This is a genomic window from Dickeya zeae NCPPB 2538 (assembly GCF_000406165.1).
Classification (GTDB): domain Bacteria; phylum Pseudomonadota; class Gammaproteobacteria; order Enterobacterales; family Enterobacteriaceae; genus Dickeya; species Dickeya zeae.
In genome coordinates this window covers 1,065,141-1,122,811 of sequence record NZ_CM001977.1, presented here as the reverse complement: position 1 = coordinate 1,122,811, position 57,671 = coordinate 1,065,141, and the positions used below count along the sequence as shown (strand labels likewise).

General features: G+C 52.2%; 52 protein-coding genes, 1 other RNA gene and 1 pseudogene (1 of these 54 only partly in view). 28 read left to right on the top strand and 26 right to left on the bottom strand.

Annotated features, from left to right (window positions below; translation table 11 throughout):
• The 3 genes from miaE to rsmS all read left to right on the top strand — a co-directional run.
• A protein-coding gene (miaE, locus tag DZE2538_RS05045; protein WP_019844628.1) for a tRNA isopentenyl-2-thiomethyl-A-37 hydroxylase MiaE crosses the window boundary here: on the top strand, positions 1–405 show its 3' portion. The gene continues 366 nt to the left of window position 1, outside the view; 405 of the gene's 771 nt are visible here — the last part of the coding sequence; the start codon falls outside the window, past its left edge; the stop codon is at positions 403–405.
• A 63-nt stretch (positions 406–468) separates the two neighbouring features.
• Positions 469–1,002: a primosomal replication protein PriC gene (gene priC / locus DZE2538_RS05040; protein ID WP_038915745.1), complete on the top strand. Its 534-nt coding sequence runs from the start codon at positions 469–471 to the stop codon at positions 1,000–1,002.
• Between the two features lie 68 nt (positions 1,003–1,070).
• Entirely contained in the window at positions 1,071–1,232 is a 162-nt protein-coding gene (gene rsmS / locus DZE2538_RS20160) for a pleiotropic regulatory protein RsmS (protein WP_071603560.1), read from the top strand.
• A gap of 63 nt (positions 1,233–1,295) precedes the next feature.
• Here the strand turns inward: rsmS and mscK are convergent, their stop codons facing one another.
• Both mscK and acrR read right to left on the bottom strand, forming a co-directional pair.
• A complete protein-coding gene (mscK, locus tag DZE2538_RS05035) occupies positions 1,296–4,709 on the bottom strand; it encodes a mechanosensitive channel MscK (RefSeq protein ID WP_038915744.1) in 3,414 nt (1,137 codons plus the stop codon).
• 125 nt (positions 4,710–4,834) lie between these two features.
• On the bottom strand, positions 4,835–5,485 hold the full coding sequence (acrR, locus tag DZE2538_RS05030; protein WP_019844632.1) for a multidrug efflux transporter transcriptional repressor AcrR: 651 nt from the start codon (positions 5,483–5,485) through the stop codon (positions 4,835–4,837).
• 142 nt (positions 5,486–5,627) lie between these two features.
• Between acrR and DZE2538_RS05025 the strand changes: the two genes are divergently transcribed.
• The 6 genes from DZE2538_RS05025 to DZE2538_RS05005 all read left to right on the top strand — a co-directional run bounded on the left by DZE2538_RS05025 (position 5,628) and on the right by DZE2538_RS05005 (position 11,704).
• Entirely contained in the window at positions 5,628–6,821 is a 1,194-nt protein-coding gene (locus DZE2538_RS05025) for an efflux RND transporter periplasmic adaptor subunit (RefSeq protein ID WP_019844633.1), read from the top strand.
• 16 nt (positions 6,822–6,837) lie between these two features.
• Entirely contained in the window at positions 6,838–9,984 is a 3,147-nt protein-coding gene (locus DZE2538_RS05020; protein WP_019844634.1) for an efflux RND transporter permease subunit, read from the top strand.
• 174 nt (positions 9,985–10,158) lie between these two features.
• Positions 10,159–10,410, top strand: coding sequence for a type B 50S ribosomal protein L31 (locus DZE2538_RS05015; protein ID WP_038915742.1), 252 nt, complete (start codon positions 10,159–10,161; stop codon positions 10,408–10,410).
• 15 nt (positions 10,411–10,425) lie between these two features.
• Positions 10,426–10,569, top strand: coding sequence for a type B 50S ribosomal protein L36 (gene ykgO, locus DZE2538_RS20155; protein WP_012770724.1), 144 nt, complete (start codon positions 10,426–10,428; stop codon positions 10,567–10,569).
• A 509-nt stretch (positions 10,570–11,078) separates the two neighbouring features.
• The gene (gene tomB / locus DZE2538_RS05010; RefSeq protein WP_012883774.1) at positions 11,079–11,447 is read left to right on the top strand and encodes an Hha toxicity modulator TomB; all 369 of its coding nucleotides are present in this window, start codon (positions 11,079–11,081) and stop codon (positions 11,445–11,447) included.
• Between the two features lie 53 nt (positions 11,448–11,500).
• Complete coding sequence (locus DZE2538_RS05005; protein WP_009114000.1) at positions 11,501–11,704, top strand: HHA domain-containing protein; 204 nt, start codon at positions 11,501–11,503, stop codon at positions 11,702–11,704.
• A gap of 286 nt (positions 11,705–11,990) precedes the next feature.
• Here the strand turns inward: DZE2538_RS05005 and ffs are convergent.
• An RNA gene (gene ffs / locus DZE2538_RS20150) (signal recognition particle sRNA small type) lies at positions 11,991–12,087 on the bottom strand.
• Positions 12,088–12,253: 166 nt separating this feature from the next.
• Between ffs and DZE2538_RS05000 the strand changes: the two genes are divergently transcribed.
• The gene (locus DZE2538_RS05000; protein WP_012883773.1) at positions 12,254–12,580 is read left to right on the top strand and encodes an MGMT family protein; all 327 of its coding nucleotides are present in this window, start codon (positions 12,254–12,256) and stop codon (positions 12,578–12,580) included.
• Between the two features lie 40 nt (positions 12,581–12,620).
• Here the strand turns inward: DZE2538_RS05000 and DZE2538_RS04995 are convergent, their stop codons facing one another.
• Positions 12,621–13,202: a YbaY family lipoprotein gene (locus DZE2538_RS04995; protein WP_023639172.1), complete on the bottom strand. Its 582-nt coding sequence runs from the start codon at positions 13,200–13,202 to the stop codon at positions 12,621–12,623.
• Between the two features lie 217 nt (positions 13,203–13,419).
• Between DZE2538_RS04995 and tesB the strand changes: the two genes are divergently transcribed.
• Positions 13,420–14,283, top strand: a complete 864-nt coding sequence (gene tesB / locus DZE2538_RS04990; RefSeq protein ID WP_023639171.1) for an acyl-CoA thioesterase II — start codon at positions 13,420–13,422, stop codon at positions 14,281–14,283.
• A 120-nt stretch (positions 14,284–14,403) separates the two neighbouring features.
• Here the strand turns inward: tesB and amtB are convergent, their stop codons facing one another.
• The 5 genes from amtB to DZE2538_RS04965 form a co-directional block, all read right to left on the bottom strand.
• Entirely contained in the window at positions 14,404–15,696 is a 1,293-nt protein-coding gene (amtB, locus tag DZE2538_RS04985) for an ammonium transporter AmtB (RefSeq protein ID WP_023639170.1), read from the bottom strand.
• A gap of 43 nt (positions 15,697–15,739) precedes the next feature.
• Positions 15,740–16,078, bottom strand: a complete 339-nt coding sequence (glnK, locus tag DZE2538_RS04980) for a P-II family nitrogen regulator (protein WP_002208627.1) — start codon at positions 16,076–16,078, stop codon at positions 15,740–15,742.
• A gap of 293 nt (positions 16,079–16,371) precedes the next feature.
• On the bottom strand, positions 16,372–18,165 hold the full coding sequence (locus tag DZE2538_RS04975; protein ID WP_038915741.1) for a SmdB family multidrug efflux ABC transporter permease/ATP-binding protein: 1,794 nt from the start codon (positions 18,163–18,165) through the stop codon (positions 16,372–16,374).
• Positions 18,158–19,924: a SmdA family multidrug ABC transporter permease/ATP-binding protein gene (locus tag DZE2538_RS04970; RefSeq protein ID WP_038915740.1), complete on the bottom strand. Its 1,767-nt coding sequence runs from the start codon at positions 19,922–19,924 to the stop codon at positions 18,158–18,160. Before DZE2538_RS04970 ends, DZE2538_RS04975 begins: the two co-directional genes overlap by 8 nt.
• A gap of 81 nt (positions 19,925–20,005) precedes the next feature.
• The gene (locus tag DZE2538_RS04965) at positions 20,006–20,467 is read right to left on the bottom strand and encodes an Lrp/AsnC family transcriptional regulator (RefSeq protein WP_012883767.1); all 462 of its coding nucleotides are present in this window, start codon (positions 20,465–20,467) and stop codon (positions 20,006–20,008) included.
• A 175-nt stretch (positions 20,468–20,642) separates the two neighbouring features.
• Between DZE2538_RS04965 and DZE2538_RS04960 the strand changes: the two genes are divergently transcribed.
• Both DZE2538_RS04960 and queC read left to right on the top strand, forming a co-directional pair.
• Positions 20,643–21,695, top strand: a complete 1,053-nt coding sequence (locus tag DZE2538_RS04960; protein WP_038915739.1) for a PLP-dependent cysteine synthase family protein — start codon at positions 20,643–20,645, stop codon at positions 21,693–21,695.
• Positions 21,696–21,841: 146 nt separating this feature from the next.
• Positions 21,842–22,537 carry a 7-cyano-7-deazaguanine synthase QueC gene (gene queC / locus DZE2538_RS04955; protein WP_038915738.1) on the top strand — a complete coding sequence of 232 codons (696 nt, stop codon included), beginning with the start codon at positions 21,842–21,844 and terminating at the stop codon, positions 22,535–22,537.
• A gap of 112 nt (positions 22,538–22,649) precedes the next feature.
• Here the strand turns inward: queC and DZE2538_RS04950 are convergent, their stop codons facing one another.
• The 8 genes from DZE2538_RS04950 to bolA form a co-directional block, all read right to left on the bottom strand.
• Positions 22,650–23,030, bottom strand: a complete 381-nt coding sequence (locus tag DZE2538_RS04950; protein ID WP_038915737.1) for a ComEA family DNA-binding protein — start codon at positions 23,028–23,030, stop codon at positions 22,650–22,652.
• Between the two features lie 138 nt (positions 23,031–23,168).
• Positions 23,169–25,049, bottom strand: coding sequence for a peptidylprolyl isomerase (gene ppiD, locus DZE2538_RS04945; RefSeq protein ID WP_038913372.1), 1,881 nt, complete (start codon positions 25,047–25,049; stop codon positions 23,169–23,171).
• A 254-nt stretch (positions 25,050–25,303) separates the two neighbouring features.
• On the bottom strand, positions 25,304–25,576 hold the full coding sequence (gene hupB, locus DZE2538_RS04940) for a nucleoid-associated protein HU-beta (protein WP_012770737.1): 273 nt from the start codon (positions 25,574–25,576) through the stop codon (positions 25,304–25,306).
• A 194-nt stretch (positions 25,577–25,770) separates the two neighbouring features.
• On the bottom strand, positions 25,771–28,134 hold the full coding sequence (lon, locus tag DZE2538_RS04935; RefSeq protein WP_012883762.1) for an endopeptidase La: 2,364 nt from the start codon (positions 28,132–28,134) through the stop codon (positions 25,771–25,773).
• Positions 28,135–28,322: 188 nt separating this feature from the next.
• Entirely contained in the window at positions 28,323–29,597 is a 1,275-nt protein-coding gene (gene clpX, locus DZE2538_RS04930; protein WP_012883761.1) for an ATP-dependent protease ATP-binding subunit ClpX, read from the bottom strand.
• A 127-nt stretch (positions 29,598–29,724) separates the two neighbouring features.
• Positions 29,725–30,348, bottom strand: a complete 624-nt coding sequence (gene clpP / locus DZE2538_RS04925) for an ATP-dependent Clp endopeptidase proteolytic subunit ClpP (protein WP_019844646.1) — start codon at positions 30,346–30,348, stop codon at positions 29,725–29,727.
• 387 nt (positions 30,349–30,735) lie between these two features.
• Positions 30,736–32,040: a trigger factor gene (gene tig / locus DZE2538_RS04920; RefSeq protein WP_019844647.1), complete on the bottom strand. Its 1,305-nt coding sequence runs from the start codon at positions 32,038–32,040 to the stop codon at positions 30,736–30,738.
• Between the two features lie 360 nt (positions 32,041–32,400).
• Positions 32,401–32,715, bottom strand: a complete 315-nt coding sequence (bolA, locus tag DZE2538_RS04915; protein ID WP_019844648.1) for a transcriptional regulator BolA — start codon at positions 32,713–32,715, stop codon at positions 32,401–32,403.
• Between the two features lie 350 nt (positions 32,716–33,065).
• Here bolA and DZE2538_RS04910 point away from each other — a divergent pair, with 350 nt between their 5' ends.
• The 8 genes from DZE2538_RS04910 to DZE2538_RS04875 all read left to right on the top strand — a co-directional run bounded on the left by DZE2538_RS04910 (position 33,066) and on the right by DZE2538_RS04875 (position 42,024).
• Positions 33,066–33,644: a lipoprotein gene (locus tag DZE2538_RS04910; protein WP_012883757.1), complete on the top strand. Its 579-nt coding sequence runs from the start codon at positions 33,066–33,068 to the stop codon at positions 33,642–33,644.
• Positions 33,645–33,701: 57 nt separating this feature from the next.
• Positions 33,702–35,171, top strand: coding sequence for a muropeptide MFS transporter AmpG (gene ampG, locus DZE2538_RS04905; RefSeq protein ID WP_038915736.1), 1,470 nt, complete (start codon positions 33,702–33,704; stop codon positions 35,169–35,171).
• A gap of 518 nt (positions 35,172–35,689) precedes the next feature.
• Positions 35,690–36,640: a cytochrome o ubiquinol oxidase subunit II gene (gene cyoA, locus DZE2538_RS04900; RefSeq protein WP_023639161.1), complete on the top strand. Its 951-nt coding sequence runs from the start codon at positions 35,690–35,692 to the stop codon at positions 36,638–36,640.
• A 19-nt stretch (positions 36,641–36,659) separates the two neighbouring features.
• On the top strand, positions 36,660–38,651 hold the full coding sequence (cyoB, locus tag DZE2538_RS04895) for a cytochrome o ubiquinol oxidase subunit I (protein WP_019844651.1): 1,992 nt from the start codon (positions 36,660–36,662) through the stop codon (positions 38,649–38,651).
• Complete coding sequence (locus tag DZE2538_RS04890; RefSeq protein WP_019844652.1) at positions 38,641–39,255, top strand: cytochrome o ubiquinol oxidase subunit III; 615 nt, start codon at positions 38,641–38,643, stop codon at positions 39,253–39,255. The genes cyoB and DZE2538_RS04890 overlap by 11 nt, the downstream gene beginning before the upstream one ends.
• Positions 39,255–39,587 (top strand): cytochrome o ubiquinol oxidase subunit IV, encoded by a 333-nt coding sequence (locus DZE2538_RS04885; RefSeq protein WP_016942081.1) that lies wholly within the window; start codon positions 39,255–39,257, stop codon positions 39,585–39,587. Before DZE2538_RS04890 ends, DZE2538_RS04885 begins: the two co-directional genes overlap by 1 nt.
• 16 nt (positions 39,588–39,603) lie before the next feature.
• The gene (gene cyoE, locus DZE2538_RS04880) at positions 39,604–40,494 is read left to right on the top strand and encodes a heme o synthase (protein WP_023639160.1); all 891 of its coding nucleotides are present in this window, start codon (positions 39,604–39,606) and stop codon (positions 40,492–40,494) included.
• Positions 40,495–40,644: 150 nt separating this feature from the next.
• Positions 40,645–42,024: an MFS transporter gene (locus DZE2538_RS04875; RefSeq protein ID WP_023639159.1), complete on the top strand. Its 1,380-nt coding sequence runs from the start codon at positions 40,645–40,647 to the stop codon at positions 42,022–42,024.
• Between the two features lie 137 nt (positions 42,025–42,161).
• On the opposite strand, the gene DZE2538_RS04870 is transcribed toward DZE2538_RS04875, so the two are convergent.
• A complete protein-coding gene (locus tag DZE2538_RS04870; RefSeq protein WP_012883749.1) occupies positions 42,162–42,653 on the bottom strand; it encodes a YajQ family cyclic di-GMP-binding protein in 492 nt (163 codons plus the stop codon).
• Between the two features lie 181 nt (positions 42,654–42,834).
• On the opposite strand from DZE2538_RS04870, the gene panE reads away from it, so the two are divergent.
• Entirely contained in the window at positions 42,835–43,755 is a 921-nt protein-coding gene (gene panE, locus DZE2538_RS04865; RefSeq protein WP_038915735.1) for a 2-dehydropantoate 2-reductase, read from the top strand.
• Positions 43,718–44,314, top strand: a complete 597-nt coding sequence (yajL, locus tag DZE2538_RS04860; protein WP_016942085.1) for a protein deglycase YajL — start codon at positions 43,718–43,720, stop codon at positions 44,312–44,314. The genes panE and yajL overlap by 38 nt, the downstream gene beginning before the upstream one ends.
• Before the next feature lie 68 nt (positions 44,315–44,382).
• On the opposite strand, the gene thiI is transcribed toward yajL, so the two are convergent.
• Positions 44,383–45,831 carry a tRNA uracil 4-sulfurtransferase ThiI gene (thiI, locus tag DZE2538_RS04855; RefSeq protein ID WP_019844656.1) on the bottom strand — a complete coding sequence of 483 codons (1,449 nt, stop codon included), beginning with the start codon at positions 45,829–45,831 and terminating at the stop codon, positions 44,383–44,385.
• A gap of 266 nt (positions 45,832–46,097) precedes the next feature.
• Here thiI and xseB point away from each other — a divergent pair, with 266 nt between their 5' ends.
• From xseB to dxs, 3 genes are read left to right on the top strand one after another with little or no spacing between them, the layout of a single operon-like run.
• Complete coding sequence (gene xseB, locus DZE2538_RS04850) at positions 46,098–46,346, top strand: exodeoxyribonuclease VII small subunit (protein WP_012883745.1); 249 nt, start codon at positions 46,098–46,100, stop codon at positions 46,344–46,346.
• The gene (ispA, locus tag DZE2538_RS04845; RefSeq protein ID WP_019844657.1) at positions 46,343–47,254 is read left to right on the top strand and encodes a (2E,6E)-farnesyl diphosphate synthase; all 912 of its coding nucleotides are present in this window, start codon (positions 46,343–46,345) and stop codon (positions 47,252–47,254) included. Before xseB ends, ispA begins: the two co-directional genes overlap by 4 nt.
• A gap of 32 nt (positions 47,255–47,286) precedes the next feature.
• A complete protein-coding gene (gene dxs, locus DZE2538_RS04840) occupies positions 47,287–49,149 on the top strand; it encodes a 1-deoxy-D-xylulose-5-phosphate synthase (protein ID WP_038915734.1) in 1,863 nt (620 codons plus the stop codon).
• Between the two features lie 74 nt (positions 49,150–49,223).
• Here the strand turns inward: dxs and pgpA are convergent, their stop codons facing one another.
• The 6 genes from pgpA to nrdR all read right to left on the bottom strand — a co-directional run bounded on the left by pgpA (position 49,224) and on the right by nrdR (position 53,417).
• Positions 49,224–49,736, bottom strand: a complete 513-nt coding sequence (gene pgpA, locus DZE2538_RS04835; protein ID WP_016941770.1) for a phosphatidylglycerophosphatase A — start codon at positions 49,734–49,736, stop codon at positions 49,224–49,226.
• Positions 49,717–50,691, bottom strand: coding sequence for a thiamine-phosphate kinase (gene thiL / locus DZE2538_RS04830; RefSeq protein WP_038915733.1), 975 nt, complete (start codon positions 50,689–50,691; stop codon positions 49,717–49,719). Before thiL ends, pgpA begins: the two co-directional genes overlap by 20 nt.
• 61 nt (positions 50,692–50,752) lie before the next feature.
• Complete coding sequence (nusB, locus tag DZE2538_RS04825; protein WP_022632537.1) at positions 50,753–51,172, bottom strand: transcription antitermination factor NusB; 420 nt, start codon at positions 51,170–51,172, stop codon at positions 50,753–50,755.
• 22 nt (positions 51,173–51,194) lie between these two features.
• The gene (ribH, locus tag DZE2538_RS04820; RefSeq protein ID WP_012883739.1) at positions 51,195–51,668 is read right to left on the bottom strand and encodes a 6,7-dimethyl-8-ribityllumazine synthase; all 474 of its coding nucleotides are present in this window, start codon (positions 51,666–51,668) and stop codon (positions 51,195–51,197) included.
• Positions 51,669–51,789: 121 nt separating this feature from the next.
• The gene (gene ribD, locus DZE2538_RS04815) at positions 51,790–52,902 is read right to left on the bottom strand and encodes a bifunctional diaminohydroxyphosphoribosylaminopyrimidine deaminase/5-amino-6-(5-phosphoribosylamino)uracil reductase RibD (RefSeq protein ID WP_038915732.1); all 1,113 of its coding nucleotides are present in this window, start codon (positions 52,900–52,902) and stop codon (positions 51,790–51,792) included.
• Between the two features lie 65 nt (positions 52,903–52,967).
• Positions 52,968–53,417 carry a transcriptional regulator NrdR gene (gene nrdR / locus DZE2538_RS04810; RefSeq protein WP_012883737.1) on the bottom strand — a complete coding sequence of 150 codons (450 nt, stop codon included), beginning with the start codon at positions 53,415–53,417 and terminating at the stop codon, positions 52,968–52,970.
• A 464-nt stretch (positions 53,418–53,881) separates the two neighbouring features.
• On the opposite strand from nrdR, the gene mgtA reads away from it, so the two are divergent.
• Entirely contained in the window at positions 53,882–56,593 is a 2,712-nt protein-coding gene (gene mgtA / locus DZE2538_RS04800) for a magnesium-translocating P-type ATPase (RefSeq protein ID WP_038915730.1), read from the top strand.
• A gap of 178 nt (positions 56,594–56,771) precedes the next feature.
• Positions 56,772–57,341: a SadB/YajI family lipoprotein gene (locus DZE2538_RS04795; RefSeq protein ID WP_038915729.1), complete on the top strand. Its 570-nt coding sequence runs from the start codon at positions 56,772–56,774 to the stop codon at positions 57,339–57,341.
• A gap of 53 nt (positions 57,342–57,394) precedes the next feature.
• Here the strand turns inward: DZE2538_RS04795 and DZE2538_RS04790 are convergent.
• Positions 57,395–57,671, bottom strand: a pseudogene (locus DZE2538_RS04790) (IS4 family transposase); the annotation flags it as partial.

Genomic DNA, 57,671 nt, shown 5'->3' with positions numbered 1-57,671 from the left:
CACCATTTTTATCAGGTGCTGGAAGTCATGGAGCAACACGGTATTTCTTACCAGAACATACCCGCCAGCCGTTACGCGCGTGGCATGACGCAACACATGAAAACACATGAGCCGGATGCGCTGGTGGACAAGTTAATTATCGGTGCCTTTATCGAAGCCCGCTCCTGCGAACGCTTCGCCAGACTAGCTCCGCATTTGGAAGAGAGCCTGCGCAAGTTCTATATTTCACTACTGCGCTCCGAAGCACGGCACTATCAGGATTACCTTGCTTTGGCACAACAGATTGCCGGACAGGATATTAGCGCGCGTATCGCGTTTTTCGCGCAGACAGAAGCACGGTTGATTACCAGCCCGGACAACGATTTCAAATTCCACAGCGGCAAACCGGCTTTCAGCACACACTGAACCGGCCCGTTATTCCCCTGCCGCAACGTACGGATACAGCGGTAAAGCGACGGAGGAGACGACATGGATACACAGGCATTGCTGGCCGTGCTGACACGCCAGATTGATACGCTGGCGCAAGCCGTCGAACCGATTGCCGCGCGACAAGCTCCCCGGTCACGTTTTGACCGTCAGCTTTTCAGCTGTTACGGTACCAGGCTCGGTGATTATCTCGACGAAATCCGCCTTAATTACCAGCATCTGCAACAGTATGTGCAGGAACAGCGTCAGGACAGGGTCGCATTCATGGCCGAGAAATTGCTGACACAAATGACAGCGCTCCAGCGAGAGCTGGCGACGCAGCCATTACGGGAACATGAACCCACAACGCCAGCACCGCAGGACCGTTATCAAAAGCTGGCTGAATATCAGGGTTATGAGCGTCGACTACTGGCGATGATTCAGGACAGGGAGAGCCTGCTGGCAACCCAAAGTACGCTCAGCGAACAACAGCGCCTGCAACGCGAACTGGCAGCGCTGGAAGGCCGCCTGACTCGTTGCCGCCAGGCGCTCTCAAAACTGGAACGGCAGATTGAACGTCAGGAACAGGGATATTGACCGTAGTTCACTATTTTCTGCTATGTTTTAGAAAAAACAAAACAGGATCGGAGTGAGGTAGAAAAATCATGTCGCTGGAAAACGAAACGCCAGACGTTAAACTGGCGGTCGATCTCATCATGCTGCTGGAAGACAATCACATTGAGCCAGAGGTGGTACTGGCCGCGCTGGAAATCGTCCGCCGGGATTATCAGCTAAAAGCCAACGCTCCCGCGCAAACACCGGCCTGACACCGGAGCAGGTCGACCACCTGCCCCGGTTCCATTCCCCTTTTAAGTCGCCACAACCGGCGGCTACCGGGTTTCACCCTCATTCTGCGGTGGCGTCAGCACGCGGGATATTTCCTGTACTTCTTTGCCCTGCGTATTGTGCAGATACACCTCAAGCTGGTTGAAGGCAATGTTGATATTATTCTCGCGACACAGTCTGTCGATAGTGCGGTTCAATTCATCAACGGTATAGCTGCGATCGCGCAGTTCACGCACATATAAACGCAGCTCATGATCGAGCGCACTCGCGCCAAATGACAGGAAAAACACCTGTGGTTCCGGATCCGCCATCACGCGTGGATTGTCGCGCGCGGCCTGTAGCAGTATTTCTTTCACCTTATCCAGATCAGACCCATAGGCAACACCAATACGGATCAACACGCGCGTAATGGTGTCGGACAATGACCAGTTGATCAAACGCTCGGTCACGAACGCCTTGTTCGGAATGATCACCTCCTTACGGTCAAAATCGGTGATCGTGGTGGCCCGAATGCGGATCTTACTGACTGAACCGGAGAACGCCCCGATCGTGATGGTATCGCCGATACGCACCGGCCGTTCGAACAGAATAATCAGCCCCGAGACAAAGTTGGCGAAAATTTCCTGCAAGCCAAACCCTAACCCCACCGATAATGCCGCCACCAGCCATTGCAATTTGTCCCAGGAGACCCCGAGGGAACTGAGTGATGTAATAGCCCCAACCGCCGTAATAAAATAGGTCAGTATCGTCGTGATGGCATAAGAGGTGCCCTGCCGCAACTGCATGCGCGAGAGCACCAGCACTTCGAGTAAACCAGGCAGGTTACGCGTCATCACATACGCCACACCACCAATCACCAGTGCCACCAGCAAGTTACCCAAAGTGACCGGTTGCAAGACCGTACCACTGGCATTCGCCGTGCTGTAATGCCATAGCGTGATACTATCCAGATAAGAGAAAACAGTGACCAGGTCTGCCCAAATCCAGTAAAACGCACCGGAGAACGCCAGAAACAGCACCATGGTCGTCAGGCGCAAAGACTGCTGGCTGATTTGCTCCAACGCCAGCGGCGCTTCTGGAACCGGTTCACTACCTTCCGCGCCTTCCTTGACCAGGTTCTGGCGTCGTGCCACCGCGCGGCGATAAGCCAGACGACGAGCCGCCACACTTAACCCACGAATAGTCGCGAAATACACAATATTCCAGACGATCAACAGGTACAGACTGTCAATCCAGCGGCTGGCCAGTCGCAATGTGGTATAGAAAAACCCATTCAGCATTAACCCGATCAGGAACAGCGGCATGGCAGCCATCATGGTGACGACTATCAATTGCACGGTATGACGTTCTTTCTCGCGCCAGCAGTCACGACACACCGGGAACACCAGAATGGTCAGCAACAACAGGTTGCAGACCATCACACTCTGCCCAATAACATCATCCACCAGATACAGTGGCGCTTTCTCACCCACCACAGACCAGAACATCAACGGCAGTAGTGCACCGCCGAGTCGCACCGTCTGACGCCGGTAATGCGCACAGCGGGACGCCGGGATATTAAAGTGACGTTCGCTCAGGCCCCCCGGTTTAAGGCTCAGGCAAGCCGTGGCGAAGACCCCCCAAAACAATGCTAAATGCTCACTCAGCAACCAGGCAAAACTGCTGATCTGGTTATCGCTGCGTTTCAGCCATAGCCCCAGCGACAGAATCACCAGCACACCCGGCAAGGTTCGCAGGATCAACAGCAAGATAGCTTTGGGTGTATGCAACTGACTGTCACGCTTGAGTTGCCCCACGTCATCCGCCAGTTTCCCCATATAGGCATCGATACTTTTGCGCCGCCACCACAGCAACCCCACTATCACCATTGCCGGGATAATCAGCAGCAGCGAATCCATGAGCCCCTGGCGTAGTTGCCCATTTTTGAGGGTGAAATGCAGGTTTTTGACCTGTTGTTTCAGCGCCGACGGCAAATCTTTCAGCCAACTCCAATCCATCGGCTTATTACTGCTCACCCAAAAAATTTGCTGGGTCAGGGTTCGTTGCAGTGAATTGTTAACGCTCATCAACTGTTGGCGGCTGATTTGCAGGTTAATCGCCAGCATCAATTGATTACCGAGTTGTTTATTGAGCTGATCGAGTAACTCGCGGCGCATATCCAGAATCTGTTCCAGCGCATCCGTCACTTCACCATCTACGGAGGTGTTAGTGTGCGCGACCAGTTGCTGGATATATTCATCTCCCCGAAACAACACATCGCGTTGCTGGTTAATGTCAAACTGCTCCAGACGCAGGTCAGCTATCTGCGCGCTGATATCGCTCATTGCATCAGCCGACGGCAGATTTTGCTGTTGCTGATAAAGAATACGCGACAGCAACAGGCTGCCTTTTAGCACGGTAATCTGCTCTTTCAGGTTACGTTCCGATTGCGTAGCCCTATCCAGCCAGTTTTTAACCTGAATACTCTCCTGAACCAGCGTATTTCCCGCTTCCGTTGCTTTAATGAGACGCTGACTGAGTTGACGATTCGTTTCCATTTCCGCTTTCACCAGCGGGTTTTCCTGAATACGTTGCAGCTCATCGGAATTCTGTGCCTCTTTGGCCGTTTTTTCCGACAGCGTCAGGCGCTTATTGTTAATCACGCCCTGCAACGTCTGCACCATGTGCTCCAGTTGGCCTATCTGCGCGGCGGTGTAATCCCGCTGCTTTTGCAGCAAGTCCTGCAACGTGGTATTCACTTCCAAACTTTTGCGCTGTTGCTCCATTTGCAGACCGACCAGCACCTGCTCCGCTTGCAGCAAAACTTGCTGACTCGGCCGCAACGGCTCCTGTGAGGGATCCAGTCCACTGAGTTGAGTGCGTAACTGCTGACTGCGTTGAGAGGCGGCATACAGTGCGCTTTGCACCCGCTCTGGTTGGGTTTGCAGCGAGATCAACTGGCTGTTGTAAGTAGAAAGGTTTTCCTGTGCTGACTGCAAATCGTCCAGCGTTTCATTCAGGCGCGCTTCCAGTTGCTTTAACGCTAGCGGCTCCAACGATTGCTGGGGCACCGGTGCCGCGCCGCCCAGCGACACCAGATCCTCATTCACCTGCTTAAGTTTGGCTGGTGCCTGTGCCGCCTGTTGCTTCAGTTGGTTGGTTTCCTGCCGGACGCGATCGATAGAGTCCAGCACGTCCAGTGTCTGGGTCAGATCCTGTTGGCTCAGTTTGTCTACCGAAGTCAGGCTTTTTTGCTTATTCAGCATATCAAGACGGTTTTGGATCTCAGCCCGACTGGGCAAATCGTTACCCGCAGCTAATGCGGGTTGCAGCAGGAGGATGCCAAATAAGCCGACCCAGATACCCGGCAAACAGCGGCGACTGCATCGTGCACTCATAGCACGAATAAAGGAGCAGATATCGGAAAAAGAGCGGAGCGAAATAGGAAATAAACCAGAAATGGCGGCACAGCGCTTCATGATGCATCATCAGTTTTACAGAGATAACGCAGTTTATCACGTCTGCCGAAAGACAAGGTATGTCAGGTGGTGTTTATGAGGTTCTATTCTGTCTCTATTTATACTGATTGCGTTTATCACGTCACTTATATGGCACTCTTGCCTATCTGGCGCAGGGCAGGACTGCTACGCAGCATATCAATCAGCCCATCCACCAGATAAGGCGCTTCATTCTTCAAATCGAAACTTTCCGGCAGGAACAACCAGTTTTCCATAATTCCCGACAGATAAGCCCGTATGATCACCGCTGTACGCCGGGAATTAAGATCCGCTGGCAACATGCCTTGCAAAATGCACTTTATCAGCGAGACTTCTATTTTGTTATAGCAATCGAAGTAGAGATCTTTACGGGCATTGGATGTAGGCAGTAACTCGTCGGCGAACTCACACTTATGAAAGATAATTTCCATCATCGATCGCCACTCACTATCGGAATCCGTCAGTCTCAAGATATAAATTAGCAACTCTCTGAGCACATGCAGTGGATCGTCAGGAAATTTTGCCTGATACTCAGCTTCAAAGTCAGAAATTTTGGACTCGGACCGCGTCCATATCTCATCAAACAGTTCAGCTTTGTTTTTGAAGTGCCAGTAAATAGCACCACGTGTCACGCCAGCAGCGGTCGCAATATCAGACAATGATGTTGAGGAAACACCATGCTCAGAAAACAGACGCATCGCCGCGTCCATAATCTGGAGTTTGGTCTCATGTGCCTGTTGTTTGGTTTTTCGTGCCATAGCGCTGACTTTAAAGAGAAGCGAGATTTACATACATTCACGGATGTATGTAACATAGCACGGACCTGAATTTATCGCAGCAATGGGTTTAATAGCATGTGATCCATTGGTCAATTAAAAATCGGATACTTGGGGTTTACCTATGAATAAAAACAGAAGGCTTACGCCTCTGGCAACAATGCTGATGCTTTCTGGCGGCCTCGTACTCACAGGATGTGACAATCAGGCCTCTAAAGGGGGTGCCCATCAGGGGGGCGCACCGGAAGTCGGCACCGTTACGATAAAATCACAAACTCTGAATATCACCACGGAACTGCCGGGACGCACCAGCGCCTATCGTATTGCCGAAGTACGCCCTCAGGTAAATGGTATTATTCTCAAGCGTAACTTTGTTGAAGGCAGCGATGTCAAAGCGGGTACATCGCTGTACCAGATTGATCCGGCGACCTATCAGGCCCAGTACAACAACGCTAAGGCTGCCCTGTCTCAGGCTCAGGCGAATGCTGAAATTGCAGAGTTAACGGTTAAGCGCTACAAACCGCTGCTCGGCACCAATTACGTCAGTAAGCAGGATTACGATCAGGCTGTCGCGACGGCGCGCCAGAATGAAGCCGCCGTTGCTGCCGCCAAAGCGACGCTCGACAGCGCCCAGATCAACCTGAACTATACGCGCGTAACCGCCCCAATTACTGGCCGGGTAGGAAAATCCACCGTCACGGAAGGTGCTCTGGTTTCCAATGCCCAGACGACGGCGCTGACAACCATTCAGCAGTTGGATCCGATTTATGTGGATGTCACTCAATCCACTAACGATTTCCTGCATCTGAAAAAAGAGCTGGAAAGCGGTGCGTTACAACAAACCAATGGCAAAGCTAACGTTCATCTGACCCTGGATAACGGAATGCGCTATAGCCAGACCGGTACGCTGGAATTCTCTGACGTCACTGTCGACGAGACTACGGGCTCTATCACGCTGCGTGCAGTGTTCCCCAACCCGGATCACAACCTGTTGCCAGGCATGTTCGTTCGCGCACAAATGGATGCTGGCGTGAATCCGAATGCCATCCTGGTTCCACAGCAGGGCGTTAGCCGTACACCGCGTGGCGAAGCTACGGTGATGGTCGTTGGTGAAGGCGATAAAGTGGAAGTCCATCCTGTGACTACCGGTCAGGCGCTTGGCGATAAATGGCTTATCACCTCGGGCGTCAAACCGGGTGATCGCATCATCGTGACAGGCCTGCAAAAAATCAGACCGGGTATGCAGGTTAAAGCGCAGGAAGTGACCGCAGGCAATGCGCAGCAGCAGCAACCGCAGTCTCAACCCGCTAAGTCTTAACAGGAGCCGGTAATCCATGGCCAAGTTTTTCATAGATCGCCCGATTTTTGCCTGGGTCATCGCCATTATGGTGATGTTGACCGGGACACTGGCAATCCTGAAGTTGCCTATTGCGCAGTACCCGACCATCGCGCCACCGGCAGTTCAGATAACAGCGACCTACCCGGGGGCTGATGCGAAGACTCTGCAAGATACCGTCACGCAGGTGATCGAGCAGAACATGAACGGTATCGACAAATTGCTGTATATGTCCTCCAACAGTGATTCGTCAGGTACCGTGCAGATCACATTGACATTTGATGCCGATGCTAACCCGGATATTGCTCAGGTTCAGGTGCAGAACAAACTGCAACTGGCCATGCCTCTGCTGCCACAGGAAGTACAGCAGCAAGGCGTGAGCGTGCAGAAATCCAGCAGCAGCTTCCTGATGGTGTTAGGTTTTGTCAGCGATGACAATAGTGTCACCCAGCAGGATATCGCTGACTTTGTCGGTTCCAGCATCAAAGACCCAATTAGCCGTGTACGCGGTGTGGGCGATACACAGCTGTTCGGTGCACAGTACGCCATGCGTATCTGGCTTGATCCAGACAAGCTGAACAATTACCAGCTCACCACCAGCGATGTCGTTACGGCGATTCAGGTACAAAATAACCAGATAGCCGCAGGTCAGTTAGGCGGTACCCCGCCAGTGCCTGGCCAAAAGCTGAATGCCTCGATCATTGCGCAAACCCGGCTTAATTCACCGGAGCAGTTCGGCAACATTCTGCTTAAGGTCAATCAGGATGGTTCACAGGTTCGCCTGAATAACGTTGCCCGCATCGAACTTGGCGGAGAAAACTACACCACTATCGCTCGTTACAATGGCCGCCCGGCGTCTGGTTTGGGGATTAAGCTCGCCACTGGTGCTAACGCGCTGGATACCGCCACAGCGGTAAAAGCGGAAATCGCCAAATTGCAGCCGACGTTCCCTGCCGGTCTGAAAGTGGTTTACCCGTATGACACCACACCGTTCGTAAAAATCTCTATTTACGAAGTGGTGAAAACGCTGGTTGAAGCCATCGTGTTGGTGTTCGTGGTGATGTATCTGTTCTTGCAGAACTTCCGAGCCACACTGATTCCGACTATTGCCGTGCCAGTGGTATTGCTGGGGACGTTCGCCATCCTGTCCGCTTTCGGCTACTCGATTAACACGCTGACCATGTTCGCCATGGTGCTCGCCATCGGTCTGTTGGTGGATGACGCCATCGTCGTGGTCGAGAACGTAGAGCGTGTGATGTCGGAAGAGGGGCTATCTCCCAAGGAAGCAACCCGCAAATCCATGGGGCAGATTCAGGGCGCGCTGGTAGGTATTGCACTGGTACTGTCTGCGGTATTTATCCCAATGGCGTTCTCGGGCGGTTCGACCGGTGCTATCTACCGTCAGTTCTCCATCACCATCGTGTCCGCCATGGTGCTGTCGGTACTGGTAGCATTGATGCTGACACCGGCGTTGTGTGCGACTATCCTGAAGCCCGTGCCCAACCACGGTGAGAAAAAAGGTTTCTTCGGCTGGTTTAACCGTCTTTTCGATAAGAGTACCCATCACTACACCAGCAGTGTCGCCAATATTCTGCGTAGCACAGGCCGTTATGTGGTGGTGTATCTACTTGTGGTCGCGAGCCTGGGCTTTGCCTTTACTCAAATCCCCAGCTCCTTCCTGCCGCAAGAAGACCAGGGCGTATTGCTGACGATGGTTCAGTTGCCGGTAGGTGCCACTCAGGAAAGTACTCAGAAGGTGCTCGACCAGGTGAGTGACTACTACCTGCATAACGAGAAAGACAACGTAAAATCGGTCTTTACCGTTAACGGCTTCGGCTTCGCTGGTCGTGGTCAGAACATGGGGATATCCTTCGCCAGCCTCAAAGACTGGGATGAACGTAAAGGGGCAGCCAACAAAGTCGATGCCATTATCGGTCGTGCTTTTGGTGCCTTCTCGCAAATCAAAGAAGCGATTGTTATCCCGTTCAACATACCGGCTATTGTCGAGTTGGGTACCGCCAGTGGTTTTGACTTTGAGCTGATTGATCAGAATAACCTTGGTCACGATAAGCTCATGGCCGCCCGTAACCAGTTGCTGGGTATGATCGCCCAACATCCGGATACGCTGGTGCGAGTTCGTCCTAACGGGATGGAAGACACACCGCAATACCGCCTGGAAATTGATCAGGAAAAAGCACAATCACTCGGCGTATCGATTGCCACCATCAACGCCACACTGTCTACCGCACTCGGGGGCACATACGTCAACGACTTTATTGACCGTGGCAGGGTGAAAAAGGTGTACGTTCAGGCTGACGCCAAATACCGTATGCTGCCCAGCGATATCCAGAAATGGTATGTCCGTGGTACGTCCAATCAGATGGTACCGTTCTCAGCGTTTGCGTCGGCACACTGGGAATACGGTTCACCACGTCTGGAGCGTTATAACGGTCTGCCGTCAGTGGAACTGGTGGGTGAAGCGGCGCCTGGTAAGAGTACAGGGGAAGCGATGGCACTGATGGAAGAGTTGGCTTCGCAATTACCGCCAGGTATTGGTTTCGACTGGACGGGTATGTCCTATCAGGAACGACTGGCGGGTAACCAGGCACCGGCACTGCTCGTCATCTCAGCCATCGTGGTCTTCCTGTGCCTGGCGGCGTTGTATGAAAGCTGGTCAATACCTTTCTCGGTTATGCTGGTGGTTCCATTAGGCGTGTTCGGTGCTGTCATGGCGGCGGGCTTGCGCGGAATGGAAAACGACGTCTACTTCAAGGTGGGTCTGTTGACCACCATCGGTTTGTCCGCCAAGAACGCCATCCTGATCGTCGAGTTTGCCAAAGACCTGATGGAGAAAGAAGGAAAAGGCCTGGTAGAAGCTACGCTGGAAGCGGTGCGTATGCGTCTTCGTCCCATTCTGATGACATCGCTGGCGTTCATTTTGGGTGTGGTCCCGCTGGTCATCAGTACCGGTGCAGGTTCCGGCGCACAGAACGCGGTCGGTACCGGTGTAATGGGTGGGATGATCACCGCCACCGTATTGGCTATCTATTTCGTACCGGTGTTCTTTGTGGTCGTTCGCCGACGCTTCGGCAAGAAGAAAGACGACAACGAGCCGCATCACGAGCACTCACAAACCAGTCACTAAACCGTGATATCTCTTCTCAAAAGGCCGCTATGCGGCCTTTTTTAATGCGCGACAAACACAGCGAACAAACCCTACACTCCCCCACCTCACCAATCCCTACAAACCATAGCGTTGATCATTGTTCCTGAAAGGCGCAAAATAGCGGTATGTTATAACGTAACAATTGAGGTCATTATGAAAGTGGGTATCCACCCTAACTACCGTACTGTGCTGTTCCACGATACCAGTGAGAATGTGTTCTATAAAATCGGCTCCACCATCAAAACTGACCGGACTTACGAATACGAGGGGGAAACCTACCCATACGTTACTATCGACGTCTCCTCCGCGTCTCACCCGTATTACACCGGCAAACAGAAAGAATACGCCAAAGAAGGGAGCGCAGCGCGCTTTCAACAGCGTTTCGGCCGCTTTCTCAAATCGTAATAGGGGGAATTATCCATGCAGGTATTAAGTTCTCTTCGCAGTGCCAAAACTCGCCACAAAGACTGTATCGTGGTCAAACGGCGCGGGCGCGTCTATGTCATCTGTAAAACAAACCCACGCTTCAACGCAGTACAAGGTAGGAAAAAGAAAAAACGCTAATTATTATTAGCTAAAAACTTATCGGAAGGTGCGCATCGTCGCACCGACCATCACATCAGACCACTTTTCCAATTTCTTTTAAAAACAAAAGGATAAAATAAGAGCGTTTTCACATCTTCAAAATCTTTACAAATAAAGACAAGCCAGAAAGAATAATTAACACAGTGATTCTTGCTAACGCCGAAAAAAATTAAATATACTTGCTTCAGTGGCCGATAAATATATCACGGCACACCGGAAGCAGCCTACACCGATGACAGCCATCGTCATAAAGATGGTTCGACCACATCATAACTGTTAGCTTTTTTGCTATAATGAATTCAGAATGATTGTTGACAGTGACGTTGCATCATTCTCCGGCATTCACCGTGTTACCCCTGTTCGTCTTAAGATTAAGGGACATTGAGGCATACTGAGGGGCATTCTATCTTCTGCACTTCATCACACCACCTGTCTGGCCAAGTGGTAGCCCTAAGTGACATTGAATCGTAGCTTACGGAGGGATAGAAATGGATGAGTACACACCTCAACATTATGATATTGCCCAACTCAGATTCTTGTGTGAAAATCTGCACGACGAAAGTATCGCAACATTAGGTGACAGCAGTCGTGGCTGGGTGAATGATCCGACCTCTGCGGTCAATCTTCAACTAAACGAACTTATCGAACACATTGCGGCATTTGTTGTTACCTACAAAATAAAATATCCGCATGAAGCGGCGCTGTGTGAGCGGGTTGAAAAATACCTGGACGATACTTATATTCTTTTCAGCAACTACGGTATAAATGATTCAGAGTTGCAGAAATGGAAAAAATCCAAGTCGCAATTATTCAGAATGTTCTCAGAAAAGAGCGTCTGTACGGTAGTAAAAACTTAAGCAATAATTTGTTTCATACTTAATTTAAATCCAGGAAAATTAACAAGGTCACTATGAAAAAAATCGACTATTTAATGCGTTTGCGTAAATGTACAACCATCGACACGCTTGAGCGTGTTATAGAAAAAAACAAGTACGAGCTTTCTAACGACGAACTTGAAATGTTCTATTCAGCTGCAGACCATCGTCTGGCTGAGCTAACGATGAATAAGCTTTACGACAAAGTGCCAACTGCCGTGTGGAAATACGTTCGATAAGCACTAAAAACAGCGGCTTAATACATGAATACACTGTGCCGATATGTTATCGGCCTTTGTTTTTTAGCGCCAGAAAACCACAGCTTTTGTAACAAAAAGTGTGCATTTTGACTTAAGACTTTCCTTATTTATTATTACCTCCCTCTCTCACTATTAATTTAACCATCGTCTTATCAATTTTTATTGTTTTTACCTCAAAGGTTAAACATTCAATTTTTTTACTAATGGTTAAACGGCGGGGGAAAGAAAATGGTGACAACATCAGGAAGGTATAAAATGGTGGAGGCCCCGCCAGCTACATCCCGGCACACACGTCGCCTGCTGCGGCTGCTTCCTTCCGGACCTGACCGGGTCCACAGGTTAGTGTTGCGGGAGAACCAACGGGGCCTCCATTGACAGCTCCGCAGTTGCGAAGCGGGGGCATTATCGGTGATGGACTAAGCAATTGCAAGGAAACCGCGCTTAACCGCTGTTTTCTTACTCATCGCCAGCTTTTATACTCAATATTATCTATCCCCTTACCCGTTCTAACACCTTCTGAGCCTGTCCATGACTATTGAATCGGATAATTTCCGCCAGCGTGTCATTCACGTTATCGCCGCGATTCCTTACGGATGTGTCGTTACTTATGGTGATGTCGCGCATCTTGCTGGCTCAGCACGTGCGGCCCGTCAGGTTGGCGGCATATTGCGTGGGCTGCCTGCAGGCAGCCAATTGCCCTGGTATCGGGTGATTAACCGAAAAGGTGAGATCTCGCTGACCGGCCCGGATTTTCAGCGCCAAAAGTCAGCCCTTCAGGCTGAAGGCGTCATGCTGAATTCAGAAGGGAAAATCGATCTGGATAGATTTCGCTGGCGGTATATGCAAGATATTTAACAGACAACACACCGCCAGCGAAAAATAACGGTAATTGAGATTAATACAACGGCGGTGACGAGCCTGAAGCGTCATCAGGTGTTGTCGTTTCTGTGTTCGGTGTCAGAAACCCGGCGGGTTTCGCAGGAACAGGCACCGCCGGAACCGGTATCAGGTTCAGATCGGCATTATTCACACCATTCGTGACCACAGGCATGACATGCTCAGTAATCAGTGTCACCCGGTTATTTATTGCGACAGCGGCACTAAGCAGGATACGCGCATCCGGCCGAATCTCCGAGGGGTTATAAGGCAATACGAATCGGAATGGCGCTTGCTGACCTTCTGTACGGATTACGCGCTGGGAAATCACTTTCGAGGGTGCATCCGGGATCGTTGCATCAGATACCGTCACCGTCAGTACTGAGTCAGGCGGCAACGCGATTTTTTGGCGAATATTCACTGTGCCGGTAACAGCAGGCATGCCGCTAACAGGTTGAGAAAGCATCTGGGTCTGCCGCATTGCCGGTGCAGTTGTTTCAGGCGCAATATTATGGTTTTCAGGAGCAACGCTATGGTTGTTAACACACCCACTGAGCGCGATCGATACCGTAATACCGCTAAAGATATGCCATAATCTCATAGGCTAAGCCTCCTTAATTATTCTATTCAGGATGGCAGTCAGTTGACTGCATCCGTTAAGAAGTATGAACCAACCTGCATGACAATTATGGTGGAAAATTCCGATAGTTATGGCAACGCTCATCGCTATCCCAAACTCCACTGATTTGTTTTGATGGAATTAGGTTCCTTAGACAATGAATTGACGTGCGTAATCACATTACTCCAAAGGCAGAACTATGAGTCAGGCATTACAACAACTTCTCGACCTGCTAAATCTGGAAAAACTCGAAGAAGGCCTATTTCGTGGCCAAAGTCAGGATCTGGGATTACGCCAGGTATTTGGCGGTCAGGTGGTCGGCCAGGCGTTGTCCGCTGCCAAGCAGACCGTGCCGCCAGAGCGTTTCGTCCATTCGTTTCACAGTTACTTCTTACTCCCCGGTGACAGCCAGAAACCGATCATTTACGACGTAGAAACCCTACGGGATGGCAACAGTTTTAGCGCCAGACGCGTCAGCGCGATTCAGAACGGACGTTCGATTTTTTACATGACGGCGTCTTTTCAGACTCGGGAGAGTGGTTTTGAGCATCAAAGCGACATGCCACTCGTCACACCGCCAGAATCGCTTCCTTCAGAGCAGGACATTGCCCGTAGCATGGAGTCGTTGATTCCTCCTGCTATGCGGCAGGTGTTTACTAACGACCGGCCTATCGAAATTCGTCCGGTAAAATTCCACAATCCATTGAAAGGCGAAGCCGCGCCCCCGGTCAGGCAAGTGTGGTGTCGAGCCAACGGCGCCATGCCGGATGACGAGCGGACTCACCAGTATCTGCTCGGCTATACCTCTGACTGCCACTTCCTGCTCACGGCACTACAGCCACATGGTGTCGGATTCCTTGAGCGGGGAATGCAAGTCGCGACGATTGACCACGCGATGTGGTTCCATCGGCCGTTCCGGCTTGATGACTGGCTGCTTTACACTGTCGAAAGCCCTTCAGCCTCCGGTGCTCGCGGATTTGTACGCGGCCAGTTCTATACCCGCGAAGGCGTGCTGGTCGCCTCCAGCGTGCAGGAAGGCGTCATCCGTCGGCATGGACAGTAATGCCCGTGATGTCGAAAGATAAAGTTGAGCGATAAAAAAACCACCTTTTTCAAGGTGGTTTTTTGTTTGCTTCATAATGGTAACCGGTATTTTTCCGTTACCGATACTGAACACGAAAGATTACTGGTTGTACGCGTTTTCGCCGTGGCTGTTGACGTCCAAACCTTCGCGTTCTTGTTCTTCCGGTACACGCAGACCAACAGCAATATCCGCAACCTTGAAGGAGATGAACGCTGCAACACCAGACCATACGATGGCAACAATCACGCTAAACAGCTGAACCCATACCTGATGCGCCATTGTCACGCCCTGCGCATAACCGACACCCCCCAGTGATGACGCTGTAAACACACCCGTCAGCAAGCACCCAACGATACCGCAAACGCCATGCACACCGAACACATCACAAGGGTCGTCAACACGCAGCCATTTCTTCAGCACGGTCACGCCCCACAGGCCAGCAAAGCCACCGGCAAAACCAATCACCATGGAACCACCGACACCGACCGTACCAGCAGCGGGCGTAATGGCAACCAGACCGGCGATACAACCAGAGCAAGCACCCAACAGCGATGGTTTACCACGAGTAATCCATTCGCCTACAACCCAGGCCAGAATCGCTGCGGCAGTCGCCACCACTGTAGTCAGGAACGCCAGGCCAGCAATATTGTTAGCGGCAGCGGCAGAACCAGCATTAAAGCCGAACCAGCCGATATACAGAATCGCAGTACCCAGGAAAACCATTGGCAAATTGTGTGGTTTGAACGCTTCTTTACCGAAACCAACGCGTTTGCCCAACAGCAATGCACCAACCAGACCCGCAACCGCCGCGTTAATATGCACCACCGTACCGCCAGCGAAGTCCAGTGCACCATCGGCCGCCAGATAGCCGCCGCCCCAGACCATGTGGGTCATCGGCAGATAAGACAAGGTGAACCACAGTGTAGAGAAGATAAGTACCGCTGAGAAACGAATACGTTCACCCAGCGCACCAAGCACCAGACCCACAGTAATACAGGCAAAGGACGCCTGATAAGCCACATGGATGAACTGGTAAAAAGTACCGCTGATTGAGTTGATATCAATGCCATTGAGCATGAAGTTAGTCAGGCCGCCGAAAAACGGGCTACCCGTGCTAAATGCCACGCTATAACCATAAATTACCCACAGAATGCACACCAGGGCAAAAGACACTGTTATCTGGGTCAGCATAGACAGTACGTTTTTGCTACGAATCAGACCACCGTAGAACAATGCCAAACCAGGAATGGTCATGAACAGTACCAACGCGGTACAAATCATCATGAACGCATTGTCCGCTTTGTCTACTACAGGTGCTGGCGTATCCGCCATAACCCATGTCGGAAGCATGGCTGCCGCACCTAAACCTAACGACAAGGAAAATTTCTTCATTTTTTCATTCATCCCTATTTAATAAGGCTAAATCAGGTAATTGTTATAATGCGGCTTCGTCAGTTTCGCCGGTACGGATACGGATGACGCGTTGCAGTTCTGCAACAAAAATTTTGCCGTCGCCGATCTTACCGGTGTAAGCAGCCTTGCTGATGACATCGATAACTTCATCCAGTTGGTCGTCAGCGATCGCGATGTCGATCTTCACTTTTGGCAAAAAGTTCACGCTGTATTCTGCGCCGCGATACAACTCGGCATGCCCTTTCTGACGCCCAAACCCTTTCACCTCAGTGACGGTGAGCCCCTGGATGCCTACAGAAGACAGTGCTTCACGAACGTCTTCCAGCTTGAACGGTTTAATGACTACAGTAACCAGTTTCATCCTCATCCCCCTAACTATGTAAGTTCAGGCTTGTGCCCGTCACTCTCAATATGTCCACACATCACTTAAAGCAAATCGTGTGCCATAACGGCAGCACCCGCATAAAAGTGACGAAACGCGATGCTTTAAAGACAGAAAAGAAGAGGAGTGAATAAAGTATGGACAATGAACGGGAAAAACAGGAGCGCGAGACGCACAAAAACAGTGCATCACGCTTATTTTCAGTGCACGACACTGCACAGTAAGGAAAGCTCTGCCAAATTATGGTGCGAAACGCTGCCCGATACTGGCAGTCATGGTGCCTGGGAGATCAGTTCCGCAGAATCATGTGACTGTGAAAGGGTCAGTTCTCTGCTCGCCTGCTGTAATTGATACATTTGGTAGTAGCGACCGTTTTTCGCCAACAACTGTTCATGTGTTCCCTGCTCCACCGTTTTACCGTGGTGCAATACCAGGATGTTATCGGCCTCAACAATGGTTGACAGGCGATGTGCTATTACCACCAAGGTGGTGTGGGAACGCACCAGTCGCAGCGCTCGCTGGATAGCCTGTTCCGTACCGGAATCAATATTGGCGGTCGCTTCATCCAGAATCAGGATCCGGGGGGCCGCTACCAGTACCCTGGCCAGCGCCAGCAACTGTTTTTGTCCCACGGACAAGTTATTGCCCTGCTCGCCAATGCGACTATGAATGCCTTCTGGCATGTCTCGCACCAGCGGGGCCAGTTGCACCGCCTCCAGCGCCTGCCAGACCTTTTCCTCACTGATATCTCGCCCCAGCGTGACATTCGCGAACATGGAGTCAGCTAGCACAACCGGGTCTTGTTGCACCATAGCCACATGTTGACGCAGCACCTGATGCGATAACCCCGACAATGGACGACCATCCAGACGGATTTCACCACTATCTGGAACGTAATACCCCATCAACAGACTTGCCAGCGTACTTTTACCACTACCGGTATGCCCCACCAACGCGACAAATCCCCGATCCGGCACATGCAACTCGATGTGGTGCAATACCGGTTTATCTTTATGGTAAGAAAACGTCACCTGCTCGATATCGATACGACCGCTTTCCAGTGCGCGAGTATCGTCACCGTACTGTTGTCGGGCACCATCCATCAGTTCAAAAATGCGCTCCCCGGCAACAACAGCCTGTTGCAGCATCGATTGCTGGGTGGTGAGCTCAATCAGAGGTTCATTCAATCGCCCCAGATAATTGATGAACGCATACAACACCCCGACGCCAATAGAACCGACCGCGCTGAATCCGAATTGCAGCAACAAGCCACACATCACTAGTGCCGAAAACAGGCTTAATAGCGGGCGTAACAGAAACCCATCCAGCCTCAGCGTCTGCATCCGGGTGTTATAATGCGCCCAGCTTGCATCACTTAGCTTTTTGCCGAATCTCATCTGTTGACGAAACTGTTGAATGACGTTCATGCCGCTGATGGACTCGTTAAAGCCGTCATTAATATCCGCCAGATAGCTACGCATCCGGCGAACAATTGGCGTGCTGTAACGCTGATAAATCACCATCACCATCGCAACAGCTGGAAAGATAGCCGTGGCTATCAGCGCCATACGCCAGTCCAGGCTAAACATGGCAATCAGCATCGCCCCAATCAATGCGGCGCTACGCAACACGCTGCCCACGACCATGACATACAGATCGCGCACAACTTCGGTATCGTTGGTCACCCGGGAGATGAGTTGCCCTACCGGCTGGGTATCGAACACCGCCAGCGGCTGACGCAGGGCCGCGTCCATAACATCCGTGCGCAACTGCTGCACGACGCCAACAGCTACCCGATTGAACATCAGCGCCTGAACGTAATGCAACAAAGCAGCCATCCCTTGCAGCAACACATATCCCACCGCCAGGCCAGCCGCTATCACCAGCGGAAACTCGCCTTTGCTGACCAGGTGATCGATGAAGTAACTGACCAAAACCGGCCCTGCTACCTCAGCCCCCGCCGCAATCCATAATAACAACACGCCGGTTCCTACCGTTTTCTTCCACGGTAATCCGTAAGACAGCAACCGTTTTAACGTTGGCCATAATGCACGAGGATTATTCACTTGATTGCTCCTCACGGGGGGAATCATCTAATGCGGCTTCCAGTTGCTGATAACGGTACATATCGCGATACCATCCCGTTTGCTGCGATAGATGTGCGTGATCGCCACGCTGCGCCACATGCCCTTGCTGCAACACCAGAATCTCATCGGCATCGACCAGCGCCGACAAGCGATGTGCACTGATAATCAGGGTTCGCTTCTGCCCCCACTGGCGCAAGTTACTTAAAATCTGATGTTCTGTACGGCCATCTACCGCCGATAACGCATCATCCAACACCAGTACTTCGGCTTCCAGCAACAAGGCACGAGCAATAGCGATACGCTGTTTTTGACCGCCAGACAGCATCACGCCACGCTCGCCCACCTCAGTCTGGTAACCCTGTGGCAAGCGAAGAATATCGTCATGAACATTTGCCAGTCGCGCTGCCTCTTCTATTTGTTGTTGGGATGCCTCAGGACGCCCCAACGCGATGTTACTGGCGACAGAATCCGAAAACAGGAAAGGTGTCTGCCCAACCACCGCAAAACGCGCTCGCAACGCGTCCAACTGGAGGTGATGCAATGCCTGCCCATGGTAAGTAATCTGCCCCTGCTCGACATCGAAATAGCGCAATAGCAGTGCCAGCAACGTACTCTTGCCAGAACCCGTTGGCCCACAAAGCCCCAGTGTTTTGCCGGGCGTCAATGTAAAACGGACATCGTTAAGCACCATTGCTGAGTGTTCTGGGTAGTGGAAGGCCGTAATCTCAGCCACCAGCGTTCCGGGTTCAGCGGGTAAGGGTTGAGTCCCATCCTCAACCACTGGCGCTTCGGACAAGAGCTGGCGAATGCGGCTATAAGCGGCACTGCCGCGCTCGACAATATTAAACATCCAGGCCAGCGCCAGCATCGGCCAAATCATCAACCCGAGATACATCACAAAGCTGGTCAATGACCCCAGAGTCAAAGAACCTTGTATCACCATCCAACTACCGCCCCCGACCGCCAGCAAATTAGACAGGGCGACAGCAATATAAATCGTGGGGTCAAAACGCGCGTCTACCCGTGCGACTCGCATATTTTTCTGACCGGCGTCAGCCGCCACCCTGGCAAAACTGCCAGACTGGTGATCCTCCAGACCAAACGATTTGATCATGCGGATACTGGTGAGACTTTCCTGAGCATGGTCATTGAGTGAGGAAAACGCGGCCTGCGCGTCTTTAAAACGCAGGTGCAACTGGGTGCCATAACGTTTGATAATAATCGCCATCAATGGCATTGGTGCCAACGCTATCAGCGTTAACTGCCAACTAAGCTGGGTACTCATGACCACCAGCACCGCACAGCCCATGACCAGTGAATCCACCAGCGTCAATACGCCTTCACCCGCAGCGAATACCACCCGATCCACGTCATTGGTCGTGCGTGCGATCAGGTCTCCGGTACGATGGCGAAGATAAAAGGCGGGATGTTGACGACTCAGTTGCCGGTAGAACGCTTCTCGCAGTTCAACAGCCAGTTGATAGGCCGCACCAAACAACCAGATACGCCAGAAATAGCGCAGCAGATACGTTAGTAAGGCAATCAGCAGAATTCCACCAATCCACCACAGTACGGAAGCCGTGGTCATTTGGTGTTGCGTTACGCCATCTACGATAATGCCAACCAGTCTGGGCGGCAGCAATTGCAGGATAGCAATCACAATCAACAGGATGACTGCCCCCAGATAGCGCTTCCATTCACGGCGGAAATACCATCCCAGTTGAACAAAAAGTCTCACGCGGTTTCAATCCATTAGCTACATAGCAAAGTAGAATGCGGTAAACAGGTCATTATACATAAAGTGTATGGTGAATAAATTTTATACCTGGAGGGGCAAGGCGGTAGTCTGTTTTATACATTCCATCGCGAAACTGGATGTCACATCAACCAGCCCCGGTATGCCATTGACCAGACGTTTATAAAACGCATCATAGCTTTTCATGTCAGCGACCTGAACCTGCATCAGATAGTCGTATTCGCCTGCCATGCGGTAAAATGCCAGCACTTCCGGCATCTCGGAGACAAACCGGGAAAACGTCTGATACCAGGCGCTGTTATGCTGCTGGGTTTTCAACAACACAAATGCCGTCAGCCCCAGCCCCAGCTTTTCGTTATCCAGCAACGCAACCCGGGACTTGATATATCCGTCATCCTCCAGCCGCTTTAACCGCTTCCAGCACGGTGTCGAAGTCAGATTCACCGCTTCAGCCAGCGCCTGCAGTGAAAGGGTACAATCCTGCTGTAACAGCGACAGCAGCATACGATCGGTTTTATCCATCATAGCGACATAAAAGAGAAAAATTTTCTCTCATTAGCGCTTTTCGAAAACAAAAAGGCAACCTTTTTTTCTGCAAAACCCGATACGCTACATCGTATGCCACCCAAGGCTGATACACGCCCGTTAAGGTGGTGGGACATTCCATGAACATAATTTTCTCTCAGCGGGACAACATCACATGACCACCACCTGGGTACGCGACGCCGTTAGTGCAATTGAGGCAGACTTTCAACGTTCGGCAGATACTCATCTGATTCGCCTTACTCTGCCGGATTACCCCGGTATTTATTTTTATCTCAAAGACGAGAGCACCCATCCAAGCGGCAGCCTCAAACACCGCCTTGCACGCTCTCTATTCCTGTACGGCTTATGCAACGGCTGGATCAAAGAAGGCACGCCGATCATTGAAGCTTCATCTGGCAGTACCGCTGTGTCAGAAGCGTATTTCGCCCGCCTGCTGGGATTACCGTTTATTGCTGTGATGCCATCCTGCACCGCCAAACGAAAAATCGAACAAATCGCGTTCTACGGCGGCAACTGCCATTTTGTCGAACAATCCTGTCAGATCTATGCCGCCTCCGAAGAGCTGGCCAAAGAGCTGCACGGCCACTATATGGATCAATTCACCTATGCTGAACGGGCTACTGACTGGCGCGGTAATAACAACATTGCGGACAGCATCTATCGGCAAATGTCGCGTGAACCGTTTCCTGTCCCTGACTATCTGGTCATGAGCGCCGGTACTGGCGGTACTTCTGCTACGCTCGGCCGCTATATCCATTACAAAGGGTTGGATACGCAGTTGGTGGTGGTAGACCCGGAAAACTCGGTATTCTATGACTGCTATCACCAGCAGGACCGGACTCTCATCGGAACATCCAGCAGCCGTATTGAAGGGATTGGTCGCCCACGCGCCGAACCCTCGTTTATCCCCGGCGTAATCGACGATATGGTGAAAGTACCTGATGCCGCCAGCATCGCCACCTTGTACTGGCTGGAGAAAATTCTGGGACGTAAAGTCGGCCCGTCTACCGGAACCAATGTATGGGGCATGTTGCAATTGGCTGGGAAAATGGTGGCTGAAGGACGCCGTGGCGCGATCGTTACCCTGCTGTGTGACAGCGGTGAGCGTTACCTCGATACCTATTACAATCCAGACTGGGTAAAAAATCATATCGGTGATGTCACGCCCTACTTGCAGCAACTGAACGAAGGGCATCCCTTTTCCTGATGGTATTCTGGTCGGCTGCACTCCCTCGCACTGAACTGCATCGGGATTTCAAGTACTATAACCACCAGAACAAGTACAGTATCCGCCAGAATAAGTTTGGCGGATTGCGGCCGACTGGCAGCACCCATGCATGAGGGAAGAGAAGAATGACAAGTGCAGTTGTAGTTTTTAGTGGTGGTCAGGACTCTACCACCTGCCTGATACAGGCATTGCAGCAGTACGATGAAGTTCACTGCGTCACATTTGACTACGGGCAGCGCCACCGTGCTGAAATCGACGTTGCTGCCGAGCTGGCTCGTACACTGGGAGCCAGAGCGCATAAGGTACTGAACGTCAATCTGCTCAATGAACTGGCTGTGAGTAGCCTCACGCGTGACAATATTCCTGTACCCGAGTTTGATGCCACGGGCGATGGCTTGCCAAGTACCTTTGTTCCTGGCCGAAATATCCTCTTTTTGACATTGGCCTCGATCTACGCCTATCAGGTGGGGGCCGAGACTGTTATTACCGGTGTCTGTGAAACCGATTTTTCTGGTTATCCAGACTGCCGGGACGAATTCGTTAAGGCCTTGAACCAGGCAGTAGCCCTGGGTTTGGCCAAAGACATTCGTTTTGTCACCCCGCTGATGTGGCTCAACAAAGCAGAAACCTGGGCACTGGCAGACTACTATCAACAGCTTGATACCGTGCAAAACCATACGCTCACCTGCTACAACGGCATTAAAGGAACAGGATGCGGGCAATGTGCTGCGTGTCACCTGAGAGCGAAAGGGCTGGCGGAGTACCGCCAGAATCCATCCGCAGTTATGGCCGCCATGAAGAAAAAAACCGGGCTGAAATAACCCTGTCAGGTACCAGACAAGATAATGCTTGTCTGGTACTGGCTTTTCACATTGACGTTTACCCTCGTACTAAAACCGTTCCCTCAACAACACGTTCTGACGATAAACGTACTTACAGACGCAAACGTGACTGATTACGTTCGATTAGCGCACTGCCAATCCCCGGTACTTCCTGCAGTTGCTCAATTTGGGTGAATGGCCCGTTTTGCTCGCGATAAGAAACTATCGCCTGTGCTTTTTTCAGCCCCACCCCATTAAGCGCCGCAGCCAGTTGTTCCGCTGTCGCCTTGTTAATACTTACTTCTTCTTCATCGGTTGCCACCGATGGCTTAGCCGCTTTTTCAGGTTTATGTTCCGACGAGGTAGGTTTTGCTGCGCTCACGCCAGTTTTTTCCAGCGAAGCTGTTGTGGGAGAGGCATGAAGCCACGTTGACATCCCCGCAAGGCCCATCCCCACCATAAAACATAACGCTTTGATTCCTGAGTTTTTCATGCTGTTTCCTCCTTGTGTTTGACAGCACGGCTACAATGCCCGAGCGCTCAATACACGGCAAACAGCAAACTAAAAATGTGGAAAAGGCCGCGAAAGCGGCCTTTGAATGTTGCAGTGAGTTGCAAAACGCTGCGGGGGTTATTGCACTTCTTGTGCCGCGTTACCGAGCTTAATTTTCGCCTGACTACGCAGACTCGTCAGCAGGGTATCGAACAGTGCACCCACCGAGCTCTGCTCTATCTGGTTACCGAACTGTTTCTTCTGATCGTCCGATAAAGCGTGCGGTTTCACCGCATCCAACGCGACCAGTACGATATTGCCTGCCTGATCCTGCGCGACAGCGTAAGACGGTTTATCTTTCTTCGGCTGTGGCATCGCAAACACCGTCTCTGACAGCGCATCCGTCTGGCCGATCGAAGATATCACTTTCGCTGCGCTAAAACTCAGACCAGCGGCAGTCATGCTATCGGTTTTCCCCTGATTGAGATCAGCAAGAATCTTTTCTGCGTCAACTCTGGCCTGTTGTTCCGCTTTCTGGCGTTTGAGCGACTGTACGACCTGATCGCGCACCTTATCCAACGGCTGGGTTGCTTCCGGTTTGTGGTCAGTCACACGCAATACGAACGCACGATCACCTTCGACACTGATCACATCGGAATTGTTACCCGGGGTGCCATTCTCACCCACCAGAGAACCACCCAAAATCGCCTGAGTAACCGGCTGGAAATTCAATGCGGCAGGTACATTGTCACGCGTAAACCAGTCGGTCTGAACGGCTTTGACATTGGCGACTTTCTCAGCAGAAACCAGCGACTCATTATCGTTGCTGGCCGCTTCACTCACCTTCTGCTGCAAAGCGTAAAACGCATCCAGTGATTTCTCACGTTTTACCTTTTCAGCCAAATCAGCACGTACTTCATCCAACGCTTTGACGCGCTGCGCCTGAATATCGTCCAAGCGGATAATCAGATAGCCCACGGAAGATTTGATAACATCAGAAAGTTGGCCTTTCTGCTTCAGGCCTGCCTGTTTGATTTCATCGACCGTGGAGCCATCATCCATCCAGCCTAAATCACCGCCGTTACGACGCGAAACGATGTCGGTGGATTTCTCTTTAGCCAACGCCGCAAAATCAGCGCCTTTCTTCAACTGATCCAGCACTGCCTTAGCATCCGCCTCGGTTTTCAGCTGAATAACGCTGTACTTTTTACGCTCCGGCTGCGTGAATTCGCCTTTATGCTGCTCGTAATAAGCCGCGATATCATTGTTATCTACCTTGGTTTTATCCATGATAGAAGCCGCATCCAGCATGATATAACTGACTTTGAATTGCTCTGGTGCCAGATAACGGCTCTTGTTCTGATCGTAGAAATTTTTCACTTCGTCATCAGAGACAGTCTGACTCTTGGCACGGACGCCAAGATCAAGGGTCGCCGTACGGATGGTGCGATCCTGCGCAGCCATCGCCACCAGGTTATCAAGCTCCTGCTGCAATACGAAATCCGTACTGCCTAACCCGCGAATCAACTGCTGGGTCAGCAATTGTTTACGCAGGAATTGCGCATAGGCGTCTGGCGTCAGCCCCATCTGACGCACCTGCGCCAGGTATTTGTCGTTATCAAAACGGTTGTTGGTCTGAAACTCAGGCACGGAGAAAATCGCCTGTTTGATTTGCTCATCGCTGATATTCAGCCCCAGGGTATGCGCGTACTGCACCACCAGCGTTTCATCGATTAGCTGTGACAGCACCTGTTTGCGCAACTGCTGCATATACCCTTCGTTAGCGGCCAAGGCAGAGAAATTATCTCCCAGCATTTCCTGCTGACGATTGCGCTCATTCTGTACCCCTTGCTCAAGCTGAGAGCGGGTAATCTCTTGTCCATTCACCTTGGCCGCGTAATCACCTGAACCACGTATCAGGTAATCTCCCACACCGGTCAACACGAATGAACCAATAATCAAGGCAAGAATAACTTTCAGCACGACGTTGTTAGCGGCCGCGCGTAAATTGTCCATCATAATGTGACAACACTCCGCTGTAGAATGGATAACACTTCCCCTGCGCAGGCCGTAGCCATGCCTCCCTGCTATCGCTATAGCCACACTCGGCCAGGGCGCATTCAAGTATTTGCCGGATAACAGTAATCTTAATTACCTGTAAAAAAAGGCACATCATACCATGATGCGCCTTATATCTTACCTTACCCATCACGCTGAGTCAGGTAGTGTTTGGACTGGAAAACCGTCCCAACTCAGAATTTGCTACTTAATCATCAATTCACTGAGTCTTTCAGTGCTTTACCTGCACGGAAACCGGGTACTTTAGCAGCCGGAATACTGATTTCTTTCCCAGTCTGCGGGTTACGTCCTGTGCGTGCGGCACGCTCACGCACGGAAAACGTACCAAAACCAACTAAAGCAACGTCATCCCCGGCTTTCAGAGATTCAGTAACAGACCCAATAATTGCATCCAACACACGCCCTGCTGCCGCTTTGGAAATATCAGCATCTGCGGCAATTTTGTCGATCAATTGTGACTTGTTCACACTCTCATCCCCTCTGAAATACTGTCATTACGCCAGAGCCCCCAGCGCAACACGTAGCTTTATCTATTCAGTCAAACCGCAGGCTACCAGCCAACAGGATCAACAGTGCTCTAACTTAGCGGCACGAAAAAAGGCTGGCAAGCATCATTTCACTTACCAGCCCTTATTTTCTCAGTGGTTTTTGCTATAGGTCACTATTTCTTCTTAGCCGTCTTTACCACATCCATACCGTAAGGCGAGTTCTGCAAAGCAATCGTCAGCACTTCCTCAATGCGTTTTACCGGGTGGATCTCCAGATCGGCAATCACATTCTGTGGAATCTCTTCCAGATCGCGCTTGTTCTCTTCCGGAATCAGCACGGTCTTGATACCACCACGATGCGCCGCCAGCAGTTTCTCTTTTAACCCACCAATCGGCAGCACCAGCCCACGCAGGGTAATTTCACCGGTCATCGCCACATCTGCACGTACCGGATTACCCGTCAGGCAAGACACCAGCGCAGTACACATCGCAATACCGGCGCTCGGGCCATCTTTCGGCGTCGCGCCCTCTGGCACATGCACATGGATATCGCGTTTTTCATAAAAGTCGGAATTAATACCCAGTTTTTCCGCTCTGGCGCGTACCACGGTCAAGGCAGCCTGAATCGACTCCTGCATCACCTCGCCCAACGAACCGGTATAGGTCAGTTTGCCTTTGCCCGGTACGCTGGCGGTTTCGATCGTTAACAGATCACCACCGACCTCTGTCCAGGCAAGACCGGTTACCTGACCAACACGGTTCTCTTCATCTGCCCGGCCGTAATCGTAGCGCTGGACGCCAAGATACTCTTTCAGGTTATCGCCAGTGATCAGGATATGCTTGATGGCTTTATCCATCATCAGCGATTTCACCGCCTTACGGCACAGTTTGGAGATTTCGCGCTCCAGACTACGCACCCCGGCTTCACGGGTGTAATAGCGGATGATGCCGATGATGGCACTGTCTTCAACCGTCAGCTCACCTTTTTTCAGGGCGTTACGTTCAATTTGCTTGGGTAGCAAATGCTGACGCGCAATATTGAGTTTTTCATCCTCGGTATAGCCAGACAGTCGGATCACTTCCATACGGTCCAGCAGCGGTGCTGGAATGTTCATGGAGTTAGACGTCGCGACGAACATCACGTCGGACAGGTCATAGTCCACTTCCAGATAGTGATCGTTAAATGCCACGTTCTGTTCCGGATCCAGTACCTCCAGCAGAGCAGAAGCCGGATCGCCACGCATGTCAGAAGACATCTTGTCGATTTCATCCAACAGGAATAATGGGTTTTTCACGCCCACTTTCGCCATCTTCTGGATCAGTTTACCCGGCATAGAACCGATATAAGTACGGCGGTGACCGCGGATTTCCGCTTCATCACGTACGCCGCCAAGCGCCATGCGGACATACTTGCGCCCGGTGGCTTTGGCAATAGACTGGCCCAGAGAGGTTTTACCTACCCCCGGCGGCCCCACCAGACACAGGATCGGCCCTCTTATCTTGCTGACACGGCTCTGTACTGCGAGATATTCGAGGATGCGCTCTTTGACACGCTCCAGACCATAATGGTCACTGTCGAGCATTTCCTGGGCTTTCACCAGATCTTTCTTCACCTTACTGCGTGCCTGCCACGGCACCTGCACCATCCAGTCGATGTAGCTGCGAACCACGGTCGCTTCCGCCGACATCGGTGACATCATGCGCAGTTTCTGTAATTCCGCTTCCGCTTTCTCGCGGGCCTCTTTCGGCATGTTGGCGGATTCAATCTTACGTTTCAGCGCCTCCTGCTCGTCAGGCGCGTCATCCATTTCGCCCAGCTCTTTCTGGATGGCCTTCATCTGCTCATTCAGGTAATACTCGCGCTGGCTTTTTTCCATCTGTTTTTTAACGCGACTACGGATCCGTTTTTCCACCTGCAGCAGATCAATTTCGGACTCCATCATCGCCATCAGGTATTCCAGGCGCTCGGTCACATCGGACATTTCCAACACGGATTGCTTGTCCGCCAGCTTCAGCGGCATGTGAGCAGCAATGGTGTCGGCAAGACGCGCCGCATCATCAATACTATTAAGCGATGTTAATACTTCAGGAGGAATTTTCTTGTTCAGTTTGATGTAGCCTTCAAACTGATTGATGGCCGTACGCATGAGCACTTCCTGCTCACGCTCTTCAATTGCCGGTGACTCCAGGTACTCCGCCTGGGCCGCAAAATGCTCCCCGCTATCGGAGAGTGTGGTGATGCGCGCGCGCTGCAACCCTTCCACCAACACTTTAACGGTGCCGTCAGGTAATTTCAGCATTTGAAGAATAGAGGCGACCGTCCCTACCGAGAAAAGATCGTTAACACCAGGCTCATCCGTTGAGGCTTCTTTCTGTGCCACCAGCATGATCTTTTTGTCGTGATCCATAGCCGCTTCAAGGCACCGAATTGATTTCTCCCGACCAACAAACAACGGAATGACCATGTGCGGATAAACCACCACATCGCGCAACGGCAATACGGGGATTTCTATGCGTTCGGAACGCTCAGGGTTCATAGAGCTCTCTCTTAGTTTCGTTTCCGCCAGGTTAAGGGAATCCGTGGAACACGTGCATCACGGGTTTCACCTATAGGTAATCGAGTATATGGGGATAAATGTCTTACATTCAACGACTGAACGTGTGTAAAAAAAAATGGGGGACTAAATTCCCCCATTTTATCGTTCAGCGTTGTTTTTTAGGCTAATTATTCACCAGATGCCTGCTGAGCTTCAGGCTTGCCGTAAATCAGCAACGGTTCGGTCTGCTCTGAAATGACAGACTCATCAACCACCACTTTATCCACGTTTTCCAGTGAAGGCAGATCGTACATGGTTTCCAGCAGTGCCGCTTCCACGATAGAGCGCAGGCCTCGTGCACCGGTCTTACGCGCCATCGCTTTTTTCGCAATGGCGGTCAGCGCCTCGTCACGGAACTCCAGCTCAGCACCTTCCAGTTTGAAAAGCGCCTGATACTGCTTGGTCAATGCATTTTTCGGCTCGCGAAGAATCTGGATCAATGCGTCTTCATCCAGCTCTTTGAGCGTAGCAACCACCGGCAAACGGCCAATAAACTCAGGAATAAGACCAAACTTGATCAAATCACCCGGTTCAACCTGACCCAGCAGTTCACCCTCTGTCGCTTTCTGGGACACGCCTTTCACTGTCGCATTAAAGCCAATACCGCGACCTGTATCGGTACGCTGCTCAATGACCTTGTCCAGCCCGGCGAATGCACCGCCACAAATAAACAGGATCTTGGAGGTATCAACCTGCAGGAACTCCTGTTGCGGGTGCTTGCGGCCACCTTGCGGCGGAACAGCAGCGATCGTCCCTTCAATCAACTTCAGCAGTGCCTGCTGAACACCTTCACCGGACACATCACGCGTGATGGACGGGTTGTCGGATTTGCGGGAAATCTTGTCGATCTCATCGATATAGACAATACCACGCTGCGCTTTCTGTACGTCGTAATCGCACTTCTGCAGCAGCTTCTGAATGATATTCTCGACATCTTCACCCACATAACCGGCTTCAGTCAGCGTCGTCGCATCCGCCATGGTGAAAGGTACATCCAGGAAACGGGCCAGCGTTTCCGCCAGCAACGTTTTCCCACTACCCGTCGGGCCAATCAGCAGAATGTTGCTTTTGCCAAGCTCAACACCATTGTTGCTGTCGCTATTGCGCAGACGTTTATAGTGGTTGTAGACGGCAACCGCTAATACCTTTTTCGCCTGCTCCTGACCAATAACATAGTCATCAAGATGACGGCGGATTTCGTGTGGCGTCGGTAACGCGCTGCGCTCACGGTGTGGCGCTACTTCTTTAATTTCTTCGCGAATAATGTCGTTACACAAGTCAACACATTCATCGCAGATATACACTGACGGCCCGGCAATGAGCTTACGAACCTCGTGTTGGCTTTTGCCGCAGAAAGAACAGTACAGCAGCTTCCCTGAACCGTCTTTGCGCTTATCTGTCATGAGTCAAACCTCTTCTTTAGTCTCTTGCCCGTAGGCCAACCACATTGCAATCGCGCCACAACAAACACCAGCCAGCTATCATAACGGCCGACAACCCGCGTCATCGGGCTATTTCGCATCAATGGCGTTATTCACGATGGGTCAATACAGAATCCACTAACCCGTACTCTACTGCCTCTGCGGCAGAGAGGAAACGGTCACGCTCCGTATCTCTTTCTATCACGTCAATAGACTGACCGGTATGTTTGGCCATCAGCTCATTCATCCGAGCTTTCACCTTGAGGATCTCTTTGGCATGAATCTCGATATCCGTCGCCTGCCCCTGGAATCCCCCCAACGGCTGATGGATCATCACCCGAGAGTTCGGCAGACAGAAACGCTTGCCTTTGGTACCGGCGGTCAGCAGGAAAGCCCCCATTGACGCGGCCTGCCCCATACAAATGGTACTGACATCCGGTTTAATAAACTGCATGGTGTCGTAAATTGACATACCGGCAGTAATCACGCCACCCGGAGAGTTAATGTACAAATAGATATCTTTCTCGGGGTTCTCAGCTTCCAGAAATAGCATCTGCGCTACAATCAGGTTAGCCATATGATCTTCAACCTGACCGGTCAGAAAGATCACACGCTCCTTCAGGAGCCGGGAATAGATATCGTAAGAACGCTCCCCACGCGAAGTCTGCTCAACCACCATCGGCACCAAAGCCATGTGCGGGGCCAGTTTTTCTTGTTCGCCACTGTATGACATTAACGTCTCCTAGATAAAATGCATTTGGCGCATATACCCTGATTCTACTTGAGATAGAAAGTGATGACCATGCTAAGACTCGCAGTTAGCCATCTCTGTGTTGCCAGAATCAGGCGAATGTCCCTGACGATGCGATCTACGCGGTTATTTAACCAGTTGGGGACCGATACGTCCTTTTTCAAGATTACACCAGTGATTCATTTCGGTTAAAGCGATATCCTGCGCCGAAAGCAGATCGAATGACGCCCTGATTAATCGTTATTAATCATAGTGCAGATTTGACAGGAACTAACAGCACGCCCAACGGTTTACTGTATTTCAGGAAGGAAAAAGCCCACAGCACAGGCTGCGGGCTTTTGAAGAAACGATATCAGGTAAAATTCGTAATCAGGCAGCGGTCGTCTGATTCATCAGCTCATTGAAGCTCACTGATTTTTCTACCACTTTCGCTTTGGACAACAGCGCTTCAATCGCCTGCTCTTCCAGAGCGACGTTACGCATGTTGTTCATCATTTCTTTGTTTTTCTTGTAGTACTCAACAACTTCACGCGGATCTTCATACGCGGAGGCGATTTCGTCGATCAGTGCGTTAACGCGCTCTTCGTCAGCTTTCAGCTCGTGGGACTCAATCACTTCGCCCAACAGCAAACCAACAACGACACGGCGCTTAGCCTGTTCTTCGAACAGTTCACGCGGCAGTTCCAGAGCCTGCTGCTCGTTACCGCCGAAACGCTGAGCAGCCTGACGACGCAGTACGTCGACTTCGCCGTCGATCAATGCAGCCGGCACGTCAATTTCATTGGCTTTAACCAGACCGTCGATAACCTGAGACTTCACGCGATTACGGATAGCGCCTTTCAGTTCGCGCTCCATGTTTTTGCGTACTTCAGCGCGCAGACCATCAATAGAACCGTCTTCAACGCCAAAACGTTTAATGAAATCAGCAGTCAGTTCCGGCAGTTCACGCTCTTCCACTTTCTTCAGAACGATAACGAACTTAGCATCCTGACCTTTCAGGTTTTCAGCATGGTAATCTTCCGGGAATTTCACATCGATAGTGAACTCATCACCGGCTTTGTGACCGACGATGCCGTCTTCAAAGCCCGGGATCATACGACCCTGGCCCATGGCCAGCACGAAATCAGACGCTTTGCCACCTTCGAACTCTTCACCGCCAACAGAACCGGTGAAATCGATGGTTACACGGTCTTCAGCCGCTGCAGCGCGATCGGCGTCTTTCCAGGTCGCCTGCTGTTTACGCAGGGTGTCCAGCATACCGTCAACGTCAGCGTCAGACACGTCTACCAGCGGTTTTTCAACTTCGATAGAATCCAGGCCTTTCAGCTCAACTTCCGGATAAACTTCGAACTCTACCGAGTAGGTGAAATCGCCACCGACCTGGTATTCGCCCGGAACATAGTTCGGTGCGCCAGCCGGATTGATTTTTTCTTTGATGATGGCATCAACAAAGTGACGCTGCATCAGATCGCCCAGTACATCCTGACGGACGGAAGCGCCATAGCGCTGTTCAACAATCTTCGCCGGCACTTTGCCTTTGCGGAAACCGTCGATACGAACTTTTTTAGCCACACTGACCAGTTCGCTCTTAACGGCATTCTCAATGCTGTCAGCAGCAACAGTAATCGTTACGCGGCGCCCAAGGCCTTGAGTGGTTTCAACTGAAACTTGCATCTTGTTACCTCAAAAAATCACAGTTCTCGGTCAACCTCAGAGGCCGTTTTCATAAAGCGCCCTGGGGCAACCTTGCTGATCACAGTCTCACAGAACCAGAACGGCCACTTTAGCGGACCCGTTCCCTATAGTCAGAAGCGTCCCGAATACATTCCGGAAAATAAGACGCGGCATTATAGCGGCATCAATAGACCGAGTCGAGGAGAGTAACCAGACTATTGACAGAGGACTTTCACACTTTTCACCTGTCTCTGCCCAGTATTACCACCTTTTACTACCGCAACGCGCTCAGCCTGTGGTGCATCAGCGGCAGGTATGCATCGTCACACGCCTCTTCACAGGGCAGAGAAACACCTGATTTCAGCGGTCTAACCCCGCACCGCCGCAAGGAGGGGAAGACGGCACCGCCATTTGTAAATCAAGCCACTCCTGGGGAGTATAGGTATGCAACGCCAACGCATGAACCGAACCTGCCAGTTCATCAGCCAATACGCGATAAATCGCACGATGGCGGCCGATAACGCGCTCACCAGAGAAACGCTCGCTGACCAGCACCACTTTGAAGTGGCTCTCTGAACCAGCGGGTACATTATGGCGATAACTTTCATTAATCACTTCAATGTGTTGCGGTTCGAACTCGGTACGCAACTTAGCTTCTATTGTTTCGCGAATCATAGGGTGACCTTTTTCAGGTATCAGTGAAACTGCTCTCGACAAAGCGGCCTTTATTACTGATTGCACGCTTATCCACTTCAATTTCAGTCATTTTTTGATTATTAATGGAATCATCGCTGGTCTGGATACGTGGCTGCGGACTGCACTATATCTCGCCATCTCGCCGAAATGCATCTCGCCGAAATGCCAGTCGTCGGTGCCAGACCGCCTTTACGTCAAACACAATGGAAAAAATGATGCAAGCTCAGCAGGATACTGGCCACTTTCTGCTCTTTCCCTTGTCCAAGACGATGATATGATACCGAACTATATTTATCCGCCAACCACCGTTTTATGACGAGAAGACACACATGTTAAAAAAATTCATTTTCCCGTTGTTCGCCGCACTTGTGCTGGCAGGATGCGCCAGTAAAAGCAACACGCTGGATGTCACCCCGAAAATTGCCCTGCCGTCGCAGGATCCAACTCTGATGGGGGTCACTATCAGCATTAATGGCGCAGACCAACGTGCTGACCAGTCGCTGGCAAGGGTCAATCGCGACGGCCAACTGATCACGCTGATGCCATCACGCGATCTGCGGTTCCTGTTGCAGGAAGTGCTGGAGAAACAGATGTCTGCCCGTGGTTATATGATAGGCACTGGCGGTCCGGTGGCACTGCAAGTGGTGGTTAACAAGCTGTATGCGGATGTTTCCGAAGGGAACCTGCGCTACAACATTACCACCCGTGCCGATATTTCTATCATCGCACAAGCCGCCAATGGCAATAAGCAAATCAAGAACTACCGTGCCAGCTATAATGTACAAGGCGCGCTTACCGCCACGAACAGCAAGATTACCGAGTCGGTCAATCAGGTGCTGAGCGATGTCATCAGTGATATGGCTCAGGACACCAGCATCAGTACCTTCATCAAAACCAACTCCCGGTAACGGTTTATTCCGCCTCACCTCCCTTGCCCTTCCCAGGGCAAGGGAAAAGGACCTCGCATGCTCAGCCGCTTTTTTTCGCTTTTCCGTGAACGCAACAGTGTCATTCTTCTGATTTTGGGGTTCGCCTCTGGTTTACCACTGGCTCTGACCTCCGGTACGTTGCAGGCGTGGATGACAGTGGAAAACGTGGACCTGAAAACCATCGGTTTCTTTTCTCTGGTAGGGCAGGCGTATGTCTTCAAGTTTTTGTGGTCGCCACTGATGGATCGCTACACGCCTCCGTTTATGGGACGTCGGCGTGGCTGGCTACTGGTCACACAGTTGTTGCTGGTAGCCACCATCATCGCTATCGGCACGGTAGATCCATCGCATCATTTATGGTGGCTGGCGTTACTGGCGGTCATCATCGCATTCTGCTCCGCCTCACAAGACATTGTGTTTGATGCGTATAAAACCGACTTGTTGCCGCCAGAAGAACGTGGCAGCGGCGCAGCTATTTCTGTTTTGGGTTATCGCCTGGCGATGCTGGTTTCCGGCGGGCTGGCATTATGGATAGCCGATCGTTTTCTAGGCTGGCATGCCACCTACTGGCTGATGGCTGGTCTTTTATTACTGTGCACACTGGCAACCTGGCTGTCGCCGGAACCCGCCGTGAGCGAACCGGCCCCTCGCTCGCTGGAGCAGGCAGTCTTAGCGCCGCTGAAAGATTTTTTCGGCCGCGATAATGCCTGGCTAATTCTACTGTTGATCGTGTTGTACAAACTGGGGGATGCGTTTGCCGTCAGCCTCAGTACACCTTTCTTAATTCGCGGAGTCGGCTTCAATCCGGGCGATGTCGGGTTAGTCAATAAGACGCTGGGCTTGTTCGCCACCATTATCGGCGCGCTGTACGGCGGTGTGTTGATGCAGCGCTGGACGCTATTTCGGTCATTGATGTTGTTCGGCCTGCTACAGGCTGTCTCGAACGCCGGTTACTGGCTGCTAGCCATCACCGATAAACACCTGTTCACCATGGCCTGCGCGGTGTTTCTGGAAAACCTGTGCGGTGGTATGGGAACTGCCGCCTTTGTGGCGCTATTAATGACGCTTTGTAACAAATCATTTTCCGCCACCCAGTTCGCCTTGTTGTCCGCACTGTCGGCTGTGGGGCGGGTGTATGTCGGTCCGATTGCTGGCTGGTTTGTAGAACTGTATGGGTGGGCCTGGTTTTACCTGTTTTCAATCATCATCGCTATCCCAGGACTTCTCCTGCTGAGTGTCTGTCGTTCATCATTAGAACAGGTGCAATCAGGCGGCGAATTTCTGCGTCGTAACGCCTATCCACACCTTTATCTATTGGCTTCCCGCCTGTTTTTCATCGGTTGTATTGTGTTTATCGGTGGTCTGCTTGTCTGGGGCATGCTGGGATTGGGTTGGCTGGAGAGCGGACTTGCCAAAAACATGCTGATGGCGACAGGCGCAACACTGGCGACAATGGCGGTGTTGCTGGGTGCACTGCTTGACTACCGGTCCTTACAACGCCGGTAAACCTGACAGCACAAAGCAATGACATGTGAACACGGTTATGCACTGCCTCACGCGTTCATCTGTCAGGACAAAGCAGGAGCAATCGCTCACCTCATCGCCTGATGATAACAGGTAAGGTATATCGCTAAAAACACCCCCTCATTATCTATTATCACTTTATTAAATTATTTTTCTCTCCAGGCATGGGCAAAAAAACATTTATTTCGTTGCCTTTAATAAATCCTGTCGCCCACATTAATTTACGCAACGTTACAGAAACGAAATATTAACACCCAGATAAAATAATATTCAGGAATGAGTTGTAATTCCTGAAAAGCGATACATACTTTTTCTGTAGGCGGTTTACCCACTGTTTTTAAAAGTAATTTTGTGAAATGTAGCTCACGTGTGACAGGTCAGGCAAAATTTGTAAACAGCGGACTGACATCTCTTTAATGATGTTTACAGTGCGGTAACCTTCCCGTAAAATGCCCGCTCGCGTGAAATGACAATAGAGCCCTTGTAATTGAGGTCGCTAGATGAGACTCAGGAAATACAATAAAATTTTTGGGATGTTGTCTTTAATCGCCACCACACTGCTCCTTAGTGGTTGCGATATGGCATTGATGAACCCCAAAGGACAAGTCGGGTTAGAGCAACGTTCGTTGATACTGACAGCACTCGGTTTGATGCTGATCGTTGTTATCCCGGTGATCATTATGACGATTGCCTTCGCCTGGAAGTTCAGAGCCTCCAACGAAAAAGCGAAGTACACGCCAAACTGGTCGCACTCAAACAAAATCGAAGCCGTTGTCTGGACGGTCCCTATCATCATTATCCTCATCCTTGGGACGATCACCTGGAAAACTACCCATTCGCTTGATCCGTATAAGCCTTTGGATTCCACGGTCAAACCCATTAATGTTGAAGTGGTGTCTCTTGATTGGAAATGGTTGTTCATTTACCCGGATCTTGGCATCGCCACGGTCAATGAACTGGCGTTCCCGACCAATGTTCCGGTCAATTTCAAGATTACATCCGACACGGTGATGAACTCCTTCTTTATCCCGCGTCTTGGTGGTCAGATCTACGCCATGGCCGGCATGCAGACCCAGTTGCACTTGATCGCCAACGAGCCGGGCAAATACGACGGTATCTCTGGTGGTTACAGTGGCCAAGGTTTCTCTGGCATGAAGTTCACCGCCATTGCGACCCCGGATCAGCAAGCCTTTGACCAATGGGTTGAGAATGTACGCAAGTCATCCAAAACGCTGAGCACGATGAATGACTTTAACAAACTGGCAAAACCTACCGAGTACCATCCGGTAGAGTACTACTCTCAGGTACAACCTGATTTGTTCCGCCAGATCATTACCAAATTCATTGGCAACAACATGAACATGCAGCATGGTGCTGAAGGCGAGCCTAAAAAAGAAGAAGGCATGCAGAATCACCAGGGCATGAACATGAGCGAGCACTCCTCTCATTAAAGGAGTCGAGGGATAAACGATGTTCGGAAAATTAACTCTTGATGCGATCCCCTACCATGAGCCGATTATCATGGTCACGGTGGCGGCAATCATTGTAGGTGGATTGGCGCTGCTGGCTGCCGTTACCTATTTCGGTAAATGGAAATGGCTGTGGTCCGAGTGGTTCACCTCTGTAGACCATAAGAAAATCGGTATCATGTACATCATCGTCGGCTTGGTGATGATGCTGCGTGGCTTTGCTGATGCCGTGATGATGCGTGGTCAGCAAGTGCTGGCTTCCGCTGGTGAAGCAGGTTTCCTAACCCCTCACCACTATGACCAGATCTTCACCGCGCATGGCGTTATCATGATTTTCTTCGTGGCAACGCCGTTTGTCGTCGGTCTGATGAACCTGGCCGTGCCATTGCAGATAGGCGCACGTGATGTGGCCTTCCCCTTCCTGAACTCACTGAGCTTCTGGCTATTTGTTGCCGGCGTTATCCTGATCAACCTGTCGTTGGGGATCGGGGAATTCGCTCAGACCGGTTGGGTGGCCTATCCGCCGTTGTCGGGTAAGGAGTACAGCCCCGGTGTGGGGGTAGACTACTGGATATGGAGTCTCCAGATTTCCGGTGTCGGTACGACGCTGACTGGTGTTAACTTCTTCGCCACCATCATGAAAATGCGCGCGCCTGGCATGAGTCTGATGAAAATGCCGGTGTTTACCTGGACGGCGCTGTGCACCAACATACTGATTATTGCTGCGTTCCCGATTCTGACGGTGACCATTGCGTTACTGACGCTGGACCGTTACCTCGGCACCCATTTCTTTACCAATGATATGGGTGGCAACATGATGATGTACATCAACCTGATTTGGGCCTGGGGCCATCCGGAAGTGTACATTCTGGTGTTGCCGGTCTTCGGTATTTACTCCGAAGTGGTGGCAACCTTCTGTAAAAAACGCTTGTTTGGCTATACCTCACTGGTATGGGCAACCATCGCGATTACCGTCCTGTCGTTCATCGTTTGGCTGCACCACTTCTTTACCATGGGTTCTGGAGCCAACGTCAACGCCTTCTTCGGTATAGCGACGATGATTATTTCAATCCCGACCGGGGTTAAAATCTTCAACTGGCTGTTCACCATGTATCAAGGGCGCATTCAACCGCATTCCGCCATGCTGTGGACCACCGGTTTCATCATCACCTTCTCCATCGGTGGTATGACCGGGGTACTGCTGGCTGTTCCGGGCGCTAACTTTGTACTGCATAACAGTCTGTTCCTGATTGCTCACTTCCATAACGTGATCATCGGTGGCGTGGTATTTGGCTGCTTTGCCGGTATCACTTACTGGTTCCCGAAAGCATTTGGCTTCAAGCTGAATGAAACCTGGGGTAAACGCGCGTTCTGGTGCTGGATCATCGGCTTCTTCGTTGCCTTTATGCCGCTGTACGCACTGGGCTTCATGGGGATGACGCGTCGTCTGAGCCAGCAGATCAACCCGGAATTTCACCCGCTGCTGGTGGTTGCTTCCGTCGGCGCCGGTCTGATTGCACTCGGCGTGCTGTGCCAGATTATCCAGTTTGCCGTCAGTATCCGCGACCGCGATCAAAACCGCGATCTGACTGGCGACCCGTGGGATGCTCGCACGCTGGAATGGGCAACGTCCTCACCGCCGCCGTTCTATAACTTCGCCATCGTGCCGCATATTCAGGAGCGCGACGCGTTCTGGGAAATGAAGGAAAAAGGTGAAGCCTATCGCAAACCGGCACAGTATGAAGAAATTCATATGCCGAGGAATACCGGTGCGGGCGTAATCATCTCCGCATTCAGTCTGGTATTTGGTTTTGCGATGATCTGGTACATCTGGTGGCTGGCGATCATCGGTTTTGTGGGCATGATCGTAACCTGGATAGCCCACAGCTTTAATCAGGACGTGGACTACTACGTGCCGGTTAACGAGGTCGAACACATCGAAAATCAAAACTTCGATAAACTCAGCAAGGCAGGCGTGAAAAATGTCCACTGATACGTTAACTCATCACAATGCAGCCCATGCCGAGCATGGGCACCACGACACCGGTTCCAATAAGGTTTTCGGTTTCTGGATCTACCTGATGAGCGACTGCATCCTGTTTGGGATGTTGTTCGCCACCTACTCCGTTCTGGTGAACGGTACCGCTGGCGGCCCAACGGGCAAAGAACTGTTCGATCTGAAGTTCGTGCTGGTGGAAACCTTCGCACTGCTGTTTAGTAGTATTACTTACGGCATGGCGATGATTGCCATGAACAAAGGTAACAAGAGCCAGGTTAACGCCTGGCTGGGTCTGACCTTCCTGTTCGGACTGGTGTTTATCGGGATGGAAGTCTATGAATTCCACCACCTGATCGTAGAAGGTGCAGGCCCTGACCGCAGTGCATTCCTGTCTTCCTTCTTCGCGCTGGTTGGTACTCACGGTATCCACGTGACTTCAGGCCTTATCTGGATCGCCATCATGATGACTCAGGTAACGAAATACGGCCTGACCAGTACGAACAAAACCCGTCTGATGTGCCTGAGCTTGTTCTGGCACTTCCTTGATGTGGTATGGATTTGTGTCTTCACTGTTGTTTATCTGATGGGGGCGATGTAATGAGTCATTCCACACACGATCATGCAGGCGCCAGCCACGGTAGCGTGAAGTCCTATCTGATTGGTTTCGTCCTGTCCATCATCCTGACCGTCATTCCATTCGGTCTGGTGATGAATGGTTCGGCGTCCCATAGCGCCATTCTGTTAACCGTGCTGGGTTGCGCTGTTATCCAGATCCTGGTTCATCTGGTGTACTTCCTGCATCTCAACACCTCATCAGAAGAGCGCTGGAATCTGGTAGCCATCGTGTTTACCGCCCTGATTATCGCAATTGTGGTGGTGGGATCCATTTGGATCATGATGAACGCGCACCACAATATGATGATTCAGTAACCGAGCCTTTTACATGATGATTAAGCAATACCTACAGGTCACCAAACCCGGCATTATTTTTGGCAACCTGATTTCCGTTATCGGTGGATTTTTACTGGCAGCCAAAGGCACCATTAACTATCCACTGTTTGTCGCGACCCTGATCGGGGTATCGCTGGTTGTTGCATCTGGTTGCGTCTTTAACAACGTTATCGATCGTGACATCGACAAAAAAATGGAGAGGACCAAGAATCGGGCTCTGGTCAAGGGGCTGATTCCGCTTAAAAATACGCTGGTTTATGCGTCGCTGTTAGGTATTGCTGGCTTCGCGTTACTGTATCTTGCGGCAAATCCGCTGGCCATGTGGCTGGCGGTGATGGGGTTTGTGGTATACGTCGGTGTTTACAGCCTGTACATGAAGCGCCATTCGGTTTATGGCACGTTGATTGGCAGTCTGTCCGGTGCAGCACCGCCGGTTATCGGCTACTGCGCGGTGAGTAATCAGTTTGATGCTGGTGCACTGATCCTGCTGCTGATTTTCAGTTTGTGGCAGATGCCGCACTCTTATGCCATTGCGATTTTCCGCTTTAAAGATTATCAGGCGGCGAATATTCCGGTGTTACCGGTCGTCAAAGGCATTTCCGTCGCGAAGCACCATATTACGTTGTATATCCTGGCGTTTATGATTGCCACGTTGATGCTGTCACTCGGCGGTTATGCTGGTTACAAATACCTGGTGGTGGCCGCGGCGGTCAGCGTTTGGTGGCTTGGTATGGCGTTATCCGGCTACAAACGCCCGAACGACGATCGTGCCTGGGCCAAAAAGCTGTTCTTGTTCTCTATTGTCGCCATTACGTCATTGAGCGTCATGATGTCAGTCGATTCCATGACACCGATGCAGGACACGCTGCTGACCTACCTGCACTGATTTCATCAGTCTATACGACCAGACAGACGGGCTTGCCCGTCTGTTTTTTTATCTCCCCTCCCCTGCTTTGCCAAATACGGAAACAAACCCGTCGTTTACGCCTTCTGGCACGGACACTAAAATAGCGCTGATAAAATATCAGAGGTAGCAATGAACGATAATCGCATGACCCCGATTGAACAGCGGGCAACATGGGGACTGGGTCTGGTTTTTTCACTTCGCATGCTCGGCATGTTTATGGTGCTCCCGGTACTCACCACCTACGGTATGGCTCTGCAAGGCGCCAGCGAGTCACTGATTGGCATTGCCATCGGCATTTATGGCTTGATGCAGGCGATTTTTCAAATCCCATTCGGGCTCATGTCTGACCGTATTGGTCGCAAACCGCTCATTGTTGGCGGCTTACTGATATTTGTGCTGGGTAGTGTCATCGCCGCACTCAGCCATTCCATTTGGGGGATAATTCTGGGTCGTGCTTTGCAGGGCTCCGGGGCGATTTCGGCTGCGGTCATGGCGCTGCTGTCAGACTTAACACGTGAACAAAACCGCACCAAAGCTATGGCGTTTATTGGTGTCAGCTTCGGCATTACGTTTGCTATCGCCATGGTAGTCGGCCCAATTGTTACCCATGCGTTGGGGCTGAATGCGCTGTTTTGGGGAATTGCGCTGCTGGCGCTGCTGGCTATCGCCATCACGCTGGCAGTCATTCCCTCTGCCCCTTCCCATGTGCTTAACCGTGAGTCGGCCATCGTGCGTGGCGGTGTCGCCAAAGTGCTGGCCAACCCTCGCTTGCTAAAACTCAACTTCAGCATCATGTGCCTGCACATTCTACTGATGTCGAGCTTTGTCGCTTTACCGAGAGTCATGGAGCAAGCAGGTCTGGCACCGCAGGACCACTGGAAAGTCTATCTGACCACGATGCTGATATCGTTCGCTGCTGTGGTGCCATTCGTCATCTACGCAGAAGTAAAACGCCGCATGAAGCAGGTGTTCATTGTTTGCGTGATGATAATCATTGCCGCAGAGCTGGTTTTGCTGCAAGCCGGCAACCATGCGCTGTGGCAACTCTTTATCGGCATTCAGTTGTTCTTTCTGGGCTTCAATGTCATGGAAGCATTGCTGCCATCCCTTATCAGCAAAGAGTCGCCAGCAGGCTACAAAGGTACTGCCATGGGGGTTTACTCCACCACCCAATTTATGGGGGTGGCGATTGGCGGTAGTCTTGGCGGCGCGCTGTATGACCTGCATGGCGCCTCACTGGTGTTCAGTGCGGGTGCATTGTTGGGGGTTGTCTGGTTATTGGTCAGCGTCACCATGCAGGAACCACCGTATCTGAGTAGCCTGCGCATTACCCTACCGGATGAAGCACTACGGGATAATAAACTGTCCGATAAACTGCAACAGCATCCTGGTGTAGCAGATGTGGTGATCGTACCGGACGAACTCAGCGCCTATGTGAAAATTGATCGCAGCAAAACCAATCGACAGCAGTTGGAACAGCTAGTCGGTCAGACGGCTAAGCTAGCCTGAGAGGCTAACTGCCCGTAGAAGCACCACCGTCACGACGTCAACGAGGTCACCCCAAACACCTCATCGATTGAAAAACCAAAGGCACCATTTCGGTGCCTTTGCATATTTAGCATATCACTGCCTGAACAGCAGCCGGTTTAATCGCGGAAGTTGTTAAACTGGAAGGGTTGCCCCAAATCAGCACCACGTATCAGCGCAATCACACCTTGCAGATCATCGCGGGATTTCCCGGTAACGCGGACCTGTTCGCCCTGGATCTGAGCCTGCACTTTGAGCTTGCTGTCTTTAATCAGTTTAACGATTTTCTTCGCCAGCGTAGTTTCAATACCTTGCTTGAGCTTCGCTTCCACACTGTAGGTTTTACCACTGTGTTCCATGTCTTCAGGGATATCCAGCGAACCGCCCTCAATTCCGCGTTTTGCCAGCTTTTCCCTTATGATTTCAATTAATTGCTTAACCTGAAAATCTGATTCACTGGTCGCCTTGATGGTTTGTGCTTTTTCATTCAGCTCAAAGCTGGCAGGCACATTGCGAAAATCCCAGCGGGTACCCAGCTCACGGGTCGCGTTTTCCACCGCATTGCGGACTTCCTGCATATCGATTTCCGAAACAATATCGAAAGATGGCATAATTTTTTCTCCTGACAATAGCTGCCGAGCATGATAACCGCTCACGCCCAATAAGCAAACTTCACCGACCTTACCGCCTTCGTGGCGACAAGCAGCGGCAGACGGCAGCAGAATACTTTATGATAGGTTAGAAAGATGATAGGCCGACAGATACAAGCTGGCCCGATAAAGGAAAGTGTGGATGAAAATTACCGTTCTTGGCTGTGGCGCCATCGGTCAACTCTGGCTTAATGCGTTACATCGGCAAGGGCATGATGTACAAGGGTGGTTGCGCATTCCGCAAGTCTCCTGCCAGATTAACGTTACGATGCTCAGCGGTGAGCGTTGTAACCTTAATCTGACAGCCAACAACGCAGAACATCTGGCGCAAAGTGAATTACTGCTGGTCACGCTAAAGGCATGGCAAGTCTCCGATGCACTTGTCACGCTACTCCCTCGGCTACGCCCAGACTGTACTATTTTATTGTTGCATAACGGCATGGGCACCTGGGAAGAACTGCCGTCAATCAGCCAGCCTTTATTGTTAGGCGTCACCACGCATGCTGCACGGCGTGACGTCTCAACAGTGGTACACGTCGCGGCTGGCGTAACCCACATCGGTTCGCTTGGTCGTACCACACACCGCGAAGAAGAACAAAGCCAGTTGGCTGAAACGCTGCATCAGGCACTGCCTGACGTTGCCTGGCACACTCATATTGCGGCAACCTGCTGGCTCAAACTGGCCGCTAATTGCGTCATCAATCCGCTGACCGTGCAGTACCAGTGCACCAACGGCGAGTTACAGGCTTATCCGGAAAAAATAGCCGTACTCTGCCAGGAAGTGGCGCTGGTCATGGACCGTGAAGGATTCCATACCTCGTCGGAAAGCCTGCTGCTTTATGTGAATCAAATCATTCAGAACACGGCGGCCAACACATCGTCAATGCGTCAGGACGTGCTGGCGCAGCGTCATACGGAAATCGACTACATCACCGGTTACCTGCTGCGTCGCGCCCGCGCCCACGGACTCGCTCTGCCGGAAAACAACCGCCTGTTCGACTATATCAAACGAAAGGAGAATGAATATGACCGCCTCGGTTCTGGTCTGTCTGGCGCCTGGTAGCGAAGAAATCGAAGCCGTGACCACCATCGACCTGCTGGTCAGGGCGGGGATCCGCGTCACCACAGCCAGCGTCGCGAGTGATGGCAACACAGAGATCACCTGTTCCCGTGGTGTGAAACTGCTTGCTGATGCGCCGCTGGTCGCCGTTGCCGATCATGACTTTGATGCCGTGGTGTTACCCGGTGGTCTGCAAGGTGCAGAGTGTTTCCGCGACAGCCCGTTGCTGGTTGAACGCCTGCGCCAGACCCATCAGGAAGGAAAAATCGTCGCGGCGATCTGCGCTTCACCCGCGGTGGTGCTGGAGCATCACCAGTTGTTTCCTGTCGGCAATATGACCGGTTACCCCGCACTGAAAGAGCAGATTTCACCAGAAAAATGGCTGGAAAAACGGGTGGTATTCGATCCGCGCGTCAATCTGCTGACCAGTCAGGGACCGGGGACCAGCATCGACTTTGCGTTGAAGCTAATCGATTTGTTGCTAGGTAAGAGCAAGGCCGCAGAAATCGCCGCGCAACTGGTTCTGCCGCCGGGGATCTACAATTATCAGGATCCGGCCTGATTGCCTTACAAAAACAAAAAGCGCCAGATGATGGCGCTTTTTGCTGGTAGCGAACGCAGGATATCGCCTCAGGGACGATAAACCTTAACGTTGTTGAACCCTTGCTCACGCAGGTACAACGCCTGCAAACGGCTCATCACCCCACGCTCGCAGTACAACAGATAGGTTTTGCTCTGATCCAAATCGCCGAACTGTGTCCCCAGCTTATAGAATGGCAGTGATTTCACCTCAACGTGCTCCACTGCCAACGGGTGTTCGTCCTGCTCATCGGGTGAACGAATATCCAGCAGAATATCGCTTGCGGCAAAGGCATCGACGGTTTCCACTTCGGTTACCGTCTGCTGGGTTTGTTCAGCAATCTCGCGGATATCGATGTTGCGCGCCTGCGACACGACGCGGTCGAGAATCGCGAAATCAAACAGGCTTTCTTCGTGCTCGATTTTGGCTTTCACCGCCTTCACCGTCGGGCTTTTGGAAATCACGCCGCAATACTCAGGCATGGTTTTGGCAAAATCTTCCGTACCCAGTTCCCGTGCCAGACGAATAATGTGTTCTTTGTCGTGAGAAATCAGCGGCCGCAGGATTAGTGTATCCGAAACGTTATCAATCAGACGCAGGTTGGTCAGCGTCTGGCTGGATACTTGTCCCAGCGCTTCACCGGTGACCAGCGCTTGCACACCATACCGTTCGGCAATCTGCGACGCGGCGCGCACCATCATGCGCTTGAGCACCACGCCCATTTGGCCGTCGTCCACCTTTTCCAGGATTTCACCGACCACTGGCTCGAAGTCAATCGCGACAAAACGTACCCGGTGTGAACTACCAAATCGGTTCCACAGATAATGCGCGACCTGACGTACACCGATTTCGTGCGCTGCCCCACCAAGATTGAAGAAGCAGTAGTGAACCCGGCAACCACGACGCATCAGCATATAGCTGGAAACACCGGAGTCGAACCCGCCGGAAATCAGCGATAACACATCTTCCTGGGTACCGATCGGGAAACCACCGATGCCTTCATAGCGGCCTTTGATCAGCAACAGGCGATCCTGGTCAATTTCCAGATGCACCGTGACCTGAGGCGCGGTCAGGTTAACCCGTGCGCTCTCAATGTGCTGATTCAACCCGCCGCCGACATAACGCTCCACATCCTGAGAGCTGAAATCGTGTTTGCCACGACGTTTCACCCGCACACAGAATGTCTTGCCTTCCAGTTGATCACGGTAAGTGGCCAACGTTTGTTCAAAAATATGGTGGATATCGGTATAGGCGCAGTCTTCCACCTCAAGGATATGATGAATGCCGGGGATACGCGTCAACGCATCACGTATTACCACGCGCTGACTTTCTTCTTTGGCACGAACCTCGATATGATCCCAGTGACGGACAACCGCCAGCGTTTCATCATACTGTTTTAAAACGTTACGAATGTTACCGGTAAGGATTTTTATAAAGCGCAACCGCACAGATTGGCTTTTGATGGTGATTTCCGGGAACAATTTAATGATAAACTTCATGGCGGCTATCGTTAGTTAATTCTGAAGGCGTGAAACACGGGTACGCGGACAACACGCGGGCACCCTGAGCGCTAAAGTTACGTTATTGGTAAAACTATCCCGAGTCGGGTGGCGTTACCAATAGCATCCAGGGCGCGGAGTATACCATCATATTGCGGTAAGCTGCGCAGATTAAGCGCATAATTGCGCACCATAAGGGCGCTTACCGTGACAATCCGGTGGCGTCGGCGCCGACAGGCGCGTATAAACAGGATCCGGAAACGAATATGCCGAAAAAAACTGAACAACCCGTCAGCTTTGAAAGCTCACTCGCCGAACTGGAACAGATTGTGTCGCGTCTGGAGTCGGGCGAGCTTCCATTGGAAGAGGCATTGAATGCCTTTGAACAGGGTGTCCAGCTTGCACGTCAGGGACAAGTAAAACTGCAGCAGGCTGAACAACGCGTTCAGATTCTGCTAAATGACGATCCCGATACCGCCCTGACACCTTTTACGCCGGATAATGAGCCGTTATGACAGATTTTCTCAAGCAGCTTGCAGCGCATCATCAGCGTATCGACGCCGCACTCAACCATTTCATTTCCAGCCTGCCTTTTCAGAGTAGTCCACTGGTGGAAGCGATGGCGCATGGCGCACTGTTGGGGGGCAAGCGGCTACGCCCGTTTCTGGTTTATACCACCGGCCAGTTATTCGCGGTCTCGCCAGACAGCCTTGATGCACCGGCAGCGGCTGTCGAATGTATTCACGCCTATTCTCTGATCCACGATGACTTACCCGCCATGGACGATGACGATCTACGGCGCGGGCAGCCAACCTGCCATGTCAGGTTTGGCGAAGATAAGGCGATTTTGGCAGGTGATGCCCTGCAAACGCTGGCGTTTTCTATTCTGTCTGACGCCCCGATGCCACAGGTCAGCGACCGCGACCGACTGGCGATGATCTCCGAGCTGGCCAGCGCCAGTGGTGTGGCAGGGATGTGCGGCGGTCAGGCGCTGGATCTGGAAGCGGAAGGCCATCAGGTTGATTTGCAGACACTGGAACGTATCCATCGCCACAAAACCGGAGCGCTGATTCGTGCTTCGGTTCGGCTGGGTGCCCTGGCTGCCGGTGAGCGTGGGCGTCTTGCCCTGCCTTACCTTGATCGTTATGCCAACGCTGTCGGCCTGGCCTTTCAGGTGCAAGACGATATTCTCGATGTGATTGGTGACAGTGCCACTACCGGCAAGCGCCAGGGTGCTGACCAACAACTCGGTAAAAGCACCTACCCGGCGTTACTGGGGCTGGAGCAAGCCAAACAAAAAGCCCGGGAGTTGTGCAAAGAATCACTCTCGGCACTGAATGAACTGGAAGACACGCTGGACACTCCCGCGGCCATTGCCCCGCTGCGAGCGCTGGCGAACTATGTCGTTGAACGCGATAAATAATTTTAATACCAATACCGCTTGATGAGTATCCAATGACCTTTGATATAGCGAAATACCCTACGCTGGCGCTGGCGGAAAATCCTGAGGAACTGCGCCTGCTGCCACGGGAAAGCCTGCCTAAATTGTGCGATGAACTGCGACAGTATCTGTTGGACAGCGTCAGCCGCTCAAGCGGGCATTTTGCCTCAGGTCTGGGTACAGTCGAGCTGACTGTGGCGTTGCATTACGTCTATAACACGCCTTTCGACCATCTGGTATGGGATGTCGGTCATCAGGCTTATCCCCACAAGATCCTGACCGGGCGGCGTGACCGTATCGCGACTATTCGCCAAAAAGGTGGGCTACACCCGTTCCCGTGGCGTGGCGAAAGCGAATATGACGTCCTGAGCGTCGGCCACTCGTCTACCTCCATCAGCGCGGGTATCGGTATGGCGGTAGCAGCGGAGCGCGAAGGCTTGGGACGGCGCACCGTCTGCGTGATTGGTGATGGCGCGATCACCGCCGGTATGGCGTTTGAAGCCATGAATCATGCTGGTGATATCAAACCGGACATGCTGGTGGTCCTGAACGACAACGAAATGTCGATTTCCGAGAATGTCGGTGCGCTGAACAATCATCTGGCGCAATTGCTCTCTGGCAAGCTCTACTCCACCCTGCGTGAGGGCGGTAAGAAAGTGTTGTCCGGCCTGCCGCCGATCAAAGAATTGGTTAAACGTACCGAGGAACACCTGAAGGGAATGGTGGTGCCGGGTACGCTATTCGAAGAGTTGGGCTTTAACTATATCGGCCCGGTTGATGGGCATGACGTGCAATCACTGGTGCATACCCTGAAGAATATGCGCAGTCTGAAAGGCCCGCAGTTGCTGCATATCATGACCAAGAAAGGCAAAGGCTATGCCCCCGCTGAGCAGGACCCGATCAGTTGGCATGCCGTACCGAAATTCGATCCGGCCAGCGGCACCTTGCCGAAGAATAAAGAAGCGCTGCCGACCTATTCCGCCGTTTTCGGCGAATGGCTGAAAGAAACCGCAGCGGCAGACCCCCGGCTGATGGCTATCACCCCAGCCATGCGTGAAGGTTCAGGCATGGTATCGTTCTCGCGCACCTACCCGCAGCAGTACTTTGATGTCGCCATTGCCGAGCAACATGCGGTGACCTTTGCTGCTGGCCTGGCGATTGGCGGTTATCGCCCAGTCGTGGCGATTTATTCCACGTTCCTGCAACGTGCCTACGATCAGGTCATCCATGATGTCGCCATTCAGAACCTGCCGGTGTTGTTTGCTATCGATCGTGGCGGCATCGTTGGCGCAGATGGTCAAACGCATCAGGGCGCGTTTGACCTGTCGTTCCTGCGCTGTATTCCACAGATGGTGATCATGACACCCAGCGACGAGAACGAATGCCGGTTAATGCTGCATACCGGTTATCACTATCAGCAGGGACCGTGTGCAGTTCGTTACCCACGCGGCAATGTGTTGGGTGTGGAACTCACACCGCTGGAAACCCTGCCTATCGGCAAAGGCGTCGTTAAACGTCAGGGCGAGAAGATTGCGATTCTGAATTTCGGTACGCTGTTACCAGAAGCACAACAGGCAGCCGACGCACTCAACGCCACGCTGGTGGACATGCGATTCGTCAAACCGTTGGATGAAGCGCTGGTCGCCTCGCTGGCTGCCAGCCACGATGTGCTGGTGACGCTGGAAGAAAACGCCGTGATGGGCGGAGCCGGCAGCGGTGTGAATGAATACCTGATGGCGAATCGTCTTCCCGTCCCCGTACTCAATCTGGGCCTGCCCGATATCTTCATTCCGCAGGGCTCACAAGCGGAAATCCGCACCGAGCTGTCGCTGGATGCCGCTGGCATCGAACGTCGCATTCGAAACTGGCTGGCCTGATACTGGCCACCAACAGGCAGAAAAAAACCGGGAATATCCCGGTTTTTTTATCGCTGGCAACCACCCGCAGACTATTACCCAACCACATACCCAGCCACATACAATATGGCCGCGGCGATGACACCAGCGATAATATCGTCAACCATGATGCCCATACCGCCGTGCACGTGACGATCAAACCAACGGATCGGCCAGGGTTTAAGAATATCCAGGATCCGGAAAATCACAAACCCGGCGGCGACCCAGCCCCAGTGGGTTGAAGGCACGGCTATCAGGGTGATCCACATGCCGACAAACTCATCCCAGACGATGCTGCCATGGTCATGCACGCCCATATCTTTGGCGGTACGGTGGCAAAGGTAAACCCCTACGCAGATACTGAGCATCACCAGCAGTGAATACAGCTGTAACGGCAGCAGCATCAACAGATACCACACAGGAATGGCCGCCAGCGAACCGGCGGTGCCTGGCATCCACGGCGATAAACCACTGCCAAAACCGGTTGCCAGAAAATGCCACGGATTACTCATCCGCAAGCGGCGTTTGGCAACTAACGATCCTTTGCTCTCACTCGTCAAAATGGTCATACCCTTTCAGATTGACGTCCACGGGCTGACCGGAATGAAAGAAACTCATTCCTTCCGACGCAGGCCCAATCTGGCCGATACAGGTGTAACTCGCCCCCAGATGACCAATCGCTACCTCTAACGCGCCCCGATTCAGTTCGGGTACCGTAAAGCACAGCTCATAGTCTTCACCACCACCCAGCGCCCAGCGCATAGCCTGTTCCGGGTCGGTATGCCGCAGCAGTGCATCAGAGTAAGGCAACGCCTCCAGATTGATACGTGCGCCGCAATCACTGGCTTTAAGGATGTGTCCTAAATCTGACGCCAATCCATCAGACAGATCGATAGCCGCACTGGCCAGATCGCGCAGCGCCTGCCCTTGCAGAATACGGGGCTGAGGACGCAGGTGGCGCTGCAACAGCCATTGGCGATCGTCAGCATCGGACACCTGTAGACTGTACTGCAAAATGGCCAACCCAGCTGCACTGTCCCCCAGCGTTCCGGTGACATAAATCCAGTCGCCGATACGTGCTCCGCTGCGTTTGAGCGCGCGTCCTGCTGGTACCAACCCTTGAATAGTCAGCGTCATGCTAAGCGGCCCACGCGTGGTATCACCGCCTATCAGTTGCATATCATAGTAAGAAAGCTGTTCAAACAGGCTGTCGCTATAGGCGGCCAGCCAGTCCGCATCAATGCCCGGCAACGTGAGCGCCAGTGACACAAAGGCAGGATCTGCGCCCATCGCCGCCAAATCACTCAGGTTGACCGCCAGTGATTTATACGCCAGATCGGCAGGGTCAATATCGGGAAGAAAATGAATGCCGCAGACCAACGTATCCGTGCTGACTGCCAGCAGTTGTTTGTCCGGAATGTTCAGCAGGGCGCAGTCATCACCGATCCCCAGTTCAACACCCCGCCGTGAATAGCCAGCCCGATTGAAATAGCGGGCAATCACGTCAAACTCACCTTGAGCCATACTTTTTCCAGATAGTGGTAACCTAAAAAAAACCAAGGCCGGAAAACCGGCCCTGACTGACTTATTTTTTACCCGGCCGCAGGTATGGCCCGGCTTTATCCAGCACACCGTTGACAAACTTGTGGCTGTCTTCAGCGCCAAACACTTTAGCCAACTCAATCGCTTCGTTGATGGCAACCTTGTACGGTACATCTTCGCGCTTGCTAAGCTCATACACCGCCAGACGCAAAATAGCCCGCTCAACTTGCCCGAGTTCATCTAACTGACGGGAAAGATACGGTGCCATCTGGGCATCCAGTTTTTCCGCCTGAGTGGCGACGCCCGCCAGCAGCTCGCGGAAATAGGCGATGTCCACGCCTTTGACATCCTGCTCACTCAGGAACTGGAGTTCAACATCGGCAATATCATTTTTGGACAACTGCCAGGAATAAAGCGCTTGAACCGCACATTCACGAGCGCGGCGACGAGCAGCAGGTTTCACGGAATACCCCTTACAAAATAAATCAGGCTGACTTGATTGAGTGTAATACATTGATCATTTCAAGCGCGGTCAGAGCGGCTTCCGCCCCTTTGTTCCCCGCTTTAGTGCCGGCGCGCTCGATAGCCTGCTCGATACTTTCCGTAGTCAGCACACCGAAGGCGACCGGAATGTCGCTGTTCATCGCGACATGAGACAGGCCGGAACTGCATTCACCGGCAACGAATTCAAAATGCGCTGTACCACCGCGAATCACCGTACCCAGAGCCACCACGGCGTCATACTTCTGGCTGTTAGCCAGCGCACGCACGGTCAGCGGCAATTCATAGGCACCCGGTACCCACACCACGGTGACGTTTTCTTGTTTCACCTGACCAATACGCTTGAGCGCGTCCAACGCGCCTTCCAGCAGGCTGTCATTGATAAAGTGATTGAAACGGGCAATAGCAATCGCCACGCGGGCATTCGGAGCGGCAACAACACCTTCAATAATGTTCATAGCTTTCCTTTGATTGTTTTACGACCCCGCAGGGGGGCGGATTCTATCATATTCTTCCGGGCGCGTATCCGCTTTTGACCCTGTAACGGATATCCGCCACCTCAACGCGCGCAGAAACAGACTAACGAGGCTTCAGTGTCAGGCGAACATCCGGCCCTATCTGGCGAACATCGGTCATATCGAACATCGGGGCCTGCGACAACTGTTCCAACCCCGGCAATACGCACAACGACCGGGCCGCATCACCTAATAATGTCGGCGCCAGATAGACTATCAGTTCATCCACCACCCCAGCCTGCAATAATGCACCGGCCAGATGAGCGCCCGCTTCCACCCAAACCGTATTAATCTGACGCTTACCCAGCGTCATCATCAGCGCCACCAGATCAATGCCACCGCCATGCAACGGCATGGTCAGTTGCTCCACGCCATCCGGCCAGGACTGTGCATCCTGACTCGCTCGCGCCAGCCAGGTCTGGCCCGGCTGACTCACCAGACGATGGTGCGGCGTCACCCGTGACTGGCTGTCGACGATGACGCGTACCGGCTGGCGTACCGCGCTTTGCGGATAAAGGCGCTGGGTATCGGCATCCAATTCTGACCAGCGCACGGTCAGCGACGGGTCATCCGCCAGCACGGTGGCGCTGCTACTTAAGATAGCGGCACTCTGTGCACGAAAACGTTGCACATCCTGACGAGACTGCGGCGAGGTTATCCACTGACTTTCACCGGAAGCCATCGCCGTTCGACCATCCAGCGACGCACCGAGCTTGAGTTGTACATACGGGAAACCGGTGCGCATGCGTTTTAAAAAGCCGCGGTTAATTTTTTCTGCCTGATCCATCAGGACGCCATGCTGCACGGCAATACCCGCCTGTTGTAAACGATGCAAACCGCGCCCGGCCACCTGCGGGTTAGGGTCTTGCATTGCCGCCACGACCCGCGCCACACCGGCCGCGACCAAGGCATCGGCACAAGGTGGGGTACGCCCGTGATGGCTACAGGGTTCCAGCGTCACATAGGCCGTAGCGCCACGTGCCTTGTCGCCTGCCATACGTAACGCATGCACTTCGGCATGGGGCTCACCGGCTTTCTGGTGGTAACCCTCACCGACTATCTCGCCATCTCTGACGATCACACACCCGACATTCGGATTCGGTGCCGTAGTAAAGCGGCCGCGACGAGCTAACTCCAGCGCGCGGGCCATATAGAATTCATCAGAGTATGTAGCCATCCGGTGCTTATCCTGGATTGAGAATTATGTTGGAATCGTGCGATATGCAAAAAAACAACGCACGATTAATCCTGCAGACGAGCGATTTCCTCGCCAAATTCGCGGATATCCTCAAAGCTGCGATATACCGATGCAAAGCGGATATAAGCGACTTTGTCGAGCTTTCTGAGCGCATCCATGACCAGATTGCCCACCATCTTGGCCGTCACTTCACGCTCGCCGGTCGCCCGCAATTGGGATTTGATGTGGGTAATCGCCATTTCCACGTCATCAGAGCTGACCGGGCGTTTCTCCAGTGCTTTCAACATCCCGCTGCGCAGTTTGTCCTCATTGAATGGCTCACGTACATCATTACTCTTGATGACGCGTGGCATCACCAGTTCCGCCACCTCAAAGGTAGTAAAACGCTCATTGCATACCAGGCACTGACGACGCCGACGAACCTGCGACCCTTCCCCGACCAGACGAGAATCAATGACCTTGGTATCTACTGCGGCACAAAAAGGACAATGCATAACGTTTCCAGACCCTAGCCGTATAAACCTGGCTTAGTTTACCCCGAATTCTGCTTATAACCCAAATGCCGGTACGACGCCTTTTTTCTGTGTCGACTGCACGATGGTTTAGCTTCGATTGAAGTGAGTTAGGCTAAAGTAATGTCGCTTCTTGATTATGTGGTTTGTCGATAGCAATCAACGGCTCATCGCCATGCGGCATCTCAAGACTATCAAGCGGAAACTCCCCAAGTTTCATACCGTTTCACTACCGGAGACCCATCAATGGGACCTGACCCGAATCCTCATCCAGGACAGCGCGTCATTCACCGGTAAGTCAGCTTTTGCTGCCTTGCCGGTTAACACAGGCAAGGCAGCGACGTTCAATTCGTCCCTGCTTTTGATTTAGTAGCCGCATGCAGGCCCTACGGCCCCTGCGTGTTATCAGGCTGTAGCGTTTTTGGCTACGGCAGGGAGTATTTTTTATGCTGTTTATTCGACTCACACGGCAGCTGTTTTCACAACTAGGCCTTCATCTGCCGCGTCGCCTGTTCCAGCGCGACCTGATGCCAGACGGAAAAGTAAACGCCAGTCAGGCCATGACGGATACCATGGCGGCACGTTGCCTGCGGCTGGCCCGTCTTGATGAAACAGCCTTGTATCAGGAATTCGCCAGCCATCCCGAAGGGTTAATGCCGGATGAAGTGACACGGGCGCGGGCGCAGCATGGCGATAACCGTATTCCTGGCGAACAACCCCTGCCCTGGTGGCGGCACTTATGGCGTTGCTATCGCAACCCGTTCAACCTGTTACTGACGCTGCTGGGCATGATTTCTTATGCCACGGAAGACCTGACTGCCGCATTGGTTATCGCGCTGATGGTGCTGATATCAACCCTGCTCAACTTTATTCAGGAGGCCCGTTCCGGTAAAGCGGCTGATGCGCTGAAAGCGATGGTCAGCAATAAGGTCACGGTGCTGCGCAGCGATGCCCACACCGGTTATAGCGACTTTCAGGATATCCCGCTGGATCAACTGGTGCCGGGTGACATAGTAAAGCTGGCCGCAGGCGATATGATCCCAGCCGATCTGCGTATATTACAGGCGCGCGACCTGTTCATCAGTCAGGCATCGCTCACCGGCGAATCTCTCCCTGTGGAGAAAGTAGCCAACAGCCGCCAGAGCGATGCCGCCACCGCGCTGGAATGTGACACCCTCTGCTTTATGGGCACCAACGTGGTCAGCGGTACCGCGCAGGCGATGGTCATTGCTACCGGTAGCGATACCTGGTTTGGCCAACTGGCTGGCCGGGTGGTACAACATCCCGGTGAAATAAACGCGTTCCAGCTAGGTATCAGCCGCGTCAGTTGGCTGTTGATCCGCTTCATGCTGGTAATGACACCAATCGTGTTGCTTATCAATGGCTACACCAAAGGCGATTGGTGGGAAGCGGCCTTGTTCGCCCTGTCGGTCGCGGTCGGCCTGACGCCGGAAATGTTGCCAATGATCGTCACCTCAACGCTGGCAAAAGGTGCGGTCAAACTGTCTCGCCAAAAGGTAATCGTCAAACGGCTGGATGCCATCCAGAACTTTGGCGCTATGGACATCCTGTGTACCGATAAAACCGGCACGCTGACACAGGATAAAATCGTGCTGGAATGCCACACCGATGCATTTGGGAATAGCTGCCAGCGCGTGTTGCGTCGTGCCTGGCTGAACAGCGCCTACCAGACCGGGCTGCGCAATCTGCTCGACCAAGCGGTGCTGGCGGGTATTCCATGCGAGGAACAGCAAGCCGAACTGTCTCGCTGGCGCAAAGTAGACGAAATCCCGTTTGATTTTGAGCGCCGCCGTATGTCGGTCGTGGTGGCGGAAAACGGTCATGAACACCTGTTAATCTGCAAAGGCGCGCTGGAAGAAACCCTGAGTGCCTGTAATCAGGTGCGCCATGCTGAACAGCTACTGCCGCTGGACGCCAGCTTGTTATCTCGCATTCGCCATCTGACGGATGACCTGAACCGTCAGGGCCTGCGGGTGGTGGCCGTCGCCAGCAAAGTGATGCCTGCCGACCGTCAGGATTATGGCCGGGCCGACGAGTCCGACCTGATTTTGGAAGGTTACATCGCCTTTCTCGATCCGCCGAAGGAAAGTACCGCCCCCGCGCTGAAAGCGTTGAAGGACAACGGTGTGACGGTAAAAATCCTCACTGGCGACAGCGAGCTGGTAGCCGCCAAAGTGTGTCGCGAAGTGGATATTGAGCTGACCGGTATTCTGACTGGCCGTGACATCGATGCGCTGAGTGATGAACAACTGGCACAAGCCGCCCGCAACACCACGCTGTTTGCCCGTCTGACACCATTACACAAAGAGCGTATTGTCCGTTTGCTGCGTTCCGAAGGCCATGTGGTCGGCTTTATGGGCGACGGTATCAATGACGCGCCAGCACTGCGGGCAGCGGATATCGGTATTTCAGTGGATTCGGCGGTGGATATCGCCCGCGAGGCGGCGGATATCATCCTGCTGGAAAAAAGCCTGATGGTACTGGAAGAAGGCGTCATCGAAGGGCGTCGTACCTTCGTCAACATGCTGAAATACATCAAAATGACAGCCAGCTCCAACTTCGGTAACGTCTTCAGTGTACTGATTGCCAGTGCCTTCCTGCCGTTTTTGCCGATGTTGCCGCTGCATCTGTTGATTCAAAACCTGATGTACGATATTTCGCAAATAGCGATCCCGTTCGATAACGTGGACGATGATCAGGTCAAAAAGCCACAGCGCTGGAATGCGGGCGATATTGGTCGATTCATGGTGTTCTTCGGCCCGATTAGCTCTATTTTCGACGTACTGACATTCTCGCTGATGTGGTGGTTCTTCCATGCGAATACACCGGAGGCACAAACCTTGTTCCAGTCCGGCTGGTTCATTGAAGGGCTACTCTCACAGACATTGATTGTGCACATGATCCGTACCCGGCGGATTCCGTTTATCCAAAGCCGTCCCTCCTGGCCGGTGATGATGATGACGTTCCTGGTCATGATAACTGGCATTGGTCTGGTATTTTCACCGTTGGCGGGTTTCCTGCAACTGCAAGCGCTGCCGATGAGCTACTTCCCGTGGCTACTGGCAATCCTGAGTGGTTACCTGCTACTCACCCAAGCCATGAAGGACTTCTTTGCCCGTCGCTACGGCTGGCAATAACCACAATCGGCGTAGTGATCGATGATCACTACGCTCTGATGTTTCTCTCTTGATTCAGCCTGTTCTGCTTATCTTTTTCCCCGCATCTCATCCACTATAAGAGACTGTAAATCACGTCTACACTGACACTACTTATTGAAGCATGACTCACTGCTATGGTTCCGGGGAGAAACAGGCTATGCGTTTGTACCACCGCGTTATCCCAATGTTATCTGCCATTGTGCTGCTCGCCGGATGTGCACAGCCGCAGACTACCCACGTAACAAACGAATTAGGTCAGATAGACCAAAAATTACACGACATCACTAACCGTGCCATGGCGCTGGAACAGCAAAATACGTTAAACGCCAACTCTACCTCGGGTGTCTATCTGCTACCCGCCGCCCAGAACCGGGCCTTACTCGACAGCAGCATTGGCAGGTTGAGTATGGAACTGACCAACGTTGAGCCTGAAGCCAATGGCACACGGGCGTTACTGGTTATCCAGACCATGAACACCCTGACGCTACCCGTATTTCAGGCACAACTTGACTGGGGGTCGCTGGACCCGGTTAGCGGCAAACCGTTGACTGGCGACATGCAGACGCAGTTGATCACCTTCTCACCTGCACTCACCCCGGTTTCAGAAGCGAGAATAGAGGTGCGGCTTTCAGGCATGGCACCGGAGCAACTCGGCTTTGTGCGGGTTCATGATGTCATTGCCGAATCCGGGCAGAATCACCGTGAGCCAGGTCAGTCCCACCCTTGATTTTCCCTCCTGAAACCAGCCATAAAAAAACCCGCCGGACGGCGTAATGCCAGTCACTTAAGGTGACTGGCATTGTTTTTAAAAGGGTATTTGGGCTTTTTTTGCCTCACTTCTCTTTCATACTCCCGCTCCCGTCTCGGCGGCAGTTTCAGCATCACGGCATTGCTGTAGAAGTGCTTCAGGTGTCCTGGCACTGCTCCCGGTGAGGACCATGGCAGCCCGATTAACAGCCGCATTATTTCTGCCACCGAACCGCTGAAGCTCAGCTGATACGGCAGATAATCTCCTTTCAGGCTGAACGCCATTTTCACCATCTGATACCGCACCAGA

Bases quoted from the DNA above. Each gene is read 5' to 3' on its own strand.
- thiL (WP_038915733.1), bottom strand. From the start codon at position 50,691: ATGGCTCAAGGTGAGTTTGACGTGATTGCCCGCTATTTCAATCGGGCT.
- DZE2538_RS05015 (WP_038915742.1), top strand. From the start codon at position 10,159: ATGAAAGTGGGTATCCACCCTAACTACCGTACTGTGCTGTTCCACGAT.
- DZE2538_RS04910 (WP_012883757.1), top strand. From the start codon at position 33,066: ATGTTAAAAAAATTCATTTTCCCGTTGTTCGCCGCACTTGTGCTGGCA.
- thiI (WP_019844656.1), bottom strand. From the start codon at position 45,831: ATGAAGTTTATCATTAAATTGTTCCCGGAAATCACCATCAAAAGCCAA.
- DZE2538_RS04950 (WP_038915737.1), bottom strand. From the start codon at position 23,030: ATGAAAAACTCAGGAATCAAAGCGTTATGTTTTATGGTGGGGATGGGC.
- clpX (WP_012883761.1), bottom strand. From the start codon at position 29,597: ATGACAGATAAGCGCAAAGACGGTTCAGGGAAGCTGCTGTACTGTTCT.
- cyoE (WP_023639160.1), top strand. From the start codon at position 39,604: ATGATTAAGCAATACCTACAGGTCACCAAACCCGGCATTATTTTTGGC.
- cyoA (WP_023639161.1), top strand. From the start codon at position 35,690: ATGAGACTCAGGAAATACAATAAAATTTTTGGGATGTTGTCTTTAATC.
- priC (WP_038915745.1), top strand. From the start codon at position 469: ATGGATACACAGGCATTGCTGGCCGTGCTGACACGCCAGATTGATACG.
- xseB (WP_012883745.1), top strand. From the start codon at position 46,098: ATGCCGAAAAAAACTGAACAACCCGTCAGCTTTGAAAGCTCACTCGCC.
- DZE2538_RS04995 (WP_023639172.1), bottom strand. From the start codon at position 13,202: ATGAGATTATGGCATATCTTTAGCGGTATTACGGTATCGATCGCGCTC.
- ribH (WP_012883739.1), bottom strand. From the start codon at position 51,668: ATGAACATTATTGAAGGTGTTGTTGCCGCTCCGAATGCCCGCGTGGCG.
- DZE2538_RS05025 (WP_019844633.1), top strand. From the start codon at position 5,628: ATGAATAAAAACAGAAGGCTTACGCCTCTGGCAACAATGCTGATGCTT.
- queC (WP_038915738.1), top strand. From the start codon at position 21,842: ATGACAAGTGCAGTTGTAGTTTTTAGTGGTGGTCAGGACTCTACCACC.
- tomB (WP_012883774.1), top strand. From the start codon at position 11,079: ATGGATGAGTACACACCTCAACATTATGATATTGCCCAACTCAGATTC.
- ykgO (WP_012770724.1), top strand. From the start codon at position 10,426: ATGCAGGTATTAAGTTCTCTTCGCAGTGCCAAAACTCGCCACAAAGAC.
- DZE2538_RS04885 (WP_016942081.1), top strand. From the start codon at position 39,255: ATGAGTCATTCCACACACGATCATGCAGGCGCCAGCCACGGTAGCGTG.
- tesB (WP_023639171.1), top strand. From the start codon at position 13,420: ATGAGTCAGGCATTACAACAACTTCTCGACCTGCTAAATCTGGAAAAA.
- pgpA (WP_016941770.1), bottom strand. From the start codon at position 49,736: ATGACCATTTTGACGAGTGAGAGCAAAGGATCGTTAGTTGCCAAACGC.
- mgtA (WP_038915730.1), top strand. From the start codon at position 53,882: ATGCTGTTTATTCGACTCACACGGCAGCTGTTTTCACAACTAGGCCTT.
- DZE2538_RS05020 (WP_019844634.1), top strand. From the start codon at position 6,838: ATGGCCAAGTTTTTCATAGATCGCCCGATTTTTGCCTGGGTCATCGCC.
- DZE2538_RS04870 (WP_012883749.1), bottom strand. From the start codon at position 42,653: ATGCCATCTTTCGATATTGTTTCGGAAATCGATATGCAGGAAGTCCGC.
- bolA (WP_019844648.1), bottom strand. From the start codon at position 32,715: ATGATTCGCGAAACAATAGAAGCTAAGTTGCGTACCGAGTTCGAACCG.
- ampG (WP_038915736.1), top strand. From the start codon at position 33,702: ATGCTCAGCCGCTTTTTTTCGCTTTTCCGTGAACGCAACAGTGTCATT.
- acrR (WP_019844632.1), bottom strand. From the start codon at position 5,485: ATGGCACGAAAAACCAAACAACAGGCACATGAGACCAAACTCCAGATT.
- ppiD (WP_038913372.1), bottom strand. From the start codon at position 25,049: ATGATGGACAATTTACGCGCGGCCGCTAACAACGTCGTGCTGAAAGTT.
- yajL (WP_016942085.1), top strand. From the start codon at position 43,718: ATGACCGCCTCGGTTCTGGTCTGTCTGGCGCCTGGTAGCGAAGAAATC.
- lon (WP_012883762.1), bottom strand. From the start codon at position 28,134: ATGAACCCTGAGCGTTCCGAACGCATAGAAATCCCCGTATTGCCGTTG.
- amtB (WP_023639170.1), bottom strand. From the start codon at position 15,696: ATGAAGAAATTTTCCTTGTCGTTAGGTTTAGGTGCGGCAGCCATGCTT.
- nrdR (WP_012883737.1), bottom strand. From the start codon at position 53,417: ATGCATTGTCCTTTTTGTGCCGCAGTAGATACCAAGGTCATTGATTCT.
- DZE2538_RS04875 (WP_023639159.1), top strand. From the start codon at position 40,645: ATGAACGATAATCGCATGACCCCGATTGAACAGCGGGCAACATGGGGA.
- panE (WP_038915735.1), top strand. From the start codon at position 42,835: ATGAAAATTACCGTTCTTGGCTGTGGCGCCATCGGTCAACTCTGGCTT.
- dxs (WP_038915734.1), top strand. From the start codon at position 47,287: ATGACCTTTGATATAGCGAAATACCCTACGCTGGCGCTGGCGGAAAAT.
- rsmS (WP_071603560.1), top strand. From the start codon at position 1,071: ATGTCGCTGGAAAACGAAACGCCAGACGTTAAACTGGCGGTCGATCTC.
- mscK (WP_038915744.1), bottom strand. From the start codon at position 4,709: ATGAAGCGCTGTGCCGCCATTTCTGGTTTATTTCCTATTTCGCTCCGC.
- clpP (WP_019844646.1), bottom strand. From the start codon at position 30,348: ATGTCATACAGTGGCGAACAAGAAAAACTGGCCCCGCACATGGCTTTG.
- DZE2538_RS05005 (WP_009114000.1), top strand. From the start codon at position 11,501: ATGAAAAAAATCGACTATTTAATGCGTTTGCGTAAATGTACAACCATC.
- ribD (WP_038915732.1), bottom strand. From the start codon at position 52,902: ATGGCTACATACTCTGATGAATTCTATATGGCCCGCGCGCTGGAGTTA.
- cyoB (WP_019844651.1), top strand. From the start codon at position 36,660: ATGTTCGGAAAATTAACTCTTGATGCGATCCCCTACCATGAGCCGATT.
- glnK (WP_002208627.1), bottom strand. From the start codon at position 16,078: ATGAAACTGGTTACTGTAGTCATTAAACCGTTCAAGCTGGAAGACGTT.
- DZE2538_RS05000 (WP_012883773.1), top strand. From the start codon at position 12,254: ATGACTATTGAATCGGATAATTTCCGCCAGCGTGTCATTCACGTTATC.
- tig (WP_019844647.1), bottom strand. From the start codon at position 32,040: ATGCAAGTTTCAGTTGAAACCACTCAAGGCCTTGGGCGCCGCGTAACG.
- ispA (WP_019844657.1), top strand. From the start codon at position 46,343: ATGACAGATTTTCTCAAGCAGCTTGCAGCGCATCATCAGCGTATCGAC.
- DZE2538_RS04960 (WP_038915739.1), top strand. From the start codon at position 20,643: ATGACCACCACCTGGGTACGCGACGCCGTTAGTGCAATTGAGGCAGAC.
- DZE2538_RS04965 (WP_012883767.1), bottom strand. From the start codon at position 20,467: ATGATGGATAAAACCGATCGTATGCTGCTGTCGCTGTTACAGCAGGAT.
- DZE2538_RS04795 (WP_038915729.1), top strand. From the start codon at position 56,772: ATGCGTTTGTACCACCGCGTTATCCCAATGTTATCTGCCATTGTGCTG.
- DZE2538_RS04890 (WP_019844652.1), top strand. From the start codon at position 38,641: ATGTCCACTGATACGTTAACTCATCACAATGCAGCCCATGCCGAGCAT.